Below are 57,671 nucleotides of genomic sequence, written 5' to 3' on the forward strand. Positions count from 1 at the left end.
CCTCCCCCCGGCCCGGGCGGCGGGAAGGCACGGCCGGCCAACGGCCTCCGCGCCAACGGGCGGTCGGCGCAGGGGCGCGGCACGGGCGCCTGCCGGGCCGTGGCCCCGGCCGGGGGCCACCCGGCCGACGTGCCCGACGCCGAGGCCGAACGCCACTTCTCCTGGCCCGCGTTGCCCGCGGCCGTCGTCGCCGCGGCCGGGTTCGTGCTCGGCGCCGGCTTCCTGCGGGCCTTCACCCAGGGGCACGCCCTGTTCCCGTCCGGCAGGACCGGCTGGTCCCTCGCCGTGCTCACCGGGATCATCGTCGGCCATCTGGTGATGCTGGGCCGCTCCCGCTGGTGGGGCGGCACCGGCTCGGGCGCCGCCCTCACCCTCGCCGTGCTGCTGCTGTACGGATGGGTTCCGGCCGGCATGGTCAGCCTCACCGTGGTGGTGCTGGTCGGCATAGCCCGGCGGGGCCGCTGGCGCCAGGGCATACTGCACGGCGCGGTGGACCTGCTCGGCATCGGCGCCGGAGCGCTGGTGCGGGCCGCGTTCGGCTGCGTACCGACCGTGGAGTCGCCGTCCACACCGGACAGCTGGACGCTCACCACCGCCGCCGAGGTCGTCCTGGTCGCCGTCGCCTACCTCGCGGTCACCCGCACCCTGCTCTGGTACCTGCACGTCCCGCACGCCGGACTGCCCACGGTCGCCCGCACCGCCCTGGTCAGACAGGGACTGGTCGCCGTCGCCCTGCTCGGCATAGCCCCGCTGATCTGCGTGGTCGCCGACGCCCGGCCGGTGCTGCTGCCGCTGTTCGCGATCCCGCTGATCGCCCTCGACTCGACCCTGTGGATAGCCAGGGCCCGCGCGGAGGAGCAGCTGCGCGACCCCCTCACCGGGCTGCCCAACCGCCAGTGGCTGCAGGAGCGCATCTGGACCGCCCTCGACGAGGCCGAACGGATCGACGCCCGCGCCGCCCTGATGCTGATCGACCTCGACCGTTTCCGTTCGGTCAATGACACCCTCGGTCATCTCGCCGGTGACCGGCTGCTGCTGCAGATCGCCGACCGGCTCAGAATGGCCCTGCCGCGCGGGGCGGAGGCCGCGCGGCTCGGCGGTGACGAGTTCGCCGTCTTACTGCCCGTCGTCGACTCCACGACCTCCGCCACCCGCGTCGCCCGGGGCCTGGTGGCGGCGCTCAGCTCCCCGCTCGACCTCGACGGACTCACCCTCGTCCTCGAGGCCAGCGCGGGCGTCGCCGTCTTCCCCGACCACGCGCTCGACGCGGAGGGACTGCTGCGGCGCTCCGACGTCGCGATGTACCAGGCCAAGCGGGACCGCACCGGCGTGGAGGTCTACGAGTCCAAGCGGGACTCCAACACGCCCGACCGGCTCGGCCTCCTCGGCGACCTGCGGCGGGCCCTGGACGCGCACGAGGTCGAGCTGCACTACCAGCCCAAGGTCCGCTTCGACGGGCAGGTCGCGGGTCTCGAGGCGCTGGTGAGATGGGTGCACCCGGAGCGGGGCAAGGTGCCGCCGGACGAGTTCATCGCCATCGCCGAGTCCTCCGGGCTGATGCCGCATCTCACCGAGTACGTCCTGGAGACCGCGCTCGGGCAGGTGGCCCGCTGGCGCGCACAGGGCCTGTTCGTGCCGGTCGCGGTCAATGTCTCGCCGCGCGATGTGCACACGCCCGGCTTCGCCGGCTCGGTCGCGGCGCGGCTCGCCCGGCACGGGGTCCCGGCGGGTGCGCTGCAGCTGGAGATCACCGAGCATGTGCTGCTGGAGGATCCGACGCGGGCCGCGGACACGCTCAACGCCCTGACCGGGCACGGGGTGAAGATGTCGCTGGACGACTTCGGCACGGGGTACTCCTCGCTGGTGCATCTGCGGAAGCTGCCGGTGAGCGAGCTGAAGATCGACCGGTCGTTCGTGGCGCGGCTGGCGGTGGATGCGGTGGATGCGGAGATCGTGCGGTGCACGGTCGATCTTGCGCACTCGCTGGGGCTTCTTGTGGTTGCGGAGGGTGTCGAGGACGACGAGACGTGGGAGCGGCTGCGGGACCTGGGGTGCGATGCGGTGCAGGGGTGGCTGGTCGCTTCGGCGATGCCGGCGGATGAGACGACGGCGTGGTTGCTGGCGCGGGGGTCTCGGGGGTGGCAGCGGCCTGCGGCGGCGTTGCCGGCCGCTGCCGCGGAGGAGTAACGGGGGCGCCCAGTGAGTAACGGGGGTGCCTGGTGGGGTGCCGGGTGCGGTTGCCTGGCGGCTGCGGGTGCGTCGTGGTTGGTCGCGCAGTTCCCCGCGCCCCTGGGAAGTGCCTGGTTCGCTTGCCGGTTGGCTGCGGGTGAGTCGTGGTCGGGCGCGCAGTTCCCCGCGCCCCTTCGGGGAGTTGCAGTCACGTTGGTTTGACCGTCCCGGAAACCGTTTCACGAGCACCCGGTGGGGACCCATAGGATTGGGCCAAACCACACACACTCACCCCAGAGGATCGCTGCATGCCTGGCATCACGCGCGAGGAGGTCGCCCACCTCGCCCGGCTGGCGCGTCTGGAGCTGAAGCCCGAAGAGCTCGACCACTTCGCAGGCCAGCTGGACGACATCATCGGCGCGGTGGCCCGCGTCAGCGAGGTCGCCGACCAAGACGTACCGCCGACCTCGCACCCGCTCCCGCTGACGAACGTCATGCGCCCGGACGAGGTCCGTCCTTCGCTCACCCCCGAGCAGGCGCTGTCCGGCGCCCCGGCCCAGGAGCAGCAGCGTTTCAAGGTGCCGCAGATCCTGGGGGAGGAGTAAGCCGTCATGACGGACATCATCAAGCTCACCGCGGCCGAGGTCGCCGCGAAGATCGCCTCCGGCGAGCTCACCGCGGTCGAGGTCACCGAGGCCCACCTGGCCCGGATCGAGGCCGTCGACGAGAAGGTGCACGCCTTCCTGCACATCGACCGGGAGGGCGCCCTCGCCCAGGCCCGTGCCGTCGACGAGAAGCGGGAGCGCGGGGAGAAGCTCGGCCCGCTCGCCGGTGTGCCGCTCGCGCTGAAGGACATCTTCACCACCGAGGGCGTGCCGACCACCGTCGGCTCCAGGATCCTCGAGGGCTGGATCCCGCCGTACGACGCGACGCTCACCAAGCGGCTCAAGGCCGCCGACGTGGTCATCCTCGGCAAGACCAACATGGACGAGTTCGCCATGGGGTCGTCGACGGAGAACAGCGCGTTCGGCCCGACCGGCAACCCCTGGGACCTCACCCGGGTCCCCGGCGGCTCCGGCGGCGGTTCCTCCGCCGCGCTGGCCGCGTACATGGCACCGCTCGCCATCGGCACCGACACCGGCGGCTCCATCCGCCAGCCGGCCGCCGTCACCGGCACCGTCGGCGTGAAGCCGACGTACGGCGCGGTCTCCCGCTACGGCATGGTCGCCTTCTCCAGCTCGCTGGACCAGGGCGGGCCCTGCGCCCGTACGGTCCTGGACGCGGCGCTGCTGCACGAGGTGATCGCCGGGCACGACCCGATGGACTCCACCTCCATCGACGAGCCCGTCCCGCCGGTCGTCGAGGCCGCCCGCAACGGCAGCGTGCAGGGCATGCGCGTCGGCGTCATCAAGCAGTTCCGCGGCGAGGGCTACCAGGCCGGTGTCGTCCAGCGGTTCGACGAGTCGGTCGAGCTGCTCAAGGAGCTGGGCGCCGAGATCGTCGAGCTGGACTGCCCGTCCTTCGACCTGGCGCTGTCGGCGTACTACCTGATCGCCCCCTCCGAGTGCTCCTCCAACCTCGCCCGCTTCGACGGCCTGCGCTACGGCCTGCGGACCGGCGACGACGGCACGCACTCCGCCGAGGAGGTCACCTCGCTGACCCGTGCGGCCGGATTCGGCCCCGAGGTCAAGCGCCGCATCATGCTCGGCACCTACGCGCTCAGCTCCGGCTACTACGACGCGTACTACGGCAGCGCCCAGAAGGTCCGCACCCTCATCAAGCGGGACTTCGACAAGGCGTTCGAGCAGGTCGACGTGATCGTCTCCCCGACGACCCCCACCACCGCCTTCCCGATCGGCGAGCGCGCCGACGACCCGATGGCGATGTACCTCGCCGACCTGTGCACCATCCCGACCAACCTGGCCGGCAACGCCGCCATGTCCCTGCCCTGCGGCCTCGCGCCCGAGGACAACCTGCCGGTCGGGCTGCAGATCATCGCCCCGGTCATGAAGGACGACCGCCTCTACAAGGTGGGCGCCGCCGTCGAGGCCGCCTTCGTGGAAAAGTGGGGCCACCCGCTGCTCGAGGAGGCTCCGTCGCTGTGAGTGCACTGACCAAGGCCAAGGGCTTCAAGAAGTCCCGGTCCGGTACGTACCTGTCCATGGCCGCCACCGCGTTCGGCGCGATCGGCGTCGCCAAGCGGCTGAAGAAGGCCCGCGCCGAGAAGGACACCCTGGTCCTGATCGACGCCACCGTGTCCGCCGCCGCGATCGTCACCGGCCTCGCCATCCTCTACCGCGAGCTGAAGCGGCTGGGCGACGACGACGTCCTGCTGGGCTGAGAGGGAAACAGCACCGTGACCACCACGACCGACCTGGTGTCGTACGAGGACGCACTCGCGGCGTACGACCCCGTCATGGGCCTCGAGGTCCATGTCGAACTCGGCACCAAGACCAAGATGTTCTGCGGCTGCTCGACCGCGCTGGGCGCCGAGCCGAACACCCAGACCTGCCCCGTCTGCCTCGGCCTGCCCGGCGCGCTCCCGGTCGTCAACGCGACCGGCGTCGAGTACGCCGTCAAGATCGGCCTCGCGCTGAACTGCGAGATCGCCGAATGGTGCCGCTTCGCCCGGAAGAACTACTTCTATCCGGACATGCCGAAGAACTTCCAGACCTCCCAGTACGACGAGCCGATCGCCTTCAACGGCTACCTCGACGTGCAGCTGGAGGACGGCGAGACCTTCCGCGTGGAGATCGAGCGCGCCCACATGGAGGAGGACACCGGCAAGTCGACGCACGTCGGCGGCGCCACCGGCCGTATCCACGGCGCGTCCCACTCGCTGCTGGACTACAACCGGGCCGGCATCCCGCTCATCGAGATCGTCACCAAGCCCATCACGGGCGCCGGAGAGCGCGCCCCCGAGGTGGCGAAGGCCTACGTCCGTGAGCTGCGCGAGCTCATCCGGGCGCTCGGCGTCTCCGAGGCCCGCATGGAGATGGGCCAGATGCGCTGCGACGTCAACCTGTCGCTGATGCCGAAGGGCGCCGACAAGCTCGGCACCCGCTCCGAGACCAAGAACGTGAACTCGCTGCGCTCCGTGGAGCGCGCCTGCCGCTACGAGATCCAGCGGCACGCGGCGGTGCTGAGCAGCGGCGGCACGGTCGTCCAGGAGACCCGCCACTTCCACGAGGACACCGGCACCACCACCTCCGGCCGCGTGAAGGAGGAGGCCGAGGACTACCGGTACTTCCCGGAGCCCGACCTGGTGCCGGTCGCCCCGCCCCGCGAATGGGTGGAGGAGCTGCGCGCGAGCCTGCCCGAGCTGCCGCTGGTGCGCCGCAACCGGCTCCGCGAGGAGTGGGGCCTGTCCGCCACCGACATGCAGGCGATCCTCAACGCCGGTGCGCTGGACCTGATCGTCGCCACGATCGACGCCGGCGCTGACGCCGCCTCCGCCCGCAAGTGGTGGATGGGTGAGCTGGCCCGCAACGCCAACGAGTCCGGCAAGGCGCTGGACGAGCTGGCGATCACCCCGGCGCAGGTCGCCCGGGTCACCGAGCTGGTGGCGAAGGGAGACCTGAACGACAAGCTGGCCCGCCAGGTCATCGAGGGCGTCCTCGCCGGCGAGGGCACGCCGGACGAGGTCGTGGAGAAGCGCGGTCTGAAGGTCGTCTCCGACGAGGGCGCGCTCACCGCCGCCGTCGACGAGGCCATCGCCGGCAACCCGGCCATCGCGGACAAGGTCCGCGGCGGCAAGGTGGCGGCGGCCGGCGCCCTGGTCGGCGCGGTCATGAAGGCCACCCGCGGCCAGGCCGACGCGGCCCGCGTGAAGGAGCTGATCCTCGAGAAGCTGGGCGTCAGCGAGGGCTGACCCGGACCATCTAACGAAGGGGTGCACCGGCATCGGTGCACCCCTTCGTCATGCGTTCATCGGTCATCGCTCCTGCTCAGCAGCCGGAGCGAACCCCCGCACCGGGTTGGTGATCCCGGAGGCGCTACGCTCCCGCGCCATGAGTGGACGCGCTGATTCCGACACGCACCCGGAGCAGACCGAGTCCGCCGAGGACACGGCACACGAGCACCACGCCGGAACCGAAGACACCGCCGGTACGGAAACCGCGACAGAGACGGAAACCGCGACAGAGACGGAAACCGCGACAGAGACGGAGACCGGGGCCGGCGAGCCCCACGACGAGGAGGCAGCCGACGACGAGGCCGCCGGCGACGAGTCCGGCGACCACGAGGACACCGGCGCCGACGGGAGCGGTGCCCGGCGTGCCCGGTGGCTGGCCACCGGGACCGGGGCCGCGCTGGCCCTGGCCGGTCTGGCCGCGGCCCTGCTGCGGCTCACCGGCGGCACCCCGCTGCTGGTTCCCGTCGCGTACGCCTGCGGAGCCGCCGTCTGCGCCCTGGCCGGACTGCTGGGCTCCCGGGGCCGTACCCGCAGGGCGCTGTGGCTGCTGATCGCGGGGCTGATGGTGATGGCGCTGGGTGACCAGTTCGACTGAACCTGTCACCGGACCGGGCGATCGGTTGACTCATCCGGTCCGATTGTCCTGTGAGCTGCCTCCCGTCGCTGTGAAGAAGCCCACGAACCCGGCAAATGATCACTCTTGCCTGCCAGAGTGTCACTGCATTGCTCATGCGTTCTTTGCGGGCGGTTCGTTTCATGAACGTCTGTTCCCGGTCAAAGATCCGCAGACAGTCACTCTGGGAGCACGTCCGTGGCAGCTCTTGCACGCTGGTGTGTCCGGCGCCGTCTGATCACCGTGCTGCTCTGGCTCCTCGCCCTCGGCGTGGCCGGCTCGGGCGCGGTCCTGGCCGGCAGCGCCTACTCCAACGACTACCGGGTCCCGGGGACCGAGTCCTCGCAGGCGGCCCGCCTGCTGGAGGAGGGCTTCCCGTCGCTGGGCGGCGACACCGACACCGTCGTCTGGCACACCTCCTCCGGCACGGTCCGCGACGCCGCCGTCGAGCAGACCATGACCCGCACCCTGGACCGGATCGCCGCCCTGCCCGGCGTGGCCTCCGTGTCCGGCCCCTACGACGAGCGAGGGGCAGGGCGGATCAGCGAGGACGGCCGCACCGCCTACGCCACCCTCACCTTCGAGGACCGGGCCCAGGACGTCGACGCCGGTGAGGCCGCGGCCGTGGTGCGCACGGCGCAGGAGGCCGAGACCGGTGACCTGCGGGTGGAGCTGGGCGGCAGCGCCATCGCCCTCACCGAGTCCTCCGGCGGGCACACCGCGGAGATCGTCGGTGTGGTGGTCGCCGCCGTGGTGCTGTTCCTCGCCTTCGGCTCGCTCGCCGCCTCCCTGCTGCCCATCGGCACCGCACTGGTCGGCGTCGGCACCGCCTACGCGGGGATCGCCCTTCTCGGGCATGTCATGACCGTGGCCGACTTCGCCCCCATGCTGGGCATGCTGATCGGCCTCGGCGTCGGCATCGACTACGCGCTGTTCATCGTGACCCGGCACCGGCGCGGTCTGAAGCGCGGGCTGTCCGTCACCGAGGCCGCCGCCCGCGCCGTCGCCACCACCGGACGCGCGGTCGTGTTCGCGGGTGCCACCGTTTGCATCGCCCTGCTCGGGATGCTGATGCTGCGGCTGAACTTCCTCAACGGCGTCGCCGTCGCGGCCTCACTGACCGTGGTGCTGACGGTGGCCGCCTCCGTCACGCTGCTGCCCGCCCTGCTGTCGTTCATCGGCATGCGCGCGCTCAGCGGCCGGGAGCGGCGCCGCCTCGCCGAGCACGGGCCCGAGCCGGAGCTGCCGACCGGCTTCGCCGCCCGCTGGTCGGCGTTCGTGGAGCGCCACCCCAGGATCCTCGGCGTGATCGCGCTGGTGGTGATCACGGTCCTCGCGCTGCCCACCGCCTCCCTGCACCTGGGCACCTCCGACCAGGGCAACGACCCGGAGAACACCACCACCCGCCAGGCCTACGACCTGCTCGCCGACAACTTCGGCCCCGGCGTGAACGGCCCCCTCACCCTGGTCACCGAGGTCGGGGGCGCCGAGGACCGGCTCGCCCTGGGCGACCTGGACGCCACCCTGCGCCAGACCGAGGGCGTCGCCTCGGTGTCGCCGGTGACCTTCGGCAAGGGCGGCGACACCGCGTACCTCACCGTCGTACCGGAGTCCTCCCCGCAGTCGAAGCAGACCAGCGACCTGGTCGACCGGCTGCGCGAGGACGTGCTGCCCCGGGCCGAGGCCGGCACCTCGCTCGATGTGCACGTCGGCGGCATCACGGCCGCCTACGACGACTTCGCCGACGTCATCGTCGGCAAGCTGCCCCTCTTCGTCGGCGTGGTGATCGGCCTGGGCTGCCTCCTGCTGCTGCTCGCCTTCCGCTCCATCGGCATCCCGGTCAAGGCCGCCGCGATGAACGTCGCCGCCGTCGCCGCGGCCTTCGGCGTGGTTGTGGCGATCTTCCAGTGGGGCTGGGGCAGCGAACTGCTCGGCCTCGGCCGGGCCGGGCCCGTCGAACCCTTCCTGCCGGTGATCATGGTCTCGGTGCTGTTCGGGCTGTCCATGGACTACCAGGTCTTCCTGGTCAGCCGGATGTACGAGGAGTGGCTGGAGACCGGCGACAACCGGCGCGCGGTCCGGGTGGGGCTCGCCGAGACCAGCCGGGTGATCAACTCCGCGGCGGTCATCATGATCTCCGTCTTCCTCGCCTTCGTGCTCACCGGGGACCGCGTGATCGCCATGTTCGGCATCGCGCTCGCCTCCGCCGTCGCCCTCGACGCCTTCGTGCTGCGCACCCTGCTGGTCCCCGCGCTGATGCACCTGCTCGGCGGCGCCAACTGGTGGCTGCCGCGCCACCTCGACCGGATCCTGCCGCGCATCAGCATCGAGCCGCCCGAGTGCCGCGCCGCCCATGAAAGGCTGGCCGCCGCGACGGACGCCGAGGCGGTGGACGTGATGGCCGAGGAGGGGCGCGAGCGGGATGTACGCGATGCGACTGGGTGACGACGGAGCCGAACTGCGTCCCCTGGAGCCGTGGCACGCCGAGGAGTTCCTGGCGCACCTGGAGAGGGGACGGGACTTCATCAACCGGTTCGTCCCCTTCGCCGCCACGGCCACCGATGCCGCCGGCGCCCGCGAGGTGCTCCAGCGGTACGCCGACCGCCGGGCCGCCGACACCGCCTCGCTGCACGGGGTGTGGCTGGACGGCACGCTCGTCGGCGGCGTGCTCACCCTCAACTTCGACGCCGCGAACGGCACCTGCGAGGTCGGCTGCTGGCTGGAGCCCGCCGCCACCGGGCGCGGGCTGGTCACCCGCGCGATGCGGGTACTGATCGACTGGGTGGTCGAGGAGCGCGGCGTCCACCGCGTCGAGTGGGTGGCCGCCGCAGGCAACACCGCGAGCCTCGCCGTCGCCCGCCGGCTCGGCATGACCCGCGACGGCGTCCGCCGCGAGGCCCACCTCCACCACGGTGTGCGGCACGACCTGGAGGTCTGGTCGGTGCTGGCGCCCGAGTGGCGGGCGGCACGCGCCGCCGCCTCCTCGGCCATCGCATCTTCGGCCATCGCATCTTCGGCCATCGCATCTTCGGCCTCCGCCTCCCCGGCCTCCGCCTCCTCGGCCTCCTCGGCCTCCGCCTCCCCGGCCGCCGCGGCCGGCTCCCGCGACGATCATTAACCGGCTCCCGCGACGATCATTAAGACGACTCTCAGACGGCGTCCGTACGGTGCGGGGCATGGTTACCAAGACAGCGGACGGCACCGCGAACGAGACCGCCGAGGACCGGCAGGACGAGGAGGCGGTGGACGCCAGGGAGTCCGCGCCGGAGACGGAGACGGAGACGGCAGAGGCCGGGGCCCGAGCCCAGGAGGGCGAGGAGAAGCCCGCCGGGGTGGGGCAGGGCGCCGCGGCGGTCGTCTCGGCCGCGCTCGGCCTGGTCTCGCTCACCGGCAGCTGGCTCGGCACGGTGGCCGCCGCCCGCGAGACCCTCGTCGGCCAGCTCCGGACGTCCACCGACGCGGGCGTCGCCACCCAGATCAAGGAGATGTACGGCGACGCCTGGCAGACCAGCGCGCTGTGGGGCGGACTGTTCGCGCTCACCGCGCTGATCGTGGGCGTGGTGGTGCTGCTCCGGCCCGCCTTCGGCACGCCCGGCGGCCTCCAGGCGCCGTGGATCAAATCCGTCGCCTGGGCGGGCGTCTCGCTCGGTGTGATCGGACTGCTGCTGGCGGTGCTCAAGTACACCGACGTGCTGCTGGGCCTGCCCTCGGCGGGCTGAGGCACCTCAGACCGTTCCCGGGGCTCTGAGTCCCCTCCGTAAGCGCCTTACGGAGGGGACTCAGGGCCCCCTTCGCATGTCTAAGGTCCCGCGGCCCGCCGAAGATGCGGCACCTTCCCGATGTGCCGGACCCCCCTGGGAGACGACAGTGGAGGCATCGCACAGAGCGATCGCACAGAGCGAGATCCCACCGGATTCCCAGTCCTAGCGAAGGGCCCCACCATGCTCGAGTACGAGATGCAGCAGTTCCGCCAGGCCGAGCTCGTCCGCCAGGCCGAGCAGGAGCGCCGGGCGCGCGAGGCCGCCCGCGCGCGCCGGGCGGCCCGCCGGGATTCCGCCGCACGCAGCCCCGAGGCCGAGAGCCATAGGCGCCGCTTCCGCAGGCCCCGGTTCGCCCGCGCGGCATGACGCCGGGATGGCACCGGCGACGGGCCGCGCAGGCGGCACGGGGACCGGCGAGGCGAGGCCCGGCGAGGGCACGGGTTCCGGCGACCGCACGGGGGTCGGCCGCCGGAACCCCGCTCCCGCCGGGCCTCGCGGCGTCACCCCCGCGGACGCCCTCGGCGTGAAGGGGCGCCGGCCGGCGTTCAGCCGTGCGAAAACGGGTGACGCGTTGTCACCGGCTCGTGCGATGCTCAGGACCGTGGAGACCAGGTCCGTCAGTCCCGTGTTCGTCGGCCGCGCCGGTGAACTCGACACCCTGAACACCGCGCTCGACCGCGCGAGCACCGGCGCGGGCGAGCCGCAGGCACTGCTCCTCGGCGGCGAGGCAGGGGTCGGCAAGACCCGGCTCGTCGAGGAGTTCGCGGCGGCCGCACGGCGCCGCGGCGCGATCGTGGCGCTCGGCGGCTGCGTCGAGATCGGCGCCGACGGTCTGCCGTTCGCGCCGTTCTCCACCGCGCTGCGCCAGCTGCGCCGGGAGCTGCCCGAGCAGCTCGCCGCCGCCGCGGCCGGGCAGGAGGAGGAGCTCGCCCGGCTGCTGCCCGAGCTCGGTACCACCGCCCGCGAGGCCCGCCGCGACGAACAGGGCATGGCCCGCCTCTTCGAACTCACCGCCCGCCTGCTGGAACGCGTCGCCGCCGAGCACACCGTCGTCCTCGTGCTGGAGGACCTGCACTGGGCCGACGCCTCCACCCGCCATCTGCTGGCCTACCTCTTCCGCACCTTGCGCAGCGGCCGCCTCGTCGTCCTGGCCACCTACCGCTCCGACGACATCCACCGCCGCCACCCGCTGCGCCCCCTGCTCGCCGAACTCGACCGGCTGCGCAGCGTCCGCCGCATCGAACTCGGCCGCTTCAACCGCGAGGAGGTCGGCCGCCAGATGGCCGGCATCCTCGCCCGCGAGCCCGACCCCGACCACGTCGACGAGATCTTCGAACGCTCCGACGGCAACGCCTTCTTCGTGGAGGAACTCGCCGTCGCCGCCCACGAGGGCTGCCGCACCGGACTCACCGACTCGCTGCGCGATCTGCTCCTGGTCCGGGTCGAGAGCCTCCCCGAGAACGCCCAGCGGGTCGCCCGGATCGTCGCCGAGGGCGGTTCCACCGTCGAGCACCGGCTGCTCGCCGCCGTGGCCGGACTCGCCGAGGACGACCTCCTCGACGCCCTGCGGGCCACCGTCAACGCCAGCATCCTCACCCCCGCACCCGACCGCGACGGCTACCGCTTCCGCCACTCCCTGGTGCGCGAGGCCGTCAGCGACGACCTGCTGCCCGGCGAACGCTCCCGCCTCAACCGCGGCTTCGCCGAGGCCCTGGAGGCCGACCCCACCCTGGTGCCCGCCGACGAGCGGGTGACCCGGCTGGCCAGCTACTGGTACCACGCCCACGACGCCGCCAAGGCGCTGCCCGCCGTGCTCGACGCCTCGGCGGAGGCCCGCCGCCGCCACGCCTACGCCGAACAACTCCGGCTCCTGGAGCGGGCCATGGAGCTGTGGGACTCCGTCCCCGAGGAGATACGCGCGGGCCTGCGCACCGCCGACTACACCGAGGCCTACTGCGGCTGCGACCCCGCGACGGCCACCCTGCGCTACCTCGACCTCCTCGCCGAGGCCGCCGTCGCCGGACGGCTCTGCGGCGAACGCGAACGCTCACTGAAGATCACCAAGCGGGCGCTGCGCATCCTGGAGGAGGAGCCCGACCCACTGCGCGCCGCCTGGTTCTGGGTCCAGCGCTCCCGGCTCAGCCAGTCCCTGGCCCGCAGCGACGGCTGGACGGAACTGGGCACCGCGCAGGAACTGGTGCGCGGCCTGCCCCCGTCCGAGGTGCACGCCGAGGTGCTCGCCTCCGTCGCCAACTGGTCCATGCTCCACCAGCCCGGCCCGGAGGCCATGGCCGCCGCCGAACGCGCCGTCGAGTACGCCCGCATGGTCGGCGCCCACGACATCGAGCTCAACGCCCGCCTCACCCTCGGCGGCCTCACGGTCGACGCCGGCGACATCGAGACCGGGCTCGCCATGATGTACGAGGTCCAGCGGCAGGCGGCCGAGCTGGGCGTGGACACGGTGCTGTGCCGCAGCTATGTGAACCTGCCGTCCGGCCTCGAAGGCGTCGGACGCTCCGAGGAGGCGCTGCGCCTGCTGCAGGAGGGCACCAGGGTCACCCGCCGGCTGGGCCTGCTGGACTCCGAGGCCTGGGTGTGGGGCAACCTCGCCGAGAGCCTCCACTCCCTGGGCCGCTGGGACGAGGCGGCCGAGGCCGCCGCCACCGCCCAGCGCCGGGAGCCGAGCGCCCGACCCCGCGCCGGAGCCGCGCTGCGCCTGGCCCATCTCGCCTGCGACCGCGGCGATCTGGCCACCGCGTCCCGGCAACTCGCCGCCGCCCGCGCCCACTTCGGCACCCACGACCTCATGCCGCAGTACGCGCTGCCGATGGCGCTGGTCGCCCTCGACATCGCCGCCGCCGAGGGCCGCCTGGCCGACGCCCGCGCCGAACTGCTCACCGCCCTCGACGCCGGGCTCCCGCCCGGCACCCAGCGCTACGGCTGGCCCCTGCTGCTCGCCGCCGCCACCGCCGAGGCCGACGCCCTCGGCGACCCGGCCGCCGAGCCCGGCCGTCCCGGGATCCTCGACCGGATCCGCGAGGCCGCCAAGAACCTCGCCACCGGTGTGCCCGTGTGGCAGGCTCACGACATCTGGCTGCGCGCCGAGCTGAAGCGCGCCGAGGGCATCGCCGCCCCGGACGAGTGGAGCGCCGCCGTCACCGCCGTGGAGCCCCTCGGCAGGCCCTACGACCTGGCCCGCGTGCGCCTCCGGCTCGCCGAGGCCCTGCTCGCCGCCGGGGCCGGCGAGGACGAGCGGGCCCGCGCCAGGGAGCTGCTGCGGCTGGTCCAGGCCGTCGCCGGCCACCTGGGCGCCCGCCCGCTGGCCCGGGCCGCCGCCGTGCTGGCCCAGCGTGCCCGCCTCGCCCTCGGCCCCGCCCCGGCCCGGGAGACCCCGGCGGACACCGGAGACCCGGCCGACGCCCTGGGCCTCACCAGCCGGGAACGCGATGTGCTGCGCCTGGTCGCCGCCGGCCACACCAACCGCCGGATCGCCGAGGAGCTGTTCATCTCCCCGAAGACGGCCAGCGTCCATGTCTCCAACATCCTCGCCAAGCTGGGCGTCTCCGGCCGCGGCGAGGCGGCCGCGGTGGCCCACCGGCTGGGTCTTTTCCCCACGGATACCGGTGACCGCGCCACGGCGGGATGATGGACCTGTCCACCCGCCCGCCCCGCACGTCCGCCACGGCCCTGGAAGGGGAGCGATGTTCAACGTCTTCGAGGAACTCTTCGCACCCGGCCGCAAGCACACCCGCGACGAGCGGAAACGCCTGGAACTGACGCGGGAGGACGTCGGCGACTCCGACCCCGGCCGCGGGCCCATAGACCTCGCCTCCGGGAAGGTCGTGGTGCGCCCGCCGTCGAAGGACGGCACCGAGCCGGACACCGAGGAGTGACGGCACCCGGCACGGCGACCTGACGGCTGCCTGCCTGCCTGCCTGCCTACCTGCCTGCTGGCCGGCCGGCTCAGCTCACCTCCAGCTCCAGGATCCGGTCGTCCCCGTCCTTGGGCTCGACGCGGCCGTCGGTGTTGCTGGTGACCAGCCACAGCCTGTTCTCACCGGCCGGGAGCACTGTGCGCAGCCGCCCGTACTTCCCCTCGAAGAACGCCTGGGGCTCCGCGGACGCCTCCGTGCCCTTCAGCGGGATCCGCCACAGCCGCTGGCCCCGCAGCCCCGCCATCCATATCGAGCCCTCGGCGTAGGCGATGCCGCTGGGGGAGGCCTCGTCGGTGGACCACTGCTCCAGCGGGTTGTGGAAGCCGCCCTCGTCGGAGCGGCCCTCCGCCTCGGGCCAGCCGTAGTTGTCGCCCGGCTTGATGGCGTTCAGCTCGTCCCAGGTGTTCTGGCCGAACTCGGAGGCGAACAGGCGCTGCTTGGAGTCCCAGGCGAGACCCTGCACATTGCGGTGGCCGTAGGAGTACACGGGGGAGTCGGGGAACGGGTTGCCCGGGGCGGGCTCGCCCTCCGGGGTGATCCGCAGGATCTTGCCGCCGAGCGACTCCTTGTCCTGGGACAGGCCCGTGTCACCGCTCTCGCCCGTGCCCGCGTACAGCATCTTGTCCGGGCCGAAGGCGATCCGGCCGCCGTTGTGGATGACGCCCTTGGGTATGCCGCGCAGGACCGTGTCCGGGGCGCCCAGTTGCTCACCGGAGGGCTTCTTCTCGTCGTAGATCATGCGGACGATGCGGTTGTCCGAGGCGGAGGTGAAGTAGGCGTAGATCATGTGGTCCGAGGCGTACTCGGGGGAGAGCGCGATGCCCAGCAGGCCGCCCTCCCCGGCCGGGGACACCCCGGGCACCTCGCCCAGCTCGGTCTTCTTGCCCGTCTTCCCGTCCACCCGCGTGATCGTCGCCTCGTCGCGGGAGGAGACCAGCAGGTCCCCGTCCGGCAGCGCGGCGAGACCCCACGGGGTCTTCAGCCCCGTGGCGACGGTGCGCAGCACCTTCACGGACCCCTTCGCGGGCGGCGTCTGCTCCCCGGAGCGCTCCGGGGGCGAGGTCTGCCCGTTCGTACGGCTGGAGGAGGCGCTGCCGTCCCCGCCCGGCGATCCTCCGTCATCGGAGGAGCAGCCGGCCGTCAGCAGGAGCGCGGCGGCGGCCAGCACGGCCGTCACGGCTCGACGTTGCACGATCTTGTCCCTTCGACGCGGCAGGTTCCACTTGTCATACACCGCTCGCGCCTCCCAGGTTCCCGATCACCCGATTCCCGAACCGGACGCGCTGCGCCGGCCATGAAACAGGGGCGCGTCAGCCGTGACACCCGCGCCGCGTCACCCACAAAGGCCAAGCCAGGAAAGCCGGGCACGCCGAAGTGCCCAAACCGCTCAGTCCCAGGACCCCTGCGCCGGAGGCAGCCCGGCGATCTCCGCGAAGTCCTCCCGGGTCAGCCGCAGCTCCGCCGCCCTCGCGTTCTCCTCGACCCACCGGACGTGCTTGGTGCCCGGGACCGGGATGACCTGCGGGCTCTGTGCCAGCAGCCAGGCCAGGGCGACCTGGGCCGGGGTGACCGCCTCGCCGTGGCGGCGGGCGACGCGGCGCAGGCCGGCCACGATCGGCTGGTTGGCGGCCATCATCTCGGCGGTGAAGCGGGGGTGCCGGGCGCGCAGGTCGTCCGGTTCGAAGCCCTCGCCGGGGGTGAGCGTGCCGGTCAGGAAGCCGTTGCCCAGCGGCATCGCCGCGAGGAACCCGATGCCGCGCGCCTCGCACCACGGCAGCAGCGTGCGCAGCGCCTCCGGCGACCACACCGACAGCTCGGCCTGCACCGCGCTCACCGGGAACACCTGCTGCACCCGCTCCAGCTGGCGGATGGTCGCGTCGTACAGCCGCGTCCCCGGCCGCCGGGCGGAGCGCGCGCCCACCGCGCACAGTCCCAGCGCCCGCACCTTGCCGGCCTGCACCAGCTCGGCCATCGCCCCCCAGGTCTCCTCCACCGGCACCTCGGGGTCCTCCCGGTGCAGCTGGTAGAGGTCGATGACATCCGTCTGCAGCCGGCGCAGCGAGGCGTCGCAGGCCCGCTTCACATAGCCCGGGCGGCCGTTGGCCACGATGTGCTGGTCACCCACCAGCAGCCCGACCTTCGTCGACACGAACGCCTCGGCGCGCCGCTCCTTCAACACCCGCCCCAGCAGCAGCTCGTTGGTGAACGGCCCGTACATGTCGGCGGTGTCCAGCAGCGTCGAGCCGAGGTCGAGCGCCCGGTGCACCGCCCTGAGCGACTCCTCGCCGCGCTGCTGTGACGTGCTGTAGGCCCAGCTCATCGGCATGCACCCGAGTCCGACGGCCCCCACCGCGAGCGCCGCCGCGCCGATCGTCCTGCGCTCCACCTGCTCGTGACCCTCCCTCTCCGGCCCCCCAACCTAACCTCTGGCCCTCGGGGCCCCTGACATAGCCTCGGGCCATGACTGCAGCAGACGTCTGGCTCCCGATCCCGCCGGAGGAGATCGAGGATCTCCCCGAGGGACCGCGCTACCGATTCTGGGACGGCGGCGAGGAGTTCCCCGCCGACCCCGCCGACTGCGCCTTCTACGTCGTGCCGTACATGAAGCCCAGCGGCATCGGCACCCGCCCGCTGTCGCGGATGACCTCGGTGCGGGTGGTGCAGACGCTGTCCGCCGGCATCGACCACGTGGAGCCGGGACTGAAGGACCTGCCGCCCGGTGTGCGGCTGTGCAACGCCCGCGGGGTGCACGAGGCCAGCACCGCCGAGCTGACCCTCGCGCTGATCCTGGCCTCGCTGCGCGGCATCCCGGACTTCGTGCGGGCCCAGGAGCGAGGGGAGTGGCTCGGCGGATTCCGGCCCGCGCTCGCCGACCGGACGGTGCTCATCGTGGGCTACGGGTCGATCGGCGCGGCCATCGAGGACCGGCTCGCTCCGTTCGAGCTCGCGCGGGTGGCGCGCGTCGCGCGCTCCGCGCGCACCACGGAGCGCGGTCCGGTGCACCCGCTCACCGAACTGCCCTCGCTGCTGCCCGAGGCGGACGTCGTGGTGCTGTCCACGCCGCTGACCGAGGCCACCCGGCACCTGGTGGACGCCGGCTTCCTGTCCCGGATGAAGGACGGCGCCCTGCTGGTGAACGTGGCCCGCGGCGGGGTGGTCGACACCAAGGCCCTGCTCACGGAGCTGGAGAGCGGCCGGATCACCGCGGCCCTGGACGTCACCGACCCCGAACCGCTGCCCGCCGGGCACCCCTTGTGGCGGGCGCCGGGCGTCCTCATCACCCCGCACGTCGGCGGACCCACCTCAGCCTTCCTGCCGCGCGCCAAGCGGCTGCTGGTGGACCAGTTGCGCCGTTTCCTGAACCACGAGGAGCTGCGCAGCGTGATCCTGGTGACGGGAGCGGACACGCCGTAGCCGGATTGTCGCGTACTGTCCGCGTTTTCCCGGGAGCGATGGGTACTCATACATCTGTTGATCGTCACGCAGAGTAGAGAACCTATGTCCCTGGGTGACCAGACTGGTGTATCGTCCGGACAGGGGCTGCGCCACTGACCGAACGGCGCGGGGGACGACCAACGCAGATGTGAGGGGGGCGGCGCGCGATGCACGGCCTATGGACGAGCGATCCGACGCGGCGGAACCGCCGGCGGGGGCGCTGGCGTGCGGTCGCGCACAGCCGCGGCCGGATCACCGGCCGCCCCACCCGGCCTCTCGGCCCGCACAGCCGCCCCCACCCGCTGCCCCGCAGACAGGGCGGCCGAAGGAGGCATGCCACGGTGCCCCGGGCTCCACGGGGTTCGGGGGCGCGGACCGGGAGGAGCCGGTGAGCGCGCCGACCCCCACACCCACGCTCGAAGGCGCGGCGCTCAGGCCGCACTCCCCGCCGGGAGCGCTGCTGCCCCGCCCGCCCGGTGACGGGCCCCGGCGCGGCCTGGTCCCGCAGCTCGTCCTCGCCCTCGTCTGCGCGGCCTACGCCGTCGGGGCCGCATGCGGCTGGGGCTCGGACCGACTCGCCCTGGCCATGGGGGACTTCGGACTGAGCGCCGCGGCGGCCGCCGCCGCGGTCTCCTGCTTCGTCTACGCGCGCGGCCGCCGCACCCGGTTCCGGCCCGCCTGGCTGCTGTTCGGCATCTCCTCGGCCATGGCGGCCCTGGGCAACTTCGTCTGGGGCTGGTACGAGGTCGTCCTGGGCGAGCCCGTGCCCAGCCCCAGCTACGCCGACCTGTTCTTCCTGTGCTTCGCGCCGCCCGCCATCGTGGGCCTGCTGGTGTTCGCCAAGCGGCCCGTCACCAAGGCGGGCTGGGTCTGCCTCGCCCTCGACGCCTGGCTGATCGGCGGCTCGCTGCTCACCCTGGCGTGGAGCCTGGCCCTCGCCCAGGCCGCCCAGAAGGGCGGGCCGGACGTGGCGCACACGGCGCTCTCGCTGGCCTACCCGCTGCTCGACATCGCCCTGATCAGCATGGTGCTGGCGCTGCACTTCAGACGGTCGGCGGTCAACCGCTCCGCGGTCAACACCGCGATCGGCGCCCTGGCGCTCACCGTGCTCTGCGACGCCTTGTTCACCTCGCCGCTGCTGCACGAGGACTACCGCTCGGGGCAGCTGCTCGACGCCGGCTGGTTCGCGGGCTCGCTGCTGCTGGCGCACGCGCCGTGGACCGCGCCCCGCGACGGCGGCCGGCCCGAGGAGGAGCAGCACACTCGCGTGGTGCGCGAGCACGTGCCCGGCCAGCGCAGCGGGCCGCACCCCCAGCCGCCCGCGCCCGCTGGCGAGCTGCGCTATCCGACCGCCCGGCCCATCGCGGGCTCACTGGCCGCCCTCACGCCGTACCTGGCCGCGGCCGTGTGCACGCTGGGCATCCTCTACAACGTCCTCAACGGCCGCAGCGTCGACCGCGTGGTCCTGCTCACCGGCGGCACCGTGGTGCTCGCCCTCGTGGTGCGCCAGGGCATCATGCTGCTCGACAACATCACCCTCACCCAGGAACTGGCCCAGGCGGAGAACCACTTCCGCTCGCTGGTGCAGGGCTCCAGCGACGTCATCATGATCGCCGCACCCAACGGCGTGCTGCGCTATGTCTCCCCGGCCGCCGCCGGGGTGTACGGCCGGCCCGCCGAGGAGCTGGTGGGCAGCGAACTGGCCAGCCTGATCCACCCCGAGGACCTGGGGTGCGTGGTGCACGAGGTGCGGCGCTTCCTCGCCGCCAGCCCCGTCGACGAGCCGACCACACGCATCGAGTGCCGCTTCCGCTCCGGCGACGGCGGCTGGCTCAATGTGGAGTCGACGGTCAACCGCCATCACGGCGGCCTGATCTTCAACAGCCGGGACGTCACCGAGCGGGTGCGCCTCCAGGCGCAGCTGCAGCACAACGCCGAGCACGACCCGCTCACCGACCTGCCCAACCGCGCGCTGTTCACCAAGCGCGTCCAGCAGGCCCTCTCCGGCCGCCGTGCCTCCGACCGGGGCGCCGCCCTCAGAGGGACGGCCGTGCTCTTCATCGACCTCGACGGCTTCAAGGCCGTGAACGACACCATCGGCCACCAGGCCGGGGACGAACTGCTCGTCCAGGCCGCCCGCAGACTCAAGGAGGCCGTCCGCAAGGGCGACACCGCCTCCCGGCTGGGCGGCGACGAGTTCGCGGCCCTGATCGTCGGCGACGGCGCCCGCGACCGGGACGCCCGCGAGGGCCACATCCTGGAGCTCGCCGACCGCCTCAGAGCCACCCTCTCCCAGCCCTACGTCATCGACGGCAACGATGTCCGCGTCAACGCCTCCATCGGCGTCGCCTTCGCCGAACCGGGCCTGGGCGCGGGGGAGTTGCTGCGCAACGCCGACCTGGCGATGTACCGGGCCAAGGCGGCGGGCAAGGGCCGGGTGGAGCTGTACCGGCCGCAGATGCAGCAGGACGTGGTGCGCAGGGCGGAGCTGGCCACCCGGCTGCGCTCCGCGCTGCACGACGGCGAGTTCGCCCTGCTGCACCAGCCGGTGGTGTGCCTGGAGGACGGCCGGATCACCTCGGTGAGCGCCCAGGCGCGCTGGAGATCCTCGCAGGGCGTGCTGTTCACCCCGGCGGAGTTCCTGCGGGTCGCCGAGGACACCGAGAAGACCGCCGAGCTGGGGCGCTGGGTGCTCCAGGAGGCCGTCGAGCAGGCCGCGGAGCGCCAGGCCACCGGAGTGGCCGTGCCCGTGGCGGTACGGATCGGCGCGCGGCGGCTGCTGGACCGGTCGCTGCCGCTCGGCTCGATCGAGGCGCTGCTGACCCGCCACGGGCTGCCGCCCGGCTCGCTGATCATCGAGCTGGCCGACACCGACCCGAGCGTCTGCTTCGACGAGCTGGAGCGCCGTCTGAACGCCCTCAAGCGGGTCGGCGTGCGGATCGCCCTGGACGGCTTCGGCGGCGGCTGCGCGGCGATCACCGCCCTCAGACGGCTCCCGGTCGACATACTGAAGCTCGACCGCGGACTGATCGACGGCGTGGTGGAGTCGGCCCGGCTGCACAAGATCACCAGCGGGCTGCTGCGGATCGCCGGGGACCTCGGGCTGCAGTCGGTGGCCGACGGGCTGGATCTGCCCGAGCAGGTGGCCGCGCTGCGCGCGATGGGCTGCACGCACGGGCAGGGCATGGCCTTCTCCGGGCCGCTGGACGAGTACCGGCTGCGCCGGGCGCTCACCACCGGCCACTACCCCGTGCCGCACGAGCCGGCCGAGCCCGCCCTCGCCGGCGGTGCCCACGCCGGGGTGTACTCCGCGGGGGTGAGTGCCGTGCTCAGGACGGGGACGACGCTCCGTTCACATAATGAGACTCCCGTCCCACCCACTTGACACCGGGCGTGTGGCGGGTGGAGGGTCAGTGCCATGCGCACCCGAATTCTCGTACTTGGACAGCGCGTCGGCTGACGCCGAGCCACCACCGCTCGGCGACCCGCACCCGGCGCGCTCCCCTCGCTTGCCTTTTGGCACGAGGGGTTTTTTGTTGCACCAGCACCTGTCGCACAGCCCGCGTACACCACGCAAACCTCGCAAAAACCCTCAGCATCGAGAAGAGAATGCCGATGACCGAGCAGGCCACCGGGGCCCATCACCCGCAGCCGCGGCCCCGATCCGGAGGACAGCAGTCCGCCCCCGTCGAGCACCTCACGGGCGCGCAGTCCCTCATCCGCTCTCTCGAGGAGGTCGGGGCCGACACGGTATTCGGCATCCCCGGCGGTGCGATCCTTCCGGCGTACGACCCGCTGATGGACTCCACCAAGGTGCGCCACGTCCTGGTCCGCCACGAGCAGGGCGCCGGCCACGCCGCCACCGGCTACGCGCAGGCCACCGGCAAGGTCGGCGTCTGCATGGCGACCTCAGGGCCCGGCGCCACCAACCTGGTCACCCCGATCGCCGACGCGCACATGGACTCCGTCCCGCTGGTCGCGATCACCGGCCAGGTCGCCTCCCGGGCGATCGGCACGGACGCCTTCCAGGAGGCGGACATCGTCGGCATCACCATGCCGATCACCAAGCACAACTACCTCGTCACCAAGGCCGAGGACATCCCGCGGGTCATCGCGCAGGCGTTCCACATCGCCTCCACCGGCCGCCCCGGCCCGGTGCTGGTCGACATCGCCAAGGACGCCCTCCAGGCGCAGACCACCTTCTCCTGGCCGCCGGTCATGGACCTGCCCGGCTACCGGCCCGTCACCAAGCCGCACGCCAAGCAGATCCGCGAGGCCGCCCGGCTGATCACCTCCGCCAAGCGCCCCGTGCTCTACGTCGGCGGCGGAGTGGTCAAGGCCGGCGCCACCGCCGAGCTGAAGGTCCTCGCAGAACTCACCGGAGCGCCCGTCACCACCACCCTGATGGCGCTCGGCGCATTCCCCGACAGCCACCCGCTGCACGTGGGAATGCCGGGCATGCACGGTTCGGTCACCGCCGTCACCGCGCTGCAGAAGGCCGACCTGATCGTCGCCCTCGGAGCCCGCTTCGACGACCGCGTCACCGGCAAGCTGGACAGCTTCGCCCCCTACGCCAAGGTCGTCCACGCCGACATCGACCCGGCGGAGATCGGCAAGAACCGCGCCGCCGACGTGCCGATCGTCGGTGACGCCCGCGAGGTCATCGCCGACCTGGTCCAGGCCGTGCAGAAGGAGCACGCCGAGGGCCGCAAGGGCGACTACACCGCCTGGTGGAACGACCTCAACCGCTGGCGCGAGACCTACCCGCTCGGCTACGACCAGCCCGAGGACGGCTCGCTGTCCCCGCAGCAGGTCATCGAGCGCATCGGCCAGCTCGCCCCGGAGGGCACGATCTTCGCCGCGGGCGTCGGCCAGCACCAGATGTGGGCCGCGCACTTCATCCAGTACGACAAGCCCGCCAGCTGGCTGAACTCCGGCGGCGCCGGAACCATGGGCTACGCCGTCCCCGCCGCCATGGGCGCCAAGGCCGGCGCCCCCGACCGCACCGTCTGGGCGATCGACGGCGACGGCTGCTTCCAGATGACCAACCAGGAGCTCACCACCTGCGCCCTGAACAACATCCCGATCAAGGTCGCCGTCATCAACAACGGCGCCCTCGGGATGGTCCGCCAGTGGCAGACCCTCTTCTACAACCAGCGGTACTCCAACACGGTCCTGCACTCCGGCCCGGACGACATCAACCCGGACGCCCGCGGCACCCGGGTCCCGGACTTCGTGAAGCTGTCGGAGGCCATGGGCTGCTACGCGATCCGCTGCGAGAACCCGGCCGACCTGGACAAGGTCATCGAGGAGGCCAACTCGGTCAACGACCGCCCGGTCGTCGTGGACTTCATCGTCCACGAGGACGCCATGGTGTGGCCGATGGTCGCCGCCGGCACCTCCAACGACGAGATCATGGCCGCCAGGGACGTCCGCCCGGACTTCGGCGACAACGAAGACGACTGAGCGAGGAAGAGCCACACACCATGTCCAAGCACACGCTCTCCGTCCTGGTGGAGAACACGCCCGGCATCCTCGCCCGGATCGCCGCCCTGTTCTCCCGCCGCGGCTTCAACATCGACTCGCTCGCCGTCGGTGTCACCGAGCACCCGGAGATCTCCCGTATCACCATCGTGGTGAACGTCGAGGACCTGCCGCTGGAGCAGGTCACCAAGCAGCTCAACAAGCTCGTCAACGTGCTGAAGATCGTCGAGCTCGAGCCCGGGCAGGCGGTTCAGCGCGAACTCGTTCTGGTGAAGGTGCGCGCCGACAACGAGACGCGCTCCCAGATCGTCGAGATCGTCCAGCTGTTCCGCGCCAAGACCGTGGACGTCTCCCCGGAGGCGGTCACCATCGAGGCCACCGGAAGCGGCGACAAGCTGTCCGCGATGCTCAAGATGCTGGAACCGTACGGCATCAAGGAGCTCGTCCAGTCCGGCACCATCGCGATCGGCCGCGGCGCCCGGTCCATCACCGACCGCTCGCTGCGCGCCCTCGACCGCAGCGCCTGACCCCCGCAGCGGGCGGCCCGCCAAACGCCGCGGGCCGCCCGTATGCCGAGACCCCGAGACTTTTCGCCCCCTCACCGTCATACGGTGGGACGCACCATCCGCACTCAAGGAGAGAACCCAAAGTGGCCGAGCTGTTCTACGACGCCGACGCCGACCTGTCCATCATCCAGGGCCGCAAGGTCGCGGTCATCGGTTACGGCAGCCAGGGCCACGCCCACGCCCTGTCGCTGCGCGACTCCGGCGTCGACGTGCGCGTCGGTCTGCACGAGGGCTCCAAGTCCAAGGTCAAGGCCGAGGAGCAGGGCCTGCGCGTGGTGACCCCGTCCGAGGCAGCCGCCGAGGCCGACGTCATCATGATCCTGGTCCCGGACCCGATCCAGGCCCAGGTCTACGAGGAGCACATCGCCCCCAACCTGAAGGACGGCGACGCGCTCTTCTTCGGTCACGGCTTCAACATCCGCTTCGGCTTCATCAAGCCCCCGGCCGGCGTCGACGTCTGCATGGTCGCCCCCAAGGGCCCGGGCCATCTGGTCCGCCGCCAGTACGAGGAGGGCCGCGGCGTCCCCTGCATCGCCGCCGTCGAGCAGGACGCCTCCGGAGGCGCCTTCGCGCTCGCCCTGTCCTACGCCAAGGGCATCGGCGGCACCCGCGCCGGCGTCATCAAGACCACCTTCACCGAGGAGACCGAGACCGACCTGTTCGGTGAGCAGGCGGTGCTCTGCGGCGGTACGGCCGCGCTGGTCAAGGCGGGCTTCGAGACCCTCACCGAGGCCGGCTACCAGCCGGAGATCGCCTACTTCGAGTGCCTGCACGAGCTGAAGCTGATCGTGGACCTCATGTACGAGGGCGGCCTGGAGAAGATGCGCTGGTCGATCTCCGAGACCGCCGAGTGGGGCGACTACGTCACCGGCCCGCGGATCATCACCGACGCCACCAAGGCCGAGATGAAGAAGGTCCTCGCCGAGATCCAGGACGGCTCCTTCGCCCGCAACTGGATGGAGGAGTACCACGGCGGTCTGAAGAAGTACAACGAGTACAAGAAGCAGGACTCCGAGCACCTGCTGGAGACCACCGGCAAGGAGCTCCGCAAGCTGATGAGCTGGGTGAACGAGGACGCCTGATCGTCCACTTCCCGTGGCGGCGCACCCGAGGCAGGGGCGCCGCCGCGGGCTGCGCCCGGACCCTTCCGGAACGGAGCATCTCGTCCGGGTGATCCTTCCGAAGCGGCGTAAGACGAGCCCCTCGGCGCCACTACACTGCTGCATTAATACGCGTCAGGCCCACAGCGTCGTGCGTCTTCCACGCGGCAAGCATCCCTCCACCGCCAGCGGCCGTCGGGACGGCCGTCCGCATTGGACTTGTGAGGACTCACGTGAGCTCGAAACCCGTCGTACTCATTGCTGAAGAGCTGTCGCCCGCCACCGTCGACGCGCTGGGGCCGGACTTCGAGATCCGCCACTGCAACGGAGCCGACCGCGCGGAGCTGCTCCCGGCCATCGCCGACGTGGACGCGATCCTGATCCGCTCGGCCACCAAGGTCGACGCGGAGGCGATCGCCGCGGCGAACAAGCTCAAGGTCGTCGCCCGCGCCGGCGTCGGCCTGGACAACGTCGACGTCTCCGCCGCCACCAAGGCCGGCGTGATGGTCGTCAACGCCCCCACCTCCAACATCGTGACGGCCGCGGAACTCGCCTGCGGTCTGATCATCGCCACCGCGCGCAACATCCCGCAGGCCAACGCCGCGCTGAAGAACGGCGAGTGGAAGCGGAGCAAGTACACGGGCGTCGAGCTCGCCGAGAAGACCCTCGGTGTCGTGGGTCTGGGGCGGATCGGCGCCCTCGTCGCACAGCGGATGAGCGCCTTCGGCATGAAGGTCGTCGCCTACGACCCCTATGTGCAGCCCGCGCGGGCCGCGCAGATGGGCGTCAAGGTGCTGTCCCTGGACGAGCTGCTCGAGGTCTCCGACTTCATCACCGTCCACCTGCCGAAGACCCCCGAGACCATCGGCCTCATCGGCGAGGAGGCGCTGCGCAAGGTCAAGCCGAGCGTGCGCATCATCAACGCCGCCCGCGGCGGCATCGTCGACGAGCAGGCGCTGTACTCGGCGCTCAAGGAGGGCCGGGTCGCCGGCGCCGGCCTCGACGTGTACGCCAAGGAGCCCTGCACCGACTCCCCGCTGTTCGAGTTCGACCAGGTGGTGTGCACCCCGCACCTCGGTGCCTCCACGGACGAGGCGCAGGAGAAGGCCGGTATCGCCGTCGCCCGCTCGGTGCGGCTCGCCCTCGCCGGTGAGCTGGTCCCGGACGCGGTGAACGTCCAGGGCGGTGTCATCGCCGAGGACGTCAAGCCGGGCCTGCCGCTCGCCGAGCGGCTCGGCCGGATCTTCACCGCGCTCGCGGGCGAGGTGGCCGTGCGGCTGGACGTCGAGGTGTACGGCGAGATCACCCAGCACGATGTGAAGGTGCTGGAGCTGTCCGCGCTCAAGGGCGTCTTCGAGGACGTCGTCGACGAGACGGTCTCCTACGTCAACGCGCCGCTGTTCGCGCAGGAGCGCGGTGTCGAGGTGCGGCTGACCACCAGCTCGGAGTCGGCCGACCACCGCAATGTGGTCACCGTGCGGGGCACGCTGGCCGACGGCGAGGAGATCTCGGTCTCCGGCACGCTGGCCGGGCCCAAGCACATCCAGAAGATCGTGGCGGTCGGCGAGTACGACGTCGACCTCGCGCTGGCCGACCACATGGTGGTGCTGCGGTACGAGGACCGGCCGGGTGTCGTCGGCACGGTGGGCCGCATCCTCGGCGAGGCGGGGCTGAACATCGCCGGTATGCAGGTCTCCCGGTCGACGGTCGGCGGTGAGGCGCTGGCGGTGCTGACGGTGGACGACACGGTGCCGGCGCCGGTGCTGAGCGAGGTTGCCTCGGAGATCGGGGCTACGTCGGCTCGGTCCGTGAATCTGGTCTAGGACCACGCGAGCGCCGGGTGAGTCCGAGTCGTTGCTCGACTCGCCCGGCGCTTTGCTGTGCTCAGTCGGCGATCCCGACGAGACCGCGGACACCGTGGGCGCCTTCTACGTCACCCTGATGACGGGCCTGATCGCCCAGTGGTCCTTCGACCCGGACTCCGCGCCGGAGGGCGGGCAGCTGGCCGCGGGCCTGCGCCGGGTGGTCGAGGCGGCCGGCGCTACAGGCGGTGCGCCTTGAGCGCCATGTGCAGCAGCAGGCGGTCCTCGCCGTCGTCCAGGTCCAGGCCGGTGAGCTGCTCGATGCGGGACAGGCGGTAGTACAGGGTCTGGCGGTGGATGCCCAGCTCGGCGGCGGTGCGGCCGGCCTGTCCGGCGCAGTCGAGATACACCTCGGCGGTGTGCGCCAGCTCGTAGTGGGCGGGGGAGAGCAGCGGGGTGACGGCGGGGTCGTGGGCCGCCTGCGGCGGCAGCGCGGTCAGCAGCCGGAAGGGGCCGATCGAGGCCCACTCGGTGACCGGGCCCAGCCGGGGCTCGGCCAGCGCCGCCCGGGCGGCCGCCGAGGCCTCCGTCCAGGCCGTGCCCAGCTCGGCGAGACCCGCGCGGGGCGGGGCGATCCCGGCCGCCGGGGTTCCCTTGGCGCCCGGGGTGCCGCTCTGCCGGGCCCGCTCCAGCAGCCGCGTGGCGGCGGTGCGCGCCGGGGCCAGCACATCGCTCGACCGCAGCCGCAGCAGCAGCGCCAGGGAGAGGGCGGTCGCGCCCCACGGCAGGGTGCACAGCGCCGTCGCACCCGGGATCGTGCGCACCGACGGGGCGTCGTCGGGGTCCGCCGAGGGCCAGGGGGCGACGCACAGCACCGTGTGCAGGCCCTCCCCGCGGGGGCCCAGCGCCGTGTGCAGCTCGGCGACCGCCATGTCGCGCTGCCAGCCGCGCTCCGCGGTGAGCACCGCCCGCAGCTCGCGGGTCAGGTCGGCGCCGTGCTGGGCCTCGTCCGCGAGCAGCGCGCCGATCCGGGCGGTCACCTCCATCGCCGACGCGAGCTGCCGCTCGGTCGGGCCGGGGTCGTAGTCCAGCAGCCACACATAGCCGTGCACCACACCCCGATGGCGTACCGGGAGGCAGATGCGTCCCCGGTGCACGCCCGCCTCCGGGGTGCGCGGGATGCGGACCGGGCCGGTCGCGCGGGCGATGCCGAAGGACTCGAACCAGGCGCGCACCGCGGGCGTCGAACGCCGGGTCAGGATCGAGCGGGTGCGCACCGGGTCCAGCGCGGACGGATCGAGGTCGCCCTCGTCGTCGTACGCGCCGAAGGCGATCAGCTCGAAGTCGCGGTTCTCCAGCGTCGCCGGAGCGCCGAGCAGCTGGGAGATCTCGTCCACCAGCTCCTGGTAGTCACCCCTGTATTCGGACGTCACCCGGGCATTCTCCCGCAGAATCCCGGGGCCTTCATACATCTGTCTGAGATCTGCGGCACGGATGCGTGACAGCTGTCGATGGCCCACGATCGGAGTCATCCTTAGGTTTCACGGTGGTTCTCCGTGCCGTCCCCGGGCCGTCGGGTGGCGGCCATCGACAGTTGTGGAGGTGCCCCGTGCTGGGTCCCGTGATTCTCGCCGCGTCGCGCAGCGACCGGATGCGACGCCTGATCTCGGCGGCCCCGGTGACCAAGCAGGTCGTCGACCGTTTCATCCCCGGCGAGACCGTCGACGACATCCTGCCGATCGTCCAGGAGCTCACCGGCAAGGGCCTGGAAGTGACCCTCGACGTCGTCGGCGAGGACATCACGACGCCCGAGCAGGCCGCCGCCGCCCGCGACGCCTACCTGGAGCTGATCGACCGGCTCAAGCCGCTGGAGCTCGGCACCCGGGCGGAGATGTCGGTGAAGCTGTCGATGTTCGGGCAGTCCCTCCCGTCGCCCACCACCGCCCTCGACGGAGGACCCTCCGGGTCCGCCCCCGCATTTCCCGCCGGTCACGAGCTGGCACTCGCCAACGTCCGCCCCGTCGTCGAGGCAGCCGCCGAGATCGGCACCACGGTCACCCTCGACGCCGAGGACCACACCACCCTGGACTCGATGTTCGCCATCCACGAGGAGCTGCGGAAGGACTTCCCGCAGACCGGCTGCGTCATCCAGTCCTACCTCTACCGCACCGAACAGGACGCGCGCCGCCTCGCCGCGAACGGCTCTCGCGTACGGTTGGTGAAGGGCGCCTACAAGGAGCCCGCCGAGGTCGCCTATCAGCAGAAGCACGAGATCGACAAGGCGTACGTACGCATCCTCCGGACGCTGATGGAGGGCGAGGGCTACCCGATGATCGGGTCCCACGACCCGCGCCTGATCACCATCGCCCAGGAACTCGCCCGCCGCGCCGGGCGAAAGCCCGGCGAGTACGAGTTCCAGATGCTCTACGGCATCCGCAGCGACGAGCACCTGCGCCTGGCCGCCGAGGGCCACCGCATGCGCGTCTACACGGCCTACGGCACCGACTGGTACGGCTACTTCATGCGCCGCCTGGCGGAGAAGCCGGCGAACCTGCGCTTCTTCGTCCGGTCGATGGTCAGCAAGGGCTGAGCCCGAACACCCGCTCAAGTCAAGGAGTTACGGAACCCATGGACGCTGTGACCCAGGTCCCCACCCCCGTCAACGAGCCGGTGCACGGCTACGCCCCCGGCTCGCCCGAGCGCGCCCGGCTGGAGGCCAGGCTCAAGGAGCTCGCCGAGAACCCCAGGGACCTCCCCTGCACCATCGGCGGTGAGAAGCGCCTCGGCGGCGGCGAGCCGTTCGAGGTGGTGCAGCCGCACAACCACAAGGCCGTCCTCGGCACCTTCCGCCACGCCACCCAGGCGGACGCCAAGGACGCCATCGACGCGGCGCTCGCCGCCGCGCCGGCCTGGCGTGCCATGTCCTTCGACGACCGCGCGGCGATCATCCTGCGCGCCGCCGAGCTGCTGGCCGGCCCCTGGCGCGAGACCATCGCCGCCGCCACCATGCTCGGGCAGTCCAAGACCGTCCAGCAGGCCGAGATCGACACCCCCTGCGAGCTGGTCGACTTCTGGCGCTTCAACGTGCACTACGCCCGGCAGATCCTCGCCGAGCAGCCCCCGGCCAACTCCCCGGGCGTGTGGAACCGCCTCGACCACCGTCCGCTCGAGGGCTTCGTCTACGCCATCACGCCGTTCAACTTCAGCGCCATCGCGGGCAACCTGCCCACCGCGCCCGCGCTGATGGGCAACGTCGTGGTGTGGAAGCCCGCCCCGACGCAGACCCTGGCCGCCGTGCTGCTCATGGAGCTGCTGGAGGAGGCCGGTCTGCCCAAGGGTGTCATCAACCTGCTCACCGGTGACGGCATCGAGGTCTCCAAGGTCGCCCTGGAGCACCGCGACCTCGCCGGCATCCACTTCACCGGCTCCACCAAGACCTTCCAGTACCTGTGGAAGACGGTCGGCAACAACATCGAGAAGTACCGCTCCTACCCGCGCCTGGTCGGCGAGACCGGCGGCAAGGACTTCGTCGTCGCCCACCCGAGCGCCGACCGCGCCGTGCTGAAGACCGCGCTGACCCGCGGTGCCTTCGAGTACCAGGGCCAGAAGTGCTCGGCCACCTCGCGGGCCTACATCCCGGCCTCCATCTGGAACTCCGGCTTCAAGGAGGAGTTCGCGGCCGAGGTCGACGGCATCGCCATGGGTGACGTCAGCGACCTGTCCAACTTCATCGGCGCCGTCATCGACGAGCGGGCCTTCGCCAAGAACAAGGCCGCCATCGACCGCGCCAAGGAGGACCCCACCTGCACCATCGTGGCGGGCGGCACCTACGACGACTCGGTCGGCTACTTCGTCCGCCCGACCGTCATCGAGTGCACCGACCCGGAGAACGAGGTCTTCCGCACCGAGTACTTCGGCCCGATCCTCGCCGTGTACGTCTACGAGGACGACAAGTACGACGAGATGCTGACGCAGATGGAGTCGGTCTCCGACTACGCGCTCACCGGCTCGGTCATCGCGGGCGACCGCGCTGCCGCGGCCTACACCATGGAGAAGCTGCGCTACGCGGCCGGCAACTTCTACATCAACGACAAGTCCACCGGCGCCGTGGTCGGCCAGCAGCCCTTCGGCGGTGGCCGCGCCTCCGGCACCAACGACAAGGCGGGCGCCCCGCAGAACCTGATGCGCTGGACGCTGACCCGCGCCATCAAGGAGACGCTGGTCCCGCCGACCGACTACACCTACCCGCACATGGGCTGACGGCCGCACATGGGCTGACGCCTTCCATCCCGGACGGGCCAGGTCTCCCCCCGGACCTGGCCCGTCCGCCCCTTCGGACCCGGCCGCGCGCCGGGTCCGTTCGTCTGCCCGGGACCGGGCACGCGTCGTCTGTCCGGGGCCTCGCACGCGTCCGCGCCGTCCGCTTGTCCGGATCCCTCCGCCCGTCCGCTCGGAAACGGATCACCGGTCCGATACTGGCCGCATGACCGTCTGGCTGCGCACCGCCCACACCGCCGACCTCGCCCCCGCCGAACTCGACGGGGTGCGGTCCCTGTTGACCGACGCCTTCGACGGCGACCTCGGCGAGGAGGACTGGGAGCACGCGCTGGGCGGCATGCATGTGCTGGCGCACGACGAGTCCGGCCTCGCCGCTCACGGCTCCGTCGTGATGCGGCGGGTGCGGCACCGGGAGCGGTGGCTGCGCGTCGGGTACGTCGAGGCCGTGGGGGTGCGCCGGGACGTGCGGCGGACCGGGCTCGGTGGCCGGGTGATGGCGGAGCTGGAGCGGATCGTCGACCGGGCGTACGACGCCGGGATGCTCTCCGCCAGCGACGAGGGCGCCCTGCTGTACCGGGCGCGCGGCTGGCGGTTGTGGAGCGGGCGGATCTTCGGGCTCGGCCCCGAGGGGGTGGTCCGGCTGGCCGAGGAGGAGGGCTGCACCTTCGTCCGGCCCGCGCTCGCGGGCCCGCTCGACCCCGCCCACGAGTTGGTGTTCGACTGGCGCGACGGCGACGTGCTCTGAGCATTTGCGCAGGTCAGGGGCGTGTGAGGCACCCCACTGTCTCAGATAGTAGGAAGTCCGACTAATTGTGGAGACAGAAGCGGGGCGCTCCTCTAGCTTTGTAGAAGCCGAACGTCTCGCTCGATCAAGCGATGGCGGTCCGGGCCGGACCCCGTGCAGGCAACCCCTGCGGTCCCCTTGGCCCACCGCCCCTTCCGGCGTCTCGAACCTCTGTTTTCCGCATTCCATGCACTCCGCCTGTGCTTTGCGCTTTCGAAGGAGTCGATCCCTCATGGCCGAGACGACCGTCCGCCGCCGCGTCCGCCACACCCGCTCCTCCAGCGAGTCCGACCGCCAGAACGCCGCCGCCGCGCTGCAGCGCGCCCTCGACCGCCGCGACAACGGGGGCTCCACGGGCCACTGACACATGCATGTCCGCATGGCGGACATGCAATGTCATCACGTGGGACGAGGAGTAGGGTGCCCGCATGTCTCGCAGCATCGATCTCGCAGTGATCCCCGGTGACGGCATCGGCCAGGAGGTAGTGGCCGAAGGCCTGAAGGTCCTCTCCGCCGTCCTCCCGCAGGATGTGAAGCTGGAGACCAAGGAGTACGACTTCGGCGCCCGCCGCTACCACGCCACCGGCGACACCCTCACCGACGCCGACCTGGAGCAGCTCAAGCAGCACGACGCCATTCTGCTCGGCGCCATCGGCGACCCCAGCGTCCCCTCCGGCGTCCTCGAGCGCGGCTTCCTGCTCAAGCTCCGCTTCGCCTTCGACCACCACGTCAACCTGCGCCCGTCCAAGCTCCTCCCGGGCGTGGCCACCCCGCTCGCCGGGCAGCCCGAGATCGACTTCATCGTCGTCCGCGAGGGCACCGAGGGCCCCTACACGGGCAACGGCGGCACCATCCGCAAGGGCACCCCGCACGAGGTCGCCACCGAGGTCTCCGTCAACACCGCCTTCGGTGTCGAGCGCGTGGTCCGCGACGCCTTCGAGCGCGCCCAGGCCCGCCCGCGCAAGAAGCTCACCCTGGTCCACAAGAACAACGTGCTGACCTTCGCCGGCCACCTGTGGACCAACATCTTCAACAAGGTGGCCGAGGAGTACCCGGAGGTCACCACCGACTACATCCACGTCGACGCCGCGACGATCTACCTCGTCACCGACCCCGGCCGCTTCGACGTGATCGTCACCGACAACCTCTTCGGCGACATCATCACCGACCTCGCCGCGGCCGTCTCCGGCGGCATCGGCGTCGCGGCCTCCGGCAACATCAACCCCAGCCGCGAGTTCCCGTCCATGTTCGAGCCGGTGCACGGCTCGGCCCCGGACATCGCCGGCCAGGGCAAGGCCGACCCCACCGCCACGGTCCTGTCCGTCGCCCTGCTGCTGCGCCACCTCGGCTACGACACCGAGGCCGACCGCATCGAGCAGGCCGTCTCCGCCGACCTCGCGGAGCGCGGCGCCCTGCCCGCCCGCAGCACCTCCGAGATCGGCGACGCGCTCGCCGTACGCGTAGCGGGCTGACCGGCGCGCGTTCGACTTCCCTCCGTAAGGCGAAGCCGCCGGGACGCACCCGGCGGCTTTCGCCTGCCCGAGCCGGGTGCCACCATTCGACCACCGGGCCGCATTCCCCCGTTCCGCCCGCGAGCGCCCCCGGGCGATAATCGAACGCGGAGCCGCGGAATGAGGGAATGCTCGGACGTCCTAGCATCGGCCACCGGCCGTGGGGGCGTGTGCGCGGCCCGTCACTACAACTCGGTGAAGGACAACCACTCATGACGACGCCCACGATCGAGCTCAAGCCCTCCGCCCACCCGCTCTCGGACGCGGAGCGGGAGGCGATCCTGGCCAACCCGGGATTCGGCCGCCACTTCACCGACCACATGGTGACGATCAAGTGGACCGAGGGGCGCGGCTGGCACGACGGCCAGCTCGTCCCCTACGCGCCGATCCAGCTCGACCCGGCGACCACCGTGCTGCACTACGCGCAGGAGATCTTCGAGGGGCTCAAGGCCTACCGCCAGCCCGACGGCTCGGTCGCCACCTTCCGGCCCGACCAGAACGCCAAGCGCTTCCAGCGGTCCGCGCGGCGGCTCGCCATGCCGGAGCTGCCGGTCGAGACGTTCATCGAGGCGTGCGACGCGCTGGTGAAGCAGGACAAGGCGTGGGTGCCGGCGCACGGCGGCGAGGAGTCGCTCTACCTGCGCCCGTTCATGATCGCCACCGAGGTGGGGCTCGGGGTGAAGCCGGCCAACGAGTACCTGTTCCTGGTGATCGCCTCGCCGGCCGGGGCGTACTTCCCCGGCGGTGTGAAGCCGGTCTCCATCTGGGTGTCCGAGAACCGGGTGCGGGCCGTGCCGGGCGGCATGGGTGCGGCCAAGACGGGCGGCAACTACGCGGCGTCGCTGCTCGCGCAGGCGGAGGCGGCGGCCAAGGGCTGCGACCAGGTGTGCTACCTCGACGCGGTGGAGCACAAGTGGGTCGAGGAGCTCGGCGGTATGAACCTGTACTTCGTGTACGGGGACAAGATCGTCACGCCCACGCTGACCGGCTCGATCCTGGAGGGCGTCACGCGTGACTCGCTGCTCACCGTGGCCCGGGACCTCGGCTACGAGGCGGTCGAGGAGCGGGTGTCCGTGGAGCAGTGGCAGCGGGACTCGGAGAACGGGAGCCTGACGGAGGTGTTCGCCTGCGGTACGGCGGCGGTGATCACCCCGGTCGGGACGGTCAAGCGGGCCGGGGCCGAGTGGCAGCAGTCGGGCGGGGAGCCGGGTGAGGTGACCCTGCGGCTGCGGAGCGCGCTGCTGGATATTCAGCGGGGGACGGCTGAGGACAAGCACGGGTGGATGCATCCGCTGGGCTGAGCGGCGTTGCTGGGGGCTCCGCCCCCAGACCCCCGGTTCCTGTGCCCACCCCGCCACCCGACTCGGTGGGTGGCGGGGTGGGCGTTCGGGTTTCTGAGTACTTCGTCGGTGGTGTCAGCTGACGAGCTGGTCGGCCGGTACCGGTTCCGTCGGTCGGGGAGTCGCCGGGCGGGACGAGGTCGTCAGGAGGTACGTCAGGCCGCCGGTGAGGGCGGAGAGGACGAAGCTGCAGTCGACGCCGCCGGTGAGTGGCAGCAGCGGGCCCTTGTAGGACGGCAGGGACACGGACAGGACGCCGACGAGCGCACCCGTCGCCCAGGAGAACGTGGCCGCCCGCGACGGTCGCCGCCGCGAGCAGGCCGTAGACCACGGCGTACGAGGTGTCACCGGCCGGCATCCCGGACATGCGGCCGAGCACCGCCACCATCACATCGCCTCCGATCCACACCGTCAGCGCGGTGTAGCCGAGGGCCAGCAGAAGACCCACGACCGAGCCCACCAGCCGGCCGCGCACCCCGAACTGGGCGCCGGAGGAGGTGGACAGGTTGGTCGCGGTACGCAGGGAGATCAGCGCCAGGGGCGCCGTGAGCAGGGTGCCCACCACCGTGCCCGCCACCACCGAGCTGACCGAGGCCCACCAGCCGAGACCGAAGGACGGCGGGAGCCAGCCGAAGACGATCACGCCCAGGCAGAGGTTGGAGCCCAGCAGGATCGACACCAGATCGCGCGGCCCGCTGGTGCGTTCCTCCTCGGGGATGGTGTCGACCCCGCGCTGTTCCATCGGCATGGCTGGTCTCCTTCGCCGGTCGCCGCACTGCCGCGGCAGGATGTTTGAGCGACGCTCAATGTGACCCCTGCCTTGGCTCCGCGTCAATGGTTGGAAAGCTGAAAACTTAGGTTTAGAGTGTCGCTCAAATTTGTGGAGCAGGGAGGTGCGCCGTCGTGCGACTGACACCCACCGAGCGGGACCGGCTGCTGCTGTTCTCGGCCGCCGAGCTCGCACGGGCCCGCCGGGCGCGCGGACTGCGGCTCAACGTGCCGGAGGCGACCGCGCTGATCGCCGACACCGTGTGCGAGGCCGCCCGCGACGGCGCCCGCCTCGCCGAGGCGATCGAGCGCGCCCGGTCCGTGCTCGGACCGGACGACGTGCTGCCGGGGGTCGCGGACGTGGTGACCGAGGTGCAGGTGGAGGCGGTCTTCGACGACGGCTCCCGCCTCGCGGTGGTCACCGATCCGATCGGCGGCCGGACCGGTGGTCCGGCCGGCGGCTCGCCGGGGCCGGACGCGCCCGGTGCGCTGCTGCCCGGGCCCGAGCATCCCGAGCCGGAGGCGTCGGTGCGGATCACCGTCACCAACACCGCCGCGGTGCCGGTCTCGGTCACCTCGCACTTCCACTTCTTCGAGGCCAACCCGCGGCTCGACTTCGACCGTGAGCGGGCCTACGGCATGCACCTCGCCGTACCGGCCGGCTCCTCGGTGCGCTTCGGGCCGGGGGAGAGCGCCGAGGTGGGGCTGGTGCCGATCGGCGGCGAGCGGATCGCCCACGGCTTCGCCGGCCTCGTCGACGGGCCGCTGGACGCACCGGGGGCCAAGGAGGAGGCCCTGCGCCGGGCCGCCGCCTGCGGATATCTGGGGGTCCCCGAACGCTTCGGGCGCCCGGCGGCCGACGCAGAGGAGGCCGCCCGATGAGCCGCCCCGGAGGGCACCCCGCCGAGGCCCGCCGCCTCACCCCGTACGAGTACGCCGCCACGCACGGCCCCCGCGCCGGTGACCGGATCCGGCTCGGCGACTCGGGGCTGACCGTCCGTGTCGAGTCGGACTCCCAGCGCCACGGGGACGAGTTCCTCGCCGGGTTCGGCAAGACCGCCCGCGACGGACTGCATCTGAAGGCCGCCGCCGTGCGCGAGACCTGCGACGTCGTGATCAGCAACGTCGTGGTGATCGACGCCGTGCAGGGCGTCCGCAAGGCGTCCATCGGCATCCGCGCGGGCCGTATCTGCGCCATCGGGCGGGCCGGGAACCCCGACACCCTGGACGGGGTGGACGTCGTCGTCGGCACCGGCACCTCGATCGTGTCCGGCGAGGGACTCATCGCCACCGCCGGGGCCGTCGACACCCATGTGCATCTGCTGTCGCCGCGCATCATGGAGGCCTCGCTCGCCTCCGGGGTGACCACGATCATCGGGCAGGAGTTCGGGCCCGTGTGGGGCGTGGGCGTCAACTCGCCCTGGGCGCTCGGGCACGCCTTCAACGCCTTCGACGCCTGGCCGGTCAACATCGGCTTCCTGGGCCGGGGTTCCTCCTCCCGCCCGGCGCCGCTGGTCGAGGCGCTGGCCGAGGGCGGGGCGTGCGGCTTCAAGGTGCACGAGGACATGGGCGCCCACACCCGGGCGCTGGACACGGCGCTGCGCGTGGCCGAGGAGCACGACGTCCAAGTCGCCCTGCACAGCGACGGGCTGAACGAGTGTCTGTCCGTGGAGGACACCCTGCGGGTGCTGGAGGGCCGGACCATCCACGCCTTCCACATCGAGGGCTGCGGCGGCGGGCACGTCCCGAACGTGCTGAGGATGGCGGGCGTGGAGAACGTCATCGGGTCCTCCACCAACCCCACCCTGCCGTTCGGGCGGGACGCGGTCGCCGAGCACTACGGCATGATCGTGTCCGTCCACGACCTCAAGACCGACCTGCCGGGCGACGCCGCCATGGCCCGCGACCGGATCCGGGCCGGGACCATGGGCGCCGAGGACGTCCTGCACGACCTGGGCGCCATCGGCATCACCTCCTCGGACGCTCAGGGCATGGGGCGGGCCGGTGAGACCGTGCGCCGCACCTTCGCCATGGCCGGGAAGATGAAGGCCGAGCGCGGCGGACCGGACGACCACGACAACGAGCGCGTGCTGCGCTACCTGGCCAAGCTCACCATCAACCCGGCCATCGCCCACGGCCTGGCCCACGAGGTCGGCTCCCTCGAGGTGGGCAAGCTCGCCGACATCGTGCTGTGGCGGCCGGAGTACTTCGGGGCCAAGCCGCAGCTCGTCCTCAAGGCCGGTTTCCCCGCCTACGGCGTCACCGGCGACCCCAACGCGGCCACCGACACCTGCGAACCCCTTGTCCTGGGGCCGCAGTTCGGGGCGCACGGCGCCACCCCGGCCGACCTCTCCGTGGCATTCGTCGCCGGGGCCGCCCTGGAGCAGGGGCACGACACCCTGCCGACCCGGCGCCGGCGGGTCGCCGTGCGCGGCACCCGCGGGATCGGACCCGCCGACCTGCTGCTCAACACCCGTACCGGACAGGTCGACGTCGACCAGCGCAACGGGCTGGTCACGCTCGACGGAGAACCGCTGCGCTCCGAGCCGGCCGAGTCCGTCTCCCTGAACCGCCTCTACTTCCTCTGAGGCTCCACCCCCTTTGAGGCTCCACTGCCTCCGAGGCCCACGCACGACCCTGCGGACTTATGAATTCGAGGACCCCCATGAATCCGAGGACCCACGCATGAACACGCCCGCCGCCGACGGCTTCCGCATGCCCGCGGAATGGGCCCCGCACGAGCGCACCTGGATGGCCTGGCCCGGCCCCAACCAGACCTTCTCCGACCCCGGGGAACTGGCCGCCGCCCGCGCGGCCTGGGCAGCGGTGGCCCGCGCGGTCCGCCGGTTCGAACCGGTCACGGTGGTGTGCGGCCCCGGCCAGGCGGCCGGGGCGCGGGCGCTGCTGGGCGAGGGGATCGACACGGTCGAACGCGAGCTGGACGACGCCTGGATGCGCGACATCGGCCCGACCTTCCTCACCGACGGCTCACGGCTCGCGGCCGTCGACTGGACGTTCAACGGCTGGGGCGCTCAGCCGTGGGCCCGCTGGGAGCACGACGCCAAGATCGCCGCCCATGTCGCCGACCTCGCGGGTGCACGCACCTACACCTCCCGCCTGGTCAACGAGGGCGGCGGCATCCATGTGGACGGCGAGGGCACCGTGCTGCTCACCGAGACGGTGCAGCTCGGCCCGGAGCGCAACCCCGGCTGGACCCGCGAGCAGGTCGAGGCGGAGATCCACGCCCACCTGGGCACCCGCAAGGCCATCTGGCTGCCGCGCGGACTCACCGGCGACTATCCGCCGTTCGGCTACGGCACCCTCGGACATGTCGACATCGTGGCCGCCTTCGCCCGGCCCGGCGTGGTCGTCGCCCACCGCCAGCCGGACCCGGCGCACCCCGACCACCAGGTGACCGAGGAGGCCATCGGCATCCTCAGGTCCGCCACCGACGCCCGGGGCCGCCGTCTGGAGGTCGTCGAGGTGCCCGCCCCGACCGTCCTGGAGGCCGACGGCCACTGGGCGGACTACTCCTACATCAACCACTACCTGTGCAACGGCGGCGTGGTCCTGTGCGCCTTCGGCGATCCCCGTGACGAGACGGCCGCCGGCATCTTCCGCCGGCTGCACCCGGGCCGGACCGTGACCCTGGTGGACGCGCGTACGATCTTCGCGGGTGGCGGGGGCATCCACTGCATCACCCAGCAGCAGCCGAAGATCTAGAACATCCGGGAGCAGTGCATGGCCGGTGGGCGCAGACAGGCTCCGCCGCGCGAGGACGTGCTCGCCGCCGCCATGGAGATGATCGCCGAGCGCGGCCTGGAGAAGCTCACCATGGCCGCGCTCGGCCGCACCGTCGGCATGAGCAGCGGGCATCTCGTCTACTACTTCCACAGCAAGGACGAGCTGCTGCTGCAGACCCTGGAGTGGAGCGAGGGCCGCCTGGGCGCCGCCCGCTCCCGACTGCTCGCCCGCGCCGCCCCCGCCCGCGAACGCCTCGGCGCCTACGTCGACCTGTACGTCCCCGACGGCCACCGCGACCCGCACTGGACGCTGTGGCTGGAGGTGTGGAACCGCTCGCAGAACGCCGACGACGACGCCCGTGACCGGCAGGCGGCCATCGAGGGTGCCTGGCACCGCGATCTGGTCGCGCTGCTCGCCGAGGGCATCTCGCGGGGCGAGTTCCGCCGGGTCGACCCCGACCGCTACGCAGCCCGGCTGCGCGCCCTGCTCGACGGCCTCTCCATCCATGTGGCGATCGGGCTGCGCGGCACCGACCGGCCCCAGGTCCTCGGCCACGTACGGGAGTTCCTCGAGGAGACACTGCTCGCAGACGCTTGAGAGGCCGCCCGGGTTGTACGTAGTACGTCCGACCCGGCGGCGGTCTACCTCTTCGACCGGCGCACCGGCACCACCGAGCGGATCAGCAACACCGACCGCTACGACAACCCGGCGTTCCTCCAGGACCTCAGCGCCGACGGCCGCCGTGTGCTCTGCACCCAGATGATCCCGCGCAGCTCCAACGGCGTCACCTGGGTGCACGACCGCCGCACCGGCACCGAGGAACGGGTCAACGTCAAGGAGGACGGCACCCCCTCCCCGCGGTACGCGCTGCCCGCCGCGCTCTCCGCGGACGGCACCAAGGTCGCCCTCAAGAGCTACGACGACCTGGCGCCCGGCGGCACCCCGGACTCCTCTCCTCTCTACGGTGACCTCGGTGAGCGCGGGCGTTCGGCACATCGGCTTCAGCAGCGGCTCGTCCCAGCTCGTCGCCGGTGACACCAACGGCAGCGTCGACGGGTTCCTGCGCCGGCTGCGCTGACCACCCATCGCCCGCATCCTGAGACAGCCGGGGAGCGCGGGGGCGGATTGTGCCAGACTGCCCCCGTGCTCTCGTTCGCCACGATTATTGGCAGCAGGCGCGCCGGTCCGCAGTGACCGTCACGTACGACACCGTACGGGCGGACACCGTCGTCCTCGACCCGCGCGCAGACCTCTCGCACCCGCGAGAGGTTTTTCTGTTTCCCGGCCCCACCCACCGCCGGGAGGCGAGCGCGAGGGACCATGGGGGGACGGTGGAGCCGGTCATTCCGGTAGACCGAGATCCAACTTCAGGAGCCTTCAGACCATGACCGCAACCAGCGAGCTCGACGACTCGTTCCACGTCTTCGACACCACTCTGCGCGACGGCGCCCAGCGCGAGGGCATCAACCTCACGGTCGCCGACAAGCTGGCCATCGCCCGGCACCTGGACGAGTTCGGCGTGGGCTTCATCGAGGGCGGCTGGCCGGGCGCCAACCCGCGGGACACCGAGTTCTTCGCCCGCGCACGGCAGGAGATCGAGTTCCAGCACGCCCAGCTGGTCGCCTTCGGCTCCACCCGCCGCGCGGGCACCACCGCCGACAAGGACCCGCAGGTCAAGGCGCTGCTGGAGTCCGGCGCCCCGGTCATCACCCTGGTCGCCAAGTCCCACGACCGGCATGTCGAGCTCGCCCTGCGCACCACCCTCGAGGAGAACCTGGAGATGGTCCGCGACACCGTCTCCTACCTGCGCGCCCAGGGCCGCCGGGTGTTCGTCGACTGCGAGCACTTCTTCGACGGATACCGCGCCAATCCCGAGTACGCCAAGAAGGTCGTCCGCACCGCCGCCGACGCCGGCGCCGACGTGGTGGTCCTGTGCGACACCAACGGCGGCATGCTCCCCGCCCAGATCCAGGCCGTGGTCTCGACCGTGCTCGCCGACACCGGCGCCCGCCTCGGCATCCACGCCCAGGACGACACCGGCTGCGCGGTCGCCAACACCCTCGCCGCCGTCGACGCCGGCGCCACCCATGTGCAGTGCACGGCCAACGGCTACGGCGAGCGGGTCGGCAACGCCAACCTGTTCCCGGTGGTGGCCGCGCTGGAGCTGAAGTACGGCAAGAAGGTGCTGCCCGAGGGCCGGCTGCGCGAGATGACCCGCATCTCCCACGCCATCGCCGAGGTCGTCAACCTCACCCCCTCCACCCACCAGCCCTACGTCGGCCTCTCCGCCTTCGCGCACAAGGCCGGGCTGCACGCCTCCGCCATCAAGGTCGACCCGGACCTGTACCAGCACATCGACCCCGAGCAGGTCGGCAACACCATGCGGATGCTGGTCTCCGACATGGCCGGACGCGCCTCCGTCGAGCTCAAGGGCAAGGAGCTCGGCATCGACCTCGGCGACGACCGCGAGCTGGTCGCCCGGGTCGTCGAACGGGTCAAGGAGCGCGAGCTCGAGGGCTACACCTACGAGGCCGCCGACGCCTCCTTCGAGCTGCTGCTGCGCGCCGAGGCCGAGGGCAAGCCGCTGAAGTACTTCCAGGTCGAGTCCTGGCGCGCCATCGTCGAGGACCGCCCCGACGGCAGCCACGCCAACGAGGCCACGGTGAAGCTGTGGGCCAAGAGCGAGCGCATCGTCGCCACCGCCGAGGGCAACGGCCCGGTCAACGCCCTCGACCGCGCCCTGCGGGTCGCCCTGGAGAAGATCTACCCGCAGCTCGCCAAGCTGGAGCTGGTCGACTACAAGGTGCGCATCCTCGAGGGCAAGCACGGCACCCAGTCCACCACCCGGGTGCTGATCTCCACCTCCGACGGCGCGGGGGAGTGGTCCACGGTCGGCGTCGCGGAGAACGTGATCGCCGCGTCCTGGCAGGCCCTGGAGGACGCCTACACCTACGGCCTGCTCCGCGCGGGCGTCGCACCGGCCGGGTAACCGGCCCCGGCGCTCGGGCATCCGGTCCCGGCGGGGCGGGCAGTGCAAGTTCCCGCCGGGAGGTATGTCCGTTTGTGCACCGGTTCGGGTAGCTTCGAACATATGAAGGCCGCACCGCTGCGTACCCTCGTACGCCTTTTGATCGTGCCGATCGCCGCCGCGCTGGCGGCGCTGCTGGCCGGTGCGCCGGGTGCGCATGCGGCCACCGACGACCTCTCGGCCGTCGCCGCCGGGCTGCGCGAGAGTCCCGTCTACGTGGATCCCGGGGCCCGGGACATCCTGTCGGCGTCGGACGCCGAGGCGCTCGCCGACAAGATCGAGGACGCCGGCAAGCCCGTCTTCGTCGCCGTCCTCCCGGCCGACTTCCCGACCGGCGACCAGTTCTGGCGCGAGCTGCGCACCGAGACCGGCATCACCGGCCTGTACGGGGTCCGGCTCGGCGACCGCTTCGACGCCCGCGCCGACAGCAGCGTGCTGAGCAACCAGGGCGTGCAGAACCTGGTCGCCTCCGTGCAGGACGCCGGCGACGCCAAGGCCCAGCTGAACGACTTCGTCGACAGCGCGCTGCGCAACCTCGGCGGTTCGGCGCCGGGCTCCTGGGACGAGGGCGGCGGCGTGGACGTCCCGGTCGGCGGCCTGATCACCACCGGTGCGCTGCTCGCCGCGGGCGGTGCGGGCGCCTACGCCATGGTCCGCCGCAACCGGCGGCGCCACGAGGAGGAGCAGCGGGCCGCGCTGGAGAAGCTGCGCGTGGTGGTCGACGAGGACATCACCGCCTTCGGCGAGGAGCTGGACCGGCTCGACTTCCACCCCGGCGAACCGGGTGCCGACGACGCGATGCGCGCCGACTACGAGCGTGCGCTGGACGCCTATGAGCAGTCCAAACAGCTGATAGAGCAGGCCCGCAAGCCGGAGGACGTGCGGGCGGTCACCCAGGCCGTGGAGGACGGCCGCTTCGCCCTGGCCTGCCTCGCCGCCCGCCGCGAGGGCCGCGAGCTGCCCGAGCGGCGCTCGCCCTGCTTCTTCGACCCGCGTCACGGCCCCTCGGTCGCCGACGCGCCCTGGACTCCGCCGGGCGGTGCCGAGCGCGAGGTCCCGGTCTGCGAGGCCGACCGTGTCCGCCTGGCCGAGGGCCGGGACCCGGCGGTCCGCGAGGTCGACACCGAGTACGGACGCCGCCCCTACTGGGAGGCGGGCCCGGCCTACGGCCCCTGGGCGGGCGGCTACTTCGGCGGCGGCATCCTGCCCGGCCTGCTCATCGGCACCATGCTCGGCAACATGATGGCCGGCTCCGCCTACGCGGCCGACTACGGCGCCGGCTACGGCGACTTCGGCGGCTACGAGGGCGGCGACGTCTCCGGCGCGGACTTCGACGGCGGCTTCGGCGGAGGTTTCGGCGGCGGAGACTTCGGCGGCGGCGGTGACTTCGGGGGCGGATTCTGAGGCTTCCTGCAGCTGCCGGGCGCCCGCACACCGAGCGCCCGCCCCTCCCCACGGGGTGTGGGAGGGGCGGGCGCGCTCGGAGTGTCCGGTCCCGGGCGGCGGGACCGGGCGATCCGGTCAGGCCTTGCGGATCGCCGAGATGTCGAAGTTCAGCTTGATCTTGTCCGAGACCAGGACGCCGCCCGTCTCCAGCGCCGCGTTCCAGGTCAGACCCCAGTCGGAGCGCAGGATCTCGGCCTTGCCCTCGAAGCCCACGCGCTCGTTGCCGAACGGGTCCTTGGCGGCGCCGTTGAACTCCAGGTCGATGGTGATCGGCTTGGTGACGTCGCGGATCGTCAGATCACCGGTGATGCGGTAATGGTCGCCGCCGAGGGCCTCCGCGTTGGTCGAGCGGAAGGTCATCGTCGGGTACTTCTCCGTGTCGAAGAACTCCGCGCTCCTCAGGTGGTTGTCACGGTCGGCGTTGCCGGTGTCGATGCTGTCCATCACCACGTCGATCGAGGCGGTGGACTTCGACGGGTCGGTGCCGTCCAGGTGCAGGGTGCCGCTGAACTCCCGGAACTCGCCCTTCACATTGGTCACCATCGCGTGCCGCGCGGTGAAGCCGAGGGTGGTGTGGGCGGGGTCGATGGTGTAGTCGCCGGTCAGCGCGGCGAGGTCCGGGTTCACCGTGGCCGTGGCGGTCGCGGTGTCGTTGTCGCTGCGGTTGAAGATGCCCATGATCTTCCTCCTGTAGGGGACGGCCGTTGGTGTCGAGACCACGTTTAACGTTCAACTAACTCAACAGCACTCACCGTAGACCTATTCCCTTAAACATTCAACATCTTCGGGCGGGTGTCGCGATTGGATCACCCGACCGGGTGGTACACGGGAGTGCGTGCCCTCGGTCGCGGTCCTGGTCGAGCTGCTGCGACGCGACACGTCGGGCGGTCAGGTGAAGTGCTGGGAGCACTTCGCGCACAGCGCCGCCCGGCTGCCCGCCGGCAGCGGACTCGACCTGACGGTCTACTTCCTCGGCGAGCGCGAACACGTCGACCACCTCGCGCCGCACGTCCGGCTGGTCATGCTCCGCCCGCTGCTCAGCTCGGCGCCGTTCCGGTCCGCGGAGAGCGCGGAGGACCCCTGCGACCTCGCGCCCCGTCACCCCCGGCTCGCCGCGCTGCTGCCCCGGCACGACGTCTGGCACCTCACCCACAGCTTCGCCTTCGCCACCACCGCCGTACGGCTCGCCCGCAGACGGCCCGAGGGCCGGCGCCCCCGGCTCGTCGCCTCCGTGCACACCGACGTCCCGCTGCTGGCCTCCGTCTACGCCCGCTGCCTGGCCGGCCGGTGGCTGCCCGGCTCGCATCCGGCGGCCGGCGACTTCCTCGCCGAGCACGCGGAACGCGCCCTGCGCCGGCGCCGGGACCGGCTGCTGGACGCCTGCGAGAAGGTGCTCGTCCCCACGGCGCAGGCCCGCGCGGAACTCGCCCGCACCCTCGGGCCGCACCGGGTGGCCATGCTGCGCCGCGGCACCGACCACGCCCGCTTCCGGCCCGACCCCGGCGCCCGTGCCTGGCTCCTCGCCACGGGGAGCCGGACCGCATCCGGGAACGGAACAGGGGGTCCTCCCTTCGTATCCCGGCGGGCCCGGACCCGTGCTGCGCATACGCCCGCCTGGCGGCACCCCGCGGCCCGCAGGGGTGGTCCTGCCGCGACGGCGGCCCGGCCGCCGGATTTCGCGGTACGGCCCACCGGACCGGGTGAGCCGTACCCCGGCGGACGGACCCCCAGCACTGGCGGAGGGGGCCGGGGCCGGGTGTGCTGGAAGCCGAGGACACGCCGCGACGACGAGAGCAGAGCGGACCGAACAGCGCAGGGAGACCGCCTCGTGACCACCACCGGCTCCGGCTCCACCTACGACCCCCCGGCCGACCCCGTGCATCGCGCCACCGCCGCACCGGCGCCCGGTCACGGTCCACAACCGCGCACGGACCGCAGGGTCGCCCTGGTCACCGGCGCCTCCTCCGGCATCGGGGCGGCCACGGCGCGGCGCCTCGCCGCCGGCGGCTGGCATCTGCTGCTCAGCGGGCGCGACCGGCGCCGGCTGGAGGAGACGGCCGCCGGGACCTCGGCCGTGGTGCTGCCCGCCGACCTCGCCGCCCCGGACGGGCCGCGGCTGCTGGCGCAGGCCGCGCTGCGCGAGACCGGCCGGATCGACCTGCTGGTCGCCGGGGCCGGCATCGGCTGGGCGGGACCGTTCCTGAGCATGCCGCACACCGACATCGACCGGGTCCTGGCCCTCGACCTCAACGCGACCCTGCACCTGGTCCGCGAGGTGCTGCCGTCCATGGTGACCGCCGGCCACGGCCGGGTGGTGTTCATCGGCTCGGTCGCCGGAGTGGTCGGCGTGCGGGAAGAGGCGGTGTACTCGGCCGCCAAGGCCGGCCTCGCCGCCTTCGCCGAGGCGCTGCGCCAGGAACTCCTCGGCACCGGCGTGGGCGTCACCCTCGTCGTCCCCGGCCCCGTCGACACCGGCTTCTTCGCCCGCCGGGGCCGCCCCTACCACCGCAACCGACCTCGCCCCACCTCCCCGGACCGGGTGGCGGCCACCGTCTGGGAGGCCGTCACCGAGGCCCGCGAGGAGGCCTACGTCCCCGGCTGGCTCACCCTCCCCAACCGGGTCCGCGCCCTCACGCCCCGCCTGTACCGCAGGCTGCTCAACCGCTTCGGCTGACCGGACGGGACCACCCGCCTCTGCCGCGTCTGCCGCCCCGGCCGCGCGGGTAGGGTCCAGGACGGTCCGCAGATTCCGTCCGTCCGACCGGGGGCAGTCATGGACAGCTACGGCAGCTACGGCAGCGGCAAGGCGCGGGGCACCGGGCAGGGCGGGACGGGCAGGCGGATACTGCCGCGCACCACCCGGCGGGCGCTGCTCGGCGCGCTGACCGTGCTCGCGGTGACCGGGGCCGCCGCGCCCGCACGCAGACCGACGGGGGCAGCCGCCGCCGATCCTTACGACGCCCTCCGCCGGCGCTGGCTCACCATCGCCCTCGGCGAGGGCTACGACCCGGCCGCCGAGCCCTACGCCTCCCGGCTGGCCGAGACCGGCACCGAGGCCCGGCAGCTCGCGGCCGGCATGGCCCCGGCGCCCGACTCCCTCTGGCCCGGCCACCCCTTCGACCCGCCGGCGGGCATCACCCTCAGCTACAGCCGCCTGTGGACCATGACCCAGGCCTACGTCCAGCCCGGCACCGGATCCACCGGAGACCCCGGCCTCCTCGCCACGATCCTGCGCGGCCTCGACCATCTCTCCGCCACCGTCTACAACCCCTCCACCACCCGCTACGGCAACTGGTGGGAGTGGCAGATCGGCAGCCCCCGGCTGCTGACCGACATCACCGCCGCGCTCCACGACCACCTCGGCCCCGAGCGCATCGACGCCATGTGCGCCGCGATCGACCACTTCATCCCCGACCCCGCGCTCACCGACTACTCCGGCACCTCCACCGGCGCCAACCGCGTCGACCTGTGCCGCTCGGTCGCCCTGCGCGGCATCCTCGGCCGCGACCCCGCCAAGATCGCCCTGGCCCGGGACGCGCTCTCCCCGGTCTTCCCGTACGTCACCCGGGGCGACGGCCTGTACGCCGACGGATCGTTCATCCAGCACACCTGGGTCGCCTACTCCGGCACCTACGGGCAGGTCATGCTCGACGGCCTCGCCCGCCTCTTCACCCTGCTCGCCGGCTCCGACTGGGAGGTCACCGACCCGGCCCGGCAGATCGTCCTGGACAGCGTCGAGCACGCCTACGCGCCCCTCATCCACGACGGCCTGGTCATGGACAGCGTCAACGGGCGTGCCATCAGCCGCGGTTACCTCAAGAGCGACGACCGGCACGTGATGCGCTCGGACCACTTCCACGGCCAGCAGCTCATCGCGGCCATCGCCCTGCTCGCCGGGGCCGCGAGCCCGGCCGAGCGCGAGCGCTGGCAGGCACGGGTGAAGGGCTGGATCGAGCGCGACACCGTCTCCCCGATCCTGACCGCCCGCCAGTTCGGCGTCGCCGACCTCGCCCGCCTGCACGCCATCGCCGACTCACCCCTCCCCGCCGCCCCGGAGCCCACCGGCCACCGCCTCTTCGCCGCGATGGACCGGGCCGTGCACCGCCGCCCCGGCTTCACCGCGAACATCGCCATGGCCAGCGACCGCATCGCCCACTACGAGTGCGGCAACGGCGAGAACCCGCGCGGCTGGCACACCGGCGCCGGCATGCTGCTGTGGTGGGCGCCCGGCCTCGGCGACCAGTACACGGACTGGTTCTGGCCCACCGTCGACTGGTACCGGCTGCCCGGCACCACCGTGTCCACCAAGCGCCTGCCCGACCGGGCCGGCGGCGAGTGGGGCACGCCCAAGCCGGACGTGCGCTGGGTCGGCGGCACCACCGACGGCGAGTACGCGGCCGTGGGCCAGCACCTCAAGGGCCTCGGCTCCACGCTCCAGGCCCGCAAGTCCTGGTTCTGCGTCGACGACGCGGTGATCTGCCTCGGCGCCGGCATCACCTGCACCGACGGCGTCCCGGTCGAGACGATCGTCGACAACCGCAACCTGGGTGAGGGCGGCACCAACACCCTGACCCGTGGCCCCGGCTGGGCGCACCTGGAGGGCCACGGCGGCTGGCTGGTCCTCGACGGCGACCTGCGCACCCTGCGCGAGGACCGCACCGGAGCCTGGTCCGACATCAACACCACCAGCACCAGCGAACGCCGCACCCGCCGCTGGCAGACCCTCTGGCTCGACCACGGCACCGACCCCGCCGACGCGACCTACGCCTACGTCCTGATGCCCGGCGCCGACCGCCGGCAGGTCCTCCGCCGCGCCGCCGACCGCCGCCGGCTGCGGATCCTCGCCAACGACCGCACCCGCCAGGCCGTCGCCCTGCCCTCCCTCGGCCTGACCGCCGCCAGCTTCTGGCAGCCGGGCACCGCCGGACCGCTCACCGCCACCGCATCCGCGAGCGTGCTGCTCCGCCGCCGGGGCCGTACCGCTACCCTCTGCGTGAGCGAGCCGACCCGAACAGGCGAACCGCTGGAGATCATCTGGGACCATCCGGTGCGCGGGCCGGTACGGGCCGACGACACCGTGGAAGTCCTGGCCACCGGCCGCCGTCTCCGGGTCCGTGTCACTCCGGGGGAGGTATGTACCACTCACCGCTGTGAGGTGACTCTCAGCTGATGGGGTTTGTGCGACCTCTACAAGCGCGAAGCCCTCTGAGCAGTCGGAACGGCTGCATGGCGTTGTGGTTCTGTTCAGTGGCGCCAGGAAAACGCGCCGGAGACTGTGAGGAGTCGACGGCTCGCAATCCCCCGGGGGCTTCGTAAGGTCACTACATGACCGTTTTGGATGAGGCGCCGGGCGAACCGACCGAGATGTCGGGAGAGCCGGCCGACGCGCGCGGACGCGTGGCCGAACTGCACGAGATCCGTGCGCAGGCACTGGCCGGCCCGAGCGAGAAGGCGACGGCGGCGCAGCACGCCAAGGGGAAGCTGACGGCGCGGGAGCGCATCGAGCTGCTGCTGGACCCCGGCTCCTTCCGTGAGGTCGAGCAGTTGCGCCGGCACCGGGCGACCGGCTTCGGCCTGGAGGCCAAGAAGCCGTACACGGACGGTGTGATCACCGGCTGGGGGACGGTGGAGGGCCGGACGGTCTTCGTCTACGCCCACGACTTCCGGATCTTCGGCGGTGCGCTGGGCGAGGCGCACGCCACCAAGATCCACAAGATCATGGACATGGCCATCGCGGCCGGGGCGCCGCTGGTGTCGCTGAACGACGGCGCGGGCGCGCGTATCCAGGAGGGTGTCTCGGCGCTGGCCGGCTACGGCGGCATCTTCCAGCGCAACACCAAGGCCTCCGGGGTCATCCCGCAGATCTCGGTGATGCTCGGCCCGTGCGCCGGCGGTGCCGCGTACTCGCCCGCCTTGACGGACTTCGTGTTCATGGTCCGCGACACCTCGCAGATGTTCATCACCGGTCCGGACGTGGTGAAGGCGGTCACCGGCGAGGAGATCACCCAGAACGGCCTCGGCGGTGCCGATGTGCACGCCGAGACCTCCGGGGTGTGCCACTTCGCCTATGACGACGAGGAGACCTGCCTCCACGAGGTCCGCTACCTGCTCTCCCTCCTCCCGCAGAACAACCGGGAGAACCCGCCGCGGGTGGAGTGCACCGACCCGGTGGACCGCCGCAGCGACGTGCTGCTCGACCTGGTCCCCGCGGACGGCAACCGGCCGTACGACATGGCCAAGGTGATCGAGGAGCTCGTCGACGACGGCGAGTACCTGGAGGTCCACGAGCGCTGGGCGCGCAACATCATCTGCGCGCTGGCCCGGATGGACGGCCAGGTCGTCGGCATCGTCGCCAACCAGCCGCAGGTGCTGGCCGGTGTGCTGGACATCGAGGCCTCCGAGAAGGCGGCCCGCTTCGTCCAGATGTGCGACGCCTTCAACATCCCGATCGTGACCCTGCTGGACGTGCCCGGCTTCCTGCCCGGCGTCGACCAGGAGCACGGCGGCATCATCCGGCACGGCGCCAAGCTGCTGTACGCCTACTGCAACGCCACGGTGCCGCGGATCTCCCTGATCCTGCGCAAGGCCTACGGCGGCGCGTACATCGTCATGGACAGTCAGTCCATCGGCGCGGACCTCACCTACGCGTGGCCGACCAACGAGATCGCGGTGATGGGCGCGGAGGGCGCGGCCAACGTCATCTTCCGCCGGCAGATCGCCGAGGCGGAGGATCCCGAGGCGATGCGGGCGCGCATGGTCAAGGAGTACAAGGCCGAGCTGATGCACCCGTACTACGCGGCCGAGCGCGGCCTGGTCGACGACGTGATCGACCCGGCCGAGACCCGCGAGGTGCTGATCCGCTCCCTGACCATGCTGCAGACCAAGCACGCCGATCTGCCCTCCCGCAAGCACGGCAACCCGCCCCAGTGACCTTCGGAGATACGACGATGACGACACCCGACATTCGCGTCGAGAAGGGCCACGCCGAGCCCGAGGAAGTGGCTGCGATCACGGCGATCCTGCTGGCCCGGGCCGCCACGCCGGCGGCTGCCCCCGCTCACCGGGGCAGGGCCCGCGCGGGCTGGCGCCGCCTGGAACGCGAACCCGGCTTCCGCGCCCCCCACAGCTGGCGCTAACCCCAAGGGGCCCCAACCGGGGCCCCTTTCCCATTCGGGGTGGCGAAACTTACGCCAGCGTCGCGGGGAACTGCGCGCCCAGCCCCATCCCACCCGCACCCGGCACTGAACAACGACCCGGCAGACGCGCACCCGGGGGAACCCGCGCAACCCGGCGCAACTGGGGGAAATTGGCGATACGACTGGCCGCAGGCGGAAACGAAAGGTGCCCCCGGCCGGGTGGGCCAAGGGCACCTTGAAAGGAAACCTCGTTGGAGAGTTACCGCAGGCGGGCCATGAGGGCGTGTTCGACGAGGGTGATCAGCGTGGACTTCGCATCGGCCCGATGCCGCGCATCCGTCGTGATGATCGGCGTGTCCGGCCCGATCTGCAGCGCCTCCCGCACCTCGTCCGGCGAGTACGGCTGCTGCCCGTCGAAGCCGTTCAGCGCGATCACGAACGGCAGTCCGCTGTTCTCGAAGTAGTCGACAGCGGGGAAGCAGTCGGCGAGCCTCCTCGTGTCGACCAGCACCACTGCGCCGATGGCGCCGCGCACCAGGTCGTCCCACATGAACCAGAAGCGGTCCTGGCCCGGCGTACCGAAAAGGTAGAGGATCAGGTCCTGGTCCAGGGTGATACGGCCGAAGTCCATGGCGACCGTCGTGGTCGTCTTGTCCCCGGTGTGGGTGAGGTCGTCGATGCCCGCCGAAGCAGACGTCATGACGGCCTCCGTGCGCAGCGGGTTGATCTCCGAGACGGCGCCGACGAACGTGGTCTTGCCCACGCCGAAGCCGCCCGCCACCACGATCTTCGCGGAGGTGGTGGAGCGGGAAGGACCGCCGCTAGAGCTTGCGAAGTCCACTGAGCACCCTTTCGAGCAGTGTCACGTCTGGCTGGCCGCCGGCGTTCTCGTCGCCGCCGGGCTGATGGATGGCGACCAGTCCCGCCTCCGCCAAGTCGGCGACGAGGATCCTGGCCACGCCGAGGGGGATGGTCAGCAGCGCCGAGACCTCGGCGACCGACTTGATCTCCCGGCAGAGGTTGCAGATCCGCTGATGCTCGGGCAGTTGCCCCTGCATCTGGTGCGGCTGCGCAGTGGTGTGCACCAGTGCCTCGATGGCGAGCTGGTACCTCGGGCGGGTCCGGCCGCCGGTCATGGCGTACGGACGCACCAGGGGGTTGTTCGACGCACCCGCGGGCGCCGGCTCGGGGCTGCGGCGCTGCGGCTGCACGGGCTGGATGCGCGGCGCGGGCGGCTGGTCGTACGGCGAAGGGCCGGGGCCCTGCGGCGCGTACGGCTGCCGGTGGTTCGGTGCGGAGGGGTAGCCGTATCCGCTCTGGGCAGCGTCGTTCTGGCCCTGGCCAGGACCGTACGACCAGTTGCCCGAAGACGAACCACCTGGGGGTGTTGCCACTTTCTCCTCCTCCGACTGTGCCGGGCACCCAACACTGTGGCGCCGCGTCCCGAAACCTTACGGCTACGGGACGCCAAGACGCACCGTCTGTCTTCTAGTTGAGAAGGCTCCCTTGGAGCTCCGCTCGAAGATCCGGCGTCAGGACCGTACCGGCTCGGTCCACCAGAAGGGCCATCTCGTACCCAATGAGGCCGATGTCCGCCTCGGGATGTGCGAGAACGGCGAGCGACGAACCGTCGGAAATGGACATGATGAAGAGGAATCCCCGCTCCATCTCCACAACCGTCTGGTTCACGTTGCCTCCCTCGAAGATCCGGGAGGCGCCTGCCGTCAGAGACGTCAGACCGGAGGCGACGGCCGCGAGCTGGTCGGCGCGGTCGCGGGGAAAGCCTTCGGACATCGCCAGAAGGAGTCCGTCGGCGGAGACCACCACCGTGTGGGACACCCCCGGGGTGTTGTCCACGAAGTTGGTGATCAACCAGTTCAGGTTCTGTGCCGCCTGGCTCATCGGGCTCACACTAACGCTCCTGGTTGTAGGTGCTGTCAGGACCGAAGCCCTGGCCGTTCGTTTCACTGCCTGCGCTGCGGCCTCGCTGGACGCCGCGTCGCAGGTTGCTCAGCCTGCCCCGGACGTCCTCCGGGGCGCGGGAGACCTGTGGGCCTCCCTGGGGGGTGGTTTCGGCGGAACCCTGAACCAGGTTGGCCTTGGGCACCCGCCGCGGCAGGCCGGAGGAGGTCACCCCGCCCGCCTTGGGCTTGCGGAGCTGCGAGGCCTGCTGCCAGCGTTCGTCGTTCGCCGAACGCCAGCCGCTGTCACCGTTGCTCTCCGCGGTGGAGGCCGGCGGCTCCTGGTTCACTTGCCGCGCGCCGGCCGAGCCCTTCGCGCCGTTCGCGGAGGAACCGCGGCGCGGAAGCCCGGCGTCGGTCAGCTCGTGGACGGTGGAGTGGGCCGGTCCCGGACGGTCGAAGCCTACGCTGTCCCGCTCATCTGCGTCAGCGGCCTGGGTGGATTCCGTGGCCTGGGCATCCGCAGGGTACTGGGACGGGTAGCCGTTGCGGTAGTCGTCCTGCTGGGGCCAGTCGTCCTGCTGCCGGCGCTCGCCGAAGCCCGGGAAGGACTCCCCGGCGGAGTTGTCCTGGCCGCCCTGGTCGGCGTAGGCGGCGTCCGGGTAGCTGCCGTTCGACGAGTAGGCGTCGTTCTGCGGCAGATGGCCGTTCTGGGCGTAGTAGCCCTCGCCGTACGACTGCTGCTGCGGGTCGTCGTACGACGCCTGCTGCCCGCCCGCGTACGCCTGCTGGTCGTACTCGCCGGTCTGCTGGTCCTGGTAGCCGCCGTCGTAGCCCTGGCCGTTGTCGTAGCCCTGGCCGTTGTCGTAGCCCTGGCCGTTGTCGTAGCCCTGGCCGTTGTCGTAGCCCTGCTGGGCGTACTCGTCGGAGTAGCCGGACTGCTGCTCGCCCTCGTTCCGGCGGTTCGCGGCCTCCCGTTCGGCGGCCTGCGCCTGGGCCTCCAGGGCCGCACGGCGCTCCTCGCGCATCAGGGAGCGGCCGACCGGGTCCAGCTCACGGATGTCGTCCGGGACGTCCGCGTAGCGGCTGTCGTCGAAGCCCAGCTCAGCGGCGGTGCGCATGGGCTGGTTGAAGTCCTCGCCGCGGACGTTCTGCTCCGGGATGATCTGCGAGACGGTGAACTCCTCGCCCTCCATCTGCTGCTCGCCGCCACCGCCGTGGGTGATCGCGTCCGGCAGCATGACCAGCGAGGTGGTACCGGCCTGCTCGCCCGAGGGACGCAGCTGGACCCGGATGCCGTGCCGGTCGGACAGCCGGCCGACCACGAACAGACCCATGCGCTGGGAGATCGCGGCGTCCACGGTCGGCGGGTTGGCCAGCTTGTGGTTGATGTCCGCGAAGTCCTCGGCGGTCAGACCGATGCCCTTGTCGTGGATCTCGATCATGATGCGGCCGTCGGGGAGACGGGTCGCGGTGACGCGGACCTTGGTCTGCGGCGACGAGAAGGTCGTCGCGTTCTCCAGCAGCTCCGCGAGCAGGTGCACGAGGTCGGTCACGGCACGGCCGTGGATCTCGGCCTCCGGGACGCCGGACAGCTCGATGCGCTCGTACTGCTCCACCTCGGAGGAGGCGGCGCGCAGCACGTCGATCAGCGGCACCGGCTGGTCCCAGCGGCGGCCGGGCTCCTCGCCGGCGAGGACCAGGAGGTTCTCGCCGTTGCGGCGCATACGGGTCGCCAGGTGGTCCAGCTTGAAGAGGTTCTCCAGCTGGTCCGGGTCGGCCTCGTTGTTCTCCAGTTCGGTGATCAGGGTCAGCTGGCCCTCGATCAGCGACTGGTTGCGGCGCGACAGGTTGGTGAAGATCGCGTTGATGTTGCCCCGCAGCAGGGCCTGCTCGGCGGCGAGCCGGACGGCCTCGCGGTGGACCTGGTCGAAGGCCCGGGCGACCTCGCCGATCTCGTCCGTGGAGGTGATCGGGATGGGCGCGACACGGGTGTCGACCCGGCCGGGGTCGGTGCGCGAGAGCTGGTCGACCAGCATCGGCAGGCGCTGCTCGGCGATGCCGAAGGCGGCGTTGCGCAGCTGGCGCATCGAGCGGCTCATCTGGCGGGCCACCAGGCCGGCCAGGATGAACGCGGTCAGCAGCGCGATGACCACGGCGGCACCGGTGATGAAGGCGTCGCGCTGGGCGTCGTCGGCGATCTCGGCGGCCTCGTTCACCGCAGTGTCGGCGAGGTCGGCCTCGATCTGCCGGTAGCCGTCGAACTTGAGGGTGTTCACCGCCCACCAGTTCGCGGGCGTGATGCCCTTGCCGGCCAGTTCGGCGCGGGCGGCGGGGTCGGTGGTGCTCAGCCGGGCCACCTCGCCGATCATCGTCTCCGGCTTGGCGGGCGGCGGGACGTAGTCGGGGTCCTTCTGCTTGGCCTCCTTGGCCATCGCCGCGCCCTTGGCCTGGATGTCCTGCGCGACCTGCTCCAGCTTGGCCGTGTCGGCCTCGGTGCCACCGCCGCGGTACTCCTCGACGGCGATGCGCTCGAGGTAGGCGTAGGAGGAGAGGGCCACGCGCTGGCTGGCGAGCTGGCTCGGGGTCGGGCCCGGCTTCGTCAGCATGTGCATACCGATGGAGCGCTCCAGCGACAGCGCGGCCTTGGTCAGCGAGATCGCGTAGACCGTCCGCCCGTAGCTGGTGATGTTTCCGGTGCCCAGACCGAGCTCGTTGGCGAACTCCATCAGGGAGTGGGCGACGTCGACATAGCCCTCCTCCGTCTCCACACCCTTGAGCTTGTCGGTGTAGGCGACGGTGCGCAGCTGCGTCAGACGGGGCTCGGCCTTGCGGAAGCGGGCGAGACGGCGCTGCAGGCCCTCCTTGTCCGGCAACTCCTGCGCGGCCTCGTCGAAGGCGTCGGCGGCCTTGTCGGTGGCGGCGCGGGCCTTGACGACCGTCGGGTCGTCCTCGCCCTTGCCGGTCAGCAGCGGAACCGCGGTGATGTCGCGCTCGTTGTAGATGGCGTCGGCGTAGGTCAGGGAGGCCTGCACCAGACGCGCGGTCTTCTCCGCGTCCTCGGCCTCCTGCCAGGTCTCGATGGAGCTGCTCACCTGGAAGCCGCCCATGACGAGGCCGACCAGCACGGGTATGAGCAGGATCGCGTTGAGCCTGGTGGCCACCCGCCAGTTGCGCGGGGAGAACTTGCCGCCGCTCGGGGCGGGTGTGTCCGTCGGCTCCGGACCGGGCACGGGGGTGGGCGCCGCTGCGCGCGGCGGCGGGGTGAAGTTGCCCCGGGCCGACGGCTCGGGACTGTTCTTGCTTCGCCTCACTCGACCAACAACCTCTCGGCGGTCGGCACCTTCGTTGTGCCGCAGTGTCTCAGAGCCCTGCTCACCATCGACTTCTTGGTACGTCTTTGACCGATGGGCAGTTCAGGCATTCCAGCATGCCGACCTGCGGACTTCCAAACAGCGGAAACGATCAGTGCCGGCCCGCATAAGCCCCAGATAAAACGGTCATAAAGAGCGAGGTGCGGCAAAAGGCGGGCCGGATGTGAGCACAGCGGTACCGCGTGAACGCGACGCGTGTCGGTCCGGCCGGATTCCTCTGCCGAAACGTTATGAACACCGGGGCCGACCGTGTCAAAGGACACAGCCGGCCCCGGTGCACCGAGATCATCCGTTACGACAACTCCCGTCATCGTTCACCGACTTGAAATCACCTCAGGCGTGCCATCAGGGCGTGCTCGACCAGCGTGATCAGCGCGCTCTTGGCGTCCGCCCGGTGCCGGGCGTCGGTGGTGATGATGGGGGTGCCGGGACCGATCTGCAGCGCTTCCCGGACCTCTTCGGGCTGGTAGGGCTGCTGACCGTCGAATCCGTTGAGGGCCACCACGAACGGCAGACCGCTGTTCTCGAAGTAGTCCACCGCCGGGAAGCAGTCCGCCAGCCGGCGGGTGTCCACCAGGACGACCGCGCCGATGGCGCCGCGCACCAGGTCGTCCCACATGAACCAGAACCGGTCCTGTCCGGGCGTGCCGAACAGGTAGAGGATCAGGTCCTGGTCCAGCGTGATGCGCCCGAAGTCCATGGCCACCGTGGTGGTGGTCTTGTCCCCGGTGTGGGTGAGGTCGTCGATCCCCGCGCTGGCGGAGGTCATGACGGCCTCGGTGCGCAGCGGGTTGATCTCCGAGACGGCGCCGACGAACGTGGTCTTGCCGACGCCGAAACCGCCCGCCACCACGATCTTCGCGGACGTGGTGGCACGGGCGTCGGAGACCGCCCCGCCGCTAGAGCTTGCGAAGTCCACTGAGCACCCTTTCGAGCAGTGTCACATCCGGGGCGCCGGTCGCCTCGTCGCCGCCCGGCTGGTGGATCGCGACGAGGCCCGCCTCGGCGAGGTCGGCCACCAGGATCCGGGCGACGCCCAGTGGCATGTTGAGGAGCGCCGAGACCTCGGCGACCGACTTCACCTCACGGCAGAGGTGGCAGATGCGCTGATGCTCCGGAAGGAGCCCCATGAGTGCTGCCGGATCCGCGGTCGAGCTGATCAGCGCCTCGATGGCCAGTTGGTAGCGCGGCCGCGTCCGGCCGCCGGTCATCGCGTACGGACGGACCAGCGGCTGGTCGCCCTCGTCCTCGTACGGTTCCGCGTACGGATCATGAGAGGCGGTGGGCGGGGTCATGAATCCTCAATCCTCCGGGCGTGACAGCAGGTTGGTCAGTCGTGCCGTCTGATGTGGGCCGGTGGGGGGAAATTGTGGCGGCCGGACGGTGATGTGGTGAGACGGGTGGTGCCGGGGCCGTTCAGTGGAGCAGACTTCCCTGTAGTTCGGCGCGCAGGTCCGGGGTGAGGACCGCCCCCGCGCGGTCGACCAGAAGCGCCATTTCGTAGCCGACGAGGCCGATGTCGCAGTCGGGGTGTGCCAGGACGGCCAGGGACGAGCCGTCCGAGATGGACATGAGAAAAAGAA

The 57,671-nt window shown here is 71.8% G+C and carries 47 protein-coding genes and 3 pseudogenes (1 of these 50 running past the window's edge); 37 read left to right on the forward strand and 13 right to left on the reverse strand.

Going from position 1 to position 57,671, the window contains the following annotated elements; all coding sequences use genetic code 11:
- Window positions 1–99: 99 nt before the first annotated feature.
- The 12 genes and pseudogenes from ABD198_RS22400 to ABD198_RS22455 all read left to right on the forward strand — a co-directional run bounded on the left by ABD198_RS22400 (window position 100) and on the right by ABD198_RS22455 (window position 14,349).
- The gene (locus ABD198_RS22400; RefSeq protein WP_344005022.1) at window positions 100–2,187 is read left to right on the forward strand and encodes a putative bifunctional diguanylate cyclase/phosphodiesterase; all 2,088 of its coding nucleotides are present in this window, start codon (window positions 100–102) and stop codon (window positions 2,185–2,187) included.
- A gap of 290 nt (window positions 2,188–2,477) precedes the next feature.
- The gene (gene gatC, locus ABD198_RS22405; protein ID WP_004925108.1) at window positions 2,478–2,774 is read left to right on the forward strand and encodes an Asp-tRNA(Asn)/Glu-tRNA(Gln) amidotransferase subunit GatC; all 297 of its coding nucleotides are present in this window, start codon (window positions 2,478–2,480) and stop codon (window positions 2,772–2,774) included.
- A gap of 6 nt (window positions 2,775–2,780) precedes the next feature.
- Window positions 2,781–4,274 (forward strand): Asp-tRNA(Asn)/Glu-tRNA(Gln) amidotransferase subunit GatA, encoded by a 1,494-nt coding sequence (gene gatA, locus ABD198_RS22410; protein WP_344004900.1) that lies wholly within the window; start codon window positions 2,781–2,783, stop codon window positions 4,272–4,274.
- Window positions 4,271–4,510 (forward strand): hypothetical protein, encoded by a 240-nt coding sequence (locus ABD198_RS22415; protein ID WP_260829575.1) that lies wholly within the window; start codon window positions 4,271–4,273, stop codon window positions 4,508–4,510. The genes gatA and ABD198_RS22415 overlap by 4 nt, the downstream gene beginning before the upstream one ends.
- Window positions 4,511–4,525: 15 nt before the next feature.
- Window positions 4,526–6,040, forward strand: a complete 1,515-nt coding sequence (gene gatB / locus ABD198_RS22420; protein ID WP_344004907.1) for an Asp-tRNA(Asn)/Glu-tRNA(Gln) amidotransferase subunit GatB — start codon at window positions 4,526–4,528, stop codon at window positions 6,038–6,040.
- A 139-nt stretch (window positions 6,041–6,179) separates the two neighbouring features.
- Entirely contained in the window at window positions 6,180–6,677 is a 498-nt protein-coding gene (locus ABD198_RS22425) for a hypothetical protein (RefSeq protein WP_344004910.1), read from the forward strand.
- A 216-nt stretch (window positions 6,678–6,893) separates the two neighbouring features.
- Entirely contained in the window at window positions 6,894–9,140 is a 2,247-nt protein-coding gene (locus tag ABD198_RS22430) for an MMPL family transporter (RefSeq protein ID WP_344004913.1), read from the forward strand.
- Window positions 9,118–9,678: pseudogene (locus tag ABD198_RS22435) on the forward strand (GNAT family N-acetyltransferase); the annotation flags it as partial. The gene ABD198_RS22430 and the pseudogene ABD198_RS22435, both read left to right, overlap by 23 nt.
- 193 nt (window positions 9,679–9,871) lie before the next feature.
- A complete protein-coding gene (locus ABD198_RS22440) occupies window positions 9,872–10,414 on the forward strand; it encodes a hypothetical protein (RefSeq protein WP_344004916.1) in 543 nt (180 codons plus the stop codon).
- 222 nt (window positions 10,415–10,636) lie between these two features.
- Complete coding sequence (locus ABD198_RS22445; protein WP_344004919.1) at window positions 10,637–10,822, forward strand: hypothetical protein; 186 nt, start codon at window positions 10,637–10,639, stop codon at window positions 10,820–10,822.
- 223 nt (window positions 10,823–11,045) lie between these two features.
- Window positions 11,046–14,102: a helix-turn-helix transcriptional regulator gene (locus ABD198_RS22450; RefSeq protein ID WP_344004922.1), complete on the forward strand. Its 3,057-nt coding sequence runs from the start codon at window positions 11,046–11,048 to the stop codon at window positions 14,100–14,102.
- 55 nt (window positions 14,103–14,157) lie between these two features.
- Window positions 14,158–14,349, forward strand: a complete 192-nt coding sequence (locus ABD198_RS22455) for a DUF6191 domain-containing protein (protein ID WP_344004925.1) — start codon at window positions 14,158–14,160, stop codon at window positions 14,347–14,349.
- Between the two features lie 70 nt (window positions 14,350–14,419).
- On the opposite strand, the gene ABD198_RS22460 is transcribed toward ABD198_RS22455, so the two are convergent.
- Together ABD198_RS22460 and ABD198_RS22465 are read right to left on the reverse strand one after the other, a co-directional pair.
- Window positions 14,420–15,583, reverse strand: coding sequence for a PQQ-dependent sugar dehydrogenase (locus tag ABD198_RS22460; protein WP_344004928.1), 1,164 nt, complete (start codon window positions 15,581–15,583; stop codon window positions 14,420–14,422).
- Between the two features lie 195 nt (window positions 15,584–15,778).
- Window positions 15,779–16,777, reverse strand: coding sequence for an aldo/keto reductase (locus ABD198_RS22465; protein ID WP_344004931.1), 999 nt, complete (start codon window positions 16,775–16,777; stop codon window positions 15,779–15,781).
- 74 nt (window positions 16,778–16,851) lie between these two features.
- Between ABD198_RS22465 and ABD198_RS22470 the strand changes: the two genes are divergently transcribed.
- The 7 genes from ABD198_RS22470 (at window position 16,852) to ABD198_RS22500 (ending at window position 27,037) form a co-directional block, all read left to right on the forward strand.
- A complete protein-coding gene (locus ABD198_RS22470) occupies window positions 16,852–17,805 on the forward strand; it encodes a 2-hydroxyacid dehydrogenase (protein WP_344004934.1) in 954 nt (317 codons plus the stop codon).
- 409 nt (window positions 17,806–18,214) lie between these two features.
- The gene (locus ABD198_RS22475) at window positions 18,215–21,211 is read left to right on the forward strand and encodes a putative bifunctional diguanylate cyclase/phosphodiesterase (RefSeq protein ID WP_344004937.1); all 2,997 of its coding nucleotides are present in this window, start codon (window positions 18,215–18,217) and stop codon (window positions 21,209–21,211) included.
- Window positions 21,212–21,441: 230 nt separating this feature from the next.
- Window positions 21,442–23,292, forward strand: a complete 1,851-nt coding sequence (locus tag ABD198_RS22480; protein WP_344004939.1) for an acetolactate synthase large subunit — start codon at window positions 21,442–21,444, stop codon at window positions 23,290–23,292.
- Window positions 23,293–23,312: 20 nt separating this feature from the next.
- The gene (ilvN, locus tag ABD198_RS22485) at window positions 23,313–23,837 is read left to right on the forward strand and encodes an acetolactate synthase small subunit (RefSeq protein WP_344004942.1); all 525 of its coding nucleotides are present in this window, start codon (window positions 23,313–23,315) and stop codon (window positions 23,835–23,837) included.
- A gap of 122 nt (window positions 23,838–23,959) precedes the next feature.
- On the forward strand, window positions 23,960–24,958 hold the full coding sequence (gene ilvC, locus ABD198_RS22490; protein WP_344004945.1) for a ketol-acid reductoisomerase: 999 nt from the start codon (window positions 23,960–23,962) through the stop codon (window positions 24,956–24,958).
- Between the two features lie 251 nt (window positions 24,959–25,209).
- A complete protein-coding gene (gene serA / locus ABD198_RS22495) occupies window positions 25,210–26,799 on the forward strand; it encodes a phosphoglycerate dehydrogenase (RefSeq protein WP_344004948.1) in 1,590 nt (529 codons plus the stop codon).
- Between the two features lie 31 nt (window positions 26,800–26,830).
- Window positions 26,831–27,037 carry a hypothetical protein gene (locus ABD198_RS22500; protein ID WP_425580526.1) on the forward strand — a complete coding sequence of 69 codons (207 nt, stop codon included), beginning with the start codon at window positions 26,831–26,833 and terminating at the stop codon, window positions 27,035–27,037.
- On the opposite strand, the gene ABD198_RS22505 is transcribed toward ABD198_RS22500, so the two are convergent.
- A complete protein-coding gene (locus tag ABD198_RS22505; protein WP_344004951.1) occupies window positions 27,018–28,250 on the reverse strand; it encodes a PucR family transcriptional regulator in 1,233 nt (410 codons plus the stop codon). The genes ABD198_RS22500 and ABD198_RS22505 overlap by 20 nt on opposite strands.
- Before the next feature lie 137 nt (window positions 28,251–28,387).
- Here ABD198_RS22505 and ABD198_RS22510 point away from each other — a divergent pair, with 137 nt between their 5' ends.
- From ABD198_RS22510 to ABD198_RS22535, 6 genes are all read left to right on the forward strand, one after another.
- The gene (locus ABD198_RS22510) at window positions 28,388–29,368 is read left to right on the forward strand and encodes a proline dehydrogenase family protein (RefSeq protein WP_344004954.1); all 981 of its coding nucleotides are present in this window, start codon (window positions 28,388–28,390) and stop codon (window positions 29,366–29,368) included.
- Window positions 29,369–29,406: 38 nt separating this feature from the next.
- Complete coding sequence (pruA, locus tag ABD198_RS22515; RefSeq protein WP_344004957.1) at window positions 29,407–31,038, forward strand: L-glutamate gamma-semialdehyde dehydrogenase; 1,632 nt, start codon at window positions 29,407–29,409, stop codon at window positions 31,036–31,038.
- Window positions 31,039–31,261: 223 nt separating this feature from the next.
- Complete coding sequence (locus ABD198_RS22520; RefSeq protein ID WP_344004960.1) at window positions 31,262–31,801, forward strand: GNAT family N-acetyltransferase; 540 nt, start codon at window positions 31,262–31,264, stop codon at window positions 31,799–31,801.
- A gap of 271 nt (window positions 31,802–32,072) precedes the next feature.
- A complete protein-coding gene (locus ABD198_RS22525; protein ID WP_277350731.1) occupies window positions 32,073–32,204 on the forward strand; it encodes a hypothetical protein in 132 nt (43 codons plus the stop codon).
- Between the two features lie 64 nt (window positions 32,205–32,268).
- Window positions 32,269–33,312: a 3-isopropylmalate dehydrogenase gene (locus ABD198_RS22530; protein WP_344004966.1), complete on the forward strand. Its 1,044-nt coding sequence runs from the start codon at window positions 32,269–32,271 to the stop codon at window positions 33,310–33,312.
- Between the two features lie 251 nt (window positions 33,313–33,563).
- Window positions 33,564–34,652 (forward strand): branched-chain amino acid aminotransferase, encoded by a 1,089-nt coding sequence (locus tag ABD198_RS22535; protein WP_344004969.1) that lies wholly within the window; start codon window positions 33,564–33,566, stop codon window positions 34,650–34,652.
- Between the two features lie 114 nt (window positions 34,653–34,766).
- Here ABD198_RS22535 and ABD198_RS22540 read toward each other — a convergent pair whose 3' ends face one another.
- The gene (locus tag ABD198_RS22540; RefSeq protein WP_344005029.1) at window positions 34,767–35,039 is read right to left on the reverse strand and encodes a hypothetical protein; all 273 of its coding nucleotides are present in this window, start codon (window positions 35,037–35,039) and stop codon (window positions 34,767–34,769) included.
- A pseudogene (locus ABD198_RS22545) lies at window positions 34,984–35,439 on the reverse strand (cytosine permease); the annotation flags it as partial. The pseudogene ABD198_RS22545 and the gene ABD198_RS22540, both read right to left, overlap by 56 nt.
- A gap of 155 nt (window positions 35,440–35,594) precedes the next feature.
- Here ABD198_RS22545 and ureA point away from each other — a divergent pair.
- The 7 genes from ureA to ABD198_RS22580 all read left to right on the forward strand — a co-directional run bounded on the left by ureA (window position 35,595) and on the right by ABD198_RS22580 (window position 43,635).
- A complete protein-coding gene (ureA, locus tag ABD198_RS22550; RefSeq protein WP_344004972.1) occupies window positions 35,595–36,341 on the forward strand; it encodes an urease subunit gamma in 747 nt (248 codons plus the stop codon).
- Window positions 36,338–38,047, forward strand: a complete 1,710-nt coding sequence (locus ABD198_RS22555) for an urease subunit alpha (RefSeq protein WP_344004975.1) — start codon at window positions 36,338–36,340, stop codon at window positions 38,045–38,047. Before ureA ends, ABD198_RS22555 begins: the two co-directional genes overlap by 4 nt.
- Before the next feature lie 97 nt (window positions 38,048–38,144).
- Window positions 38,145–39,182 (forward strand): agmatine deiminase family protein, encoded by a 1,038-nt coding sequence (locus tag ABD198_RS22560; protein ID WP_344004978.1) that lies wholly within the window; start codon window positions 38,145–38,147, stop codon window positions 39,180–39,182.
- An 18-nt stretch (window positions 39,183–39,200) separates the two neighbouring features.
- Complete coding sequence (locus ABD198_RS22565; RefSeq protein WP_344004981.1) at window positions 39,201–39,800, forward strand: TetR/AcrR family transcriptional regulator; 600 nt, start codon at window positions 39,201–39,203, stop codon at window positions 39,798–39,800.
- A gap of 147 nt (window positions 39,801–39,947) precedes the next feature.
- The gene (locus tag ABD198_RS22570; protein WP_344004984.1) at window positions 39,948–40,238 is read left to right on the forward strand and encodes a hypothetical protein; all 291 of its coding nucleotides are present in this window, start codon (window positions 39,948–39,950) and stop codon (window positions 40,236–40,238) included.
- A gap of 349 nt (window positions 40,239–40,587) precedes the next feature.
- Window positions 40,588–42,192, forward strand: coding sequence for a citramalate synthase (cimA, locus tag ABD198_RS22575; RefSeq protein WP_344004987.1), 1,605 nt, complete (start codon window positions 40,588–40,590; stop codon window positions 42,190–42,192).
- Window positions 42,193–42,294: 102 nt separating this feature from the next.
- A complete protein-coding gene (locus tag ABD198_RS22580) occupies window positions 42,295–43,635 on the forward strand; it encodes a hypothetical protein (protein WP_344004990.1) in 1,341 nt (446 codons plus the stop codon).
- 117 nt (window positions 43,636–43,752) lie between these two features.
- Here ABD198_RS22580 and ABD198_RS22585 read toward each other — a convergent pair whose 3' ends face one another.
- The gene (locus ABD198_RS22585; RefSeq protein ID WP_344004993.1) at window positions 43,753–44,355 is read right to left on the reverse strand and encodes a YceI family protein; all 603 of its coding nucleotides are present in this window, start codon (window positions 44,353–44,355) and stop codon (window positions 43,753–43,755) included.
- Window positions 44,356–44,569: 214 nt separating this feature from the next.
- On the opposite strand from ABD198_RS22585, the pseudogene ABD198_RS22590 reads away from it, so the two are divergent.
- From ABD198_RS22590 to ABD198_RS22610, 5 genes and pseudogenes are all read left to right on the forward strand, one after another.
- Window positions 44,570–45,151, forward strand: a pseudogene (locus ABD198_RS22590) (glycosyltransferase); the annotation flags it as partial.
- Window positions 45,152–45,505: 354 nt separating this feature from the next.
- The gene (locus ABD198_RS22595; RefSeq protein WP_344005025.1) at window positions 45,506–46,351 is read left to right on the forward strand and encodes an SDR family NAD(P)-dependent oxidoreductase; all 846 of its coding nucleotides are present in this window, start codon (window positions 45,506–45,508) and stop codon (window positions 46,349–46,351) included.
- A gap of 99 nt (window positions 46,352–46,450) precedes the next feature.
- The gene (locus ABD198_RS22600) at window positions 46,451–48,847 is read left to right on the forward strand and encodes a polysaccharide lyase 8 family protein (protein ID WP_344004996.1); all 2,397 of its coding nucleotides are present in this window, start codon (window positions 46,451–46,453) and stop codon (window positions 48,845–48,847) included.
- 155 nt (window positions 48,848–49,002) lie between these two features.
- Entirely contained in the window at window positions 49,003–50,607 is a 1,605-nt protein-coding gene (locus tag ABD198_RS22605) for an acyl-CoA carboxylase subunit beta (protein ID WP_344004999.1), read from the forward strand.
- Window positions 50,608–50,624: 17 nt separating this feature from the next.
- Window positions 50,625–50,813, forward strand: coding sequence for an acyl-CoA carboxylase subunit epsilon (locus ABD198_RS22610; protein WP_344005002.1), 189 nt, complete (start codon window positions 50,625–50,627; stop codon window positions 50,811–50,813).
- Window positions 50,814–51,072: 259 nt separating this feature from the next.
- Here ABD198_RS22610 and ABD198_RS22615 read toward each other — a convergent pair whose 3' ends face one another.
- The 7 genes from ABD198_RS22615 to ABD198_RS22645 all read right to left on the reverse strand — a co-directional run.
- Window positions 51,073–51,654 (reverse strand): GTP-binding protein, encoded by a 582-nt coding sequence (locus ABD198_RS22615; RefSeq protein WP_044384251.1) that lies wholly within the window; start codon window positions 51,652–51,654, stop codon window positions 51,073–51,075.
- On the reverse strand, window positions 51,635–52,207 hold the full coding sequence (locus ABD198_RS22620) for a DUF742 domain-containing protein (RefSeq protein WP_344005007.1): 573 nt from the start codon (window positions 52,205–52,207) through the stop codon (window positions 51,635–51,637). Before ABD198_RS22620 ends, ABD198_RS22615 begins: the two co-directional genes overlap by 20 nt.
- Window positions 52,208–52,301: 94 nt before the next feature.
- A complete protein-coding gene (locus ABD198_RS22625; RefSeq protein ID WP_029385896.1) occupies window positions 52,302–52,715 on the reverse strand; it encodes a roadblock/LC7 domain-containing protein in 414 nt (137 codons plus the stop codon).
- Window positions 52,716–52,725: 10 nt separating this feature from the next.
- A complete protein-coding gene (locus tag ABD198_RS22630) occupies window positions 52,726–56,028 on the reverse strand; it encodes a sensor histidine kinase (protein ID WP_344005014.1) in 3,303 nt (1,100 codons plus the stop codon).
- A 388-nt stretch (window positions 56,029–56,416) separates the two neighbouring features.
- Window positions 56,417–57,007, reverse strand: a complete 591-nt coding sequence (locus ABD198_RS22635; protein WP_344005017.1) for a GTP-binding protein — start codon at window positions 57,005–57,007, stop codon at window positions 56,417–56,419.
- Window positions 56,988–57,383 (reverse strand): DUF742 domain-containing protein, encoded by a 396-nt coding sequence (locus ABD198_RS22640; protein ID WP_167996560.1) that lies wholly within the window; start codon window positions 57,381–57,383, stop codon window positions 56,988–56,990. The genes ABD198_RS22635 and ABD198_RS22640 overlap by 20 nt, the downstream gene beginning before the upstream one ends.
- A gap of 121 nt (window positions 57,384–57,504) precedes the next feature.
- On the reverse strand, window positions 57,505–57,671 hold the final stretch of the coding sequence (locus ABD198_RS22645) for a roadblock/LC7 domain-containing protein (protein WP_167996637.1). It continues 247 nt past the right edge of the window; the window shows 167 of its 414 coding nt (coding positions 248–414); its start codon lies off the right edge, out of view; it ends in the stop codon at window positions 57,505–57,507.

Source organism: Streptomyces thermocarboxydovorans (assembly GCF_039524635.1).
Classification (GTDB): Bacteria; Actinomycetota; Actinomycetes; order Streptomycetales; family Streptomycetaceae; genus Streptomyces; species Streptomyces thermocarboxydovorans.

Coding starts and splice junctions, on each gene's coding strand:
- gatC (WP_004925108.1), top strand. CDS start 2,478: ATGCCTGGCATCACGCGCGAGGAGGTCGCCCACCTCGCCCGGCTGGCG.
- gatA (WP_344004900.1), top strand. CDS start 2,781: ATGACGGACATCATCAAGCTCACCGCGGCCGAGGTCGCCGCGAAGATC.
- ABD198_RS22425 (WP_344004910.1), top strand. CDS start 6,180: ATGAGTGGACGCGCTGATTCCGACACGCACCCGGAGCAGACCGAGTCC.
- ABD198_RS22440 (WP_344004916.1), top strand. CDS start 9,872: ATGGTTACCAAGACAGCGGACGGCACCGCGAACGAGACCGCCGAGGAC.
- ABD198_RS22445 (WP_344004919.1), top strand. CDS start 10,637: ATGCTCGAGTACGAGATGCAGCAGTTCCGCCAGGCCGAGCTCGTCCGC.
- ABD198_RS22450 (WP_344004922.1), top strand. CDS start 11,046: ATGCTCAGGACCGTGGAGACCAGGTCCGTCAGTCCCGTGTTCGTCGGC.
- ABD198_RS22455 (WP_344004925.1), top strand. CDS start 14,158: ATGTTCAACGTCTTCGAGGAACTCTTCGCACCCGGCCGCAAGCACACC.
- ABD198_RS22470 (WP_344004934.1), top strand. CDS start 16,852: ATGACTGCAGCAGACGTCTGGCTCCCGATCCCGCCGGAGGAGATCGAG.
- ABD198_RS22480 (WP_344004939.1), top strand. CDS start 21,442: ATGACCGAGCAGGCCACCGGGGCCCATCACCCGCAGCCGCGGCCCCGA.
- ilvN (WP_344004942.1), top strand. CDS start 23,313: ATGTCCAAGCACACGCTCTCCGTCCTGGTGGAGAACACGCCCGGCATC.
- ABD198_RS22505 (WP_344004951.1), bottom strand. CDS start 28,250: ATGTATGAAGGCCCCGGGATTCTGCGGGAGAATGCCCGGGTGACGTCC.
- pruA (WP_344004957.1), top strand. CDS start 29,407: ATGGACGCTGTGACCCAGGTCCCCACCCCCGTCAACGAGCCGGTGCAC.
- ABD198_RS22520 (WP_344004960.1), top strand. CDS start 31,262: ATGACCGTCTGGCTGCGCACCGCCCACACCGCCGACCTCGCCCCCGCC.
- ABD198_RS22525 (WP_277350731.1), top strand. CDS start 32,073: ATGGCCGAGACGACCGTCCGCCGCCGCGTCCGCCACACCCGCTCCTCC.
- ABD198_RS22530 (WP_344004966.1), top strand. CDS start 32,269: ATGTCTCGCAGCATCGATCTCGCAGTGATCCCCGGTGACGGCATCGGC.
- ABD198_RS22535 (WP_344004969.1), top strand. CDS start 33,564: ATGACGACGCCCACGATCGAGCTCAAGCCCTCCGCCCACCCGCTCTCG.
- ABD198_RS22555 (WP_344004975.1), top strand. CDS start 36,338: ATGAGCCGCCCCGGAGGGCACCCCGCCGAGGCCCGCCGCCTCACCCCG.
- ABD198_RS22560 (WP_344004978.1), top strand. CDS start 38,145: ATGAACACGCCCGCCGCCGACGGCTTCCGCATGCCCGCGGAATGGGCC.
- ABD198_RS22565 (WP_344004981.1), top strand. CDS start 39,201: ATGGCCGGTGGGCGCAGACAGGCTCCGCCGCGCGAGGACGTGCTCGCC.
- cimA (WP_344004987.1), top strand. CDS start 40,588: ATGACCGCAACCAGCGAGCTCGACGACTCGTTCCACGTCTTCGACACC.
- ABD198_RS22580 (WP_344004990.1), top strand. CDS start 42,295: ATGAAGGCCGCACCGCTGCGTACCCTCGTACGCCTTTTGATCGTGCCG.
- ABD198_RS22585 (WP_344004993.1), bottom strand. CDS start 44,355: ATGGGCATCTTCAACCGCAGCGACAACGACACCGCGACCGCCACGGCC.
- ABD198_RS22600 (WP_344004996.1), top strand. CDS start 46,451: ATGGACAGCTACGGCAGCTACGGCAGCGGCAAGGCGCGGGGCACCGGG.
- ABD198_RS22605 (WP_344004999.1), top strand. CDS start 49,003: ATGACCGTTTTGGATGAGGCGCCGGGCGAACCGACCGAGATGTCGGGA.
- ABD198_RS22610 (WP_344005002.1), top strand. CDS start 50,625: ATGACGACACCCGACATTCGCGTCGAGAAGGGCCACGCCGAGCCCGAG.
- ABD198_RS22625 (WP_029385896.1), bottom strand. CDS start 52,715: ATGAGCCAGGCGGCACAGAACCTGAACTGGTTGATCACCAACTTCGTG.
- ABD198_RS22640 (WP_167996560.1), bottom strand. CDS start 57,383: ATGACCCCGCCCACCGCCTCTCATGATCCGTACGCGGAACCGTACGAG.